The organism is Salipiger abyssi, assembly GCF_017311415.1.
GTDB classification, from domain to species: domain Bacteria; phylum Pseudomonadota; class Alphaproteobacteria; order Rhodobacterales; family Rhodobacteraceae; genus Salipiger; species Salipiger abyssi_A.
The window spans coordinates 619,538-673,434 of record NZ_JAEKIS010000001.1; the positions used below are offsets into that span (position 1 = coordinate 619,538).

A 53,897-nucleotide genomic window follows, 5' to 3' on the forward strand; every position below is an offset into this window, starting at 1 on the left:
GCTCGAACTGGGCCTTCTTGGTGGGGTCGATATGGTAGCGGATCACGCAGGTCAGCATGGCTGTCTCCTTGAGGTTTCTGTCCCCGGACTAGCAGATTGTCAGAGGTCTATGCTTCGATTAGGATCGAACTATGAAAGAAGGTCCCGATATCGCCCGTATCGCCGCGCTGATTGGAGATCCCGCCCGCGCCAATATGCTGACCGCGCTGATGAGCGGCAAGGCGCTGACCGTCAGCGAGCTGGCGGAGGAGGCGGGAATCACCATCCAGACGGCCAGCTCGCACCTGTCGAAACTCGACGAGGGCGGGTTGCTGCGCCCGCGCAAGCAGGGGCGGCACAAGTATTTCTCGCTGGCCAGCGACCAGGTGGCGCATGTGCTCGAGGGGTTGATGGGGCTGGCCGCCGGGGCGGGGCATCTGCGCCGGCGCACCGGCCCGAAAGACGCCGAGCTGCGGCAGGCGCGGGTCTGCTACAACCATCTGGCGGGCGATATGGGAACGCAGATGTTCGACAGTCTGATTGCGGGTGGCCATCTGCGGCTCGACGGCGAGGATCTCAGCCTGACGGAGACGGGGGCCGGGCTGGTCACGGGTCTCGGCATCGACCTCGGCGCGCTGCAAAAGGGGCAGGCTGCGCTCTGCCGGGAATGCCTCGACTGGAGCGAACGCCGCTCGCATCTGGCGGGAAGTCTGGGCCGCGCGCTGCTGAGCCGGTTCGAAGAGCTGTCCTGGGCGAGGCGCGACCAGAAGACCCGCGTCGTCAGCTTTTCGCCCAATGGTGTCACGGAGTTCGAGCGGCTCTTCGGTTCCGGCTGAGCGCCGCTCACTCCAGGCGCAATCGGTCGAAATAGGCCTGGTCGTACTCTTCTACGATGGGCAGGGCGCGGGCCAGCAGGGCTTCACCCTCCGCTGTCAGCGCCACCGGCTTGGCGCGCTGATCTGACTGCGCCGGCAGCCGCCGGATCAGCCCGTCCGCCTCCAGCCGCTTCGAGATCTGCGAGACATGCATCCTGTCGAGCCCGACAAGATCGACCACCGCCTGCTGCGTCACCTCGCGACCGTCCTGCGCCAGCCAGCCGAACACCGCGAGAATAGCGAATTGCGGCTGCGTCAGTCCGAGCGGCCGCAGCGCGGCGTTGAGCCCGCGCTGCCACGCCATGAAATCGCGCCACAGGGTGAAACCGGGGCTGTCATGCGGCCCGGCATAGCGCGACGGCCAGTCAGCCGGCATTGACCGCGCCGCCCTCTTCGCTGACGCGCTTCAGCCCTGCGAGCGTGTTCGGCAGAGTCCGGTCGATCCCGGCGCCGATCAGTCGCCGGAACAGAAAGGCCAGAGGGCCGGAGAATGCGACCCAGTGGGTGGCGCTTGTGCGCTGGCCGTTGCCGGTCAGCTCGTGGCCAAAGGTCATGCGGCAGAGCGGCAGCTGCCCTTCGATGGTGAACGAGCGGTTCGGCAGCACCTCGGTGACCCGGATCTTCGCTCTGGGCCCCTCGCGCGGTTCCAGCCAGCCCGCTGCGCCGCGCCGCAGCTCCGGCAGGCCGACCGCCTTGGTCTCGCTGTCCCAGATCGGCCAAAGCTCGGGATTTGCGTAGAGCGCAAAGACGTTCGTCGCAGGGGCGTCGATCTCGATTGTGTGTGCGATGGTCATGCGAGTCGTCCCATAATAATAAATACATTTACTAAATGGCAGATCCTTGGCACCCCTGCAACCGACAAGCGAAGTGCTTGTAGAGCGGTCGTATCTGCGATGGCAGGCTAGGCTGTTTGGGTCGAGGCGAAAGGCATGCAAGCCCGCATCGCGAAATGGCGTTGCATAGAGCAGCGCAAAACCGCGCCGGAAATACTGTGTCTGTAAGGGGGATAGTGGTGCCCAGGAGAGGACTCGAACCTCCACGGCCGTTAAGCCACTGGTACCTGAAACCAGCGCGTCTACCAATTCCGCCACCTGGGCACAGGTGGTGTGAGGCAGGCGTTTACGCGGCCCGCAATCCGGTGTCAACGCCGTTTTTTCGCTTTGTTTTCCATCTCGCGCCACGGCACCTTGCCGCGCTTGCCCGTGATCGGTATTCAGGGGCGGCAAACCGCGCATCACGGAGCTAGGTCAATGAGCAAACTCGTCACCATCTACGGGGGATCCGGTTTTGTGGGGCGCTATATCGCGCGCCGCATGGCCAAGCTGGGCTGGCGTGTCCGTGTCGCGGTACGGCGCCCGAACGAGGCGCTTTTCGTCAAGCCCTACGGCGTTGTCGGCCAGGTGGAGCCGGTGCTCTGCAATATCCGCAACGACGAGTCGGTGCGCGCCGTGATGCATGGCGCGGATGCGGTGGTGAACTGCGTCGGCACCTTCGATGCCAAGGGCAAGAACAATTTCGACGCGGTACAGTCTGAGGGCGCCGAGCGCATCGCGCGAATCGCCGCCGAGATGGGTGTCGCGCGGATGGTGCAGATCTCGGCCATCGGCGCCGATGCCGAGAGCGCCAGCGACTACGCCCGCACCAAGGCTCTGGGCGAGGCGGCAGTGCTGTCGCACATGCCCGACGCGGTGATCCTGCGGCCTTCGGTGATCTTCGGGCCGGAGGACGGCTTCTTCAACCGCTTTGCCTCGATGTCGCGCATGGGGCCGGTGCTGCCGCTGGTGGGTGCCGAGACGAAATTCCAGCCGGTTTATGTGGACGATGTGGCCCATGCTGCCGTCATGGGTGTGACCGGAGACGCGGCGCCGGGCGTCTACGAGCTGGGCGGACCCGATGTGGACAGCTTCCGCGAGCTGATGACGCAGATGCTGGGCGTGATCCGCCGTCGCAAGCTTCTGGTCAATATCCCCTTCGGCATCGCCTCGGTGATGGGCTGGGGATTCGAGCTGCTTCAGACGCTGACCGGCGGCCTGTTCCCGGCACAGGTTACCCGCGATCAGGTGAAGTCTTTGCGCCATGACAATGTGGTGGCCGAAGACGCGAAAGGGTTTGCCGATCTCGGCATCACCCCGACCTCGCTGGAGGCGGTGCTGCCGGATTATCTCTGGCGCTTCCGCCCCTCGGGTCAGTACGACGCGATCAAGGAATCGGCGCAGCACCTGCGGACCGAATAAAGCGGCGCGCCAGCCGGCGCGCGCATTCGGGCTCCGGCCACCAGCAGCAGGCGATTTCCCAGGCCAGCGCCGCGCGGCGCTCCGCCCGCGTGGCTGGCAGGCCAAGCGTCACCCGGTCGAGACAGAGCGCGTCGTGGCGCGACTCGTCCCAGTCGATCAGTGCCGGACCCTGTGCTGTCACGATGATATTGCCGGGGTTCAGATCGCCATGCACCACGCCTTGCGGCGTATCGGCGACATCCGCAAACGCGGTACGGATCGCCTTGGCGAGCTTTTGGGGCATGGCAGGAAGCACAACATCTCCGCCCCGACCGAGGCGCAGCAGCGCCGCCGTGCCAGGAACGCCGGGGCGCGGCGGTAGTCGCCGGGCTGCACGGTGAAACGCGGCGATGCGGGGGGCGAGCGCGGAGAGATCTCGGGGGTCGGCGATGCGTCCCGGCAGGAAGCGCTCTGCGGTCCAGCCTCCGACGATCAGGCGCCCGTTGCGCGCCGGCACCGGATCGGCAGTGACAAAGCCCACCTGACGTGCCGCCGCCTGCACGGGCACCAGCCAGCGTAGAGCCGCCTCGCTTCGCCCGGTGGACTTCAGCACGATATCACCACAGCGGAAGACGACGTTGCGGGCGCCGGCGCCGATCGGCTCCAGCGGGGCCGACAGCCCCCAGGCCGTCGGATCGGGGCGGGCGGTCAGTGCAGTTTCCGCAGCCGCGACAGCAGGGCCGCGTTGCAGCAGCCCGGCGGTGGCGTGGTGGTCACGCCGGTTTGCGCGCCGAGCCAGCTTTCACAGGCCTCGACCAGTGCGCAGCCGCGACAGCAGGTCACCATATGGGCGTATTCGTCGGGGCCCAGATGCCCCGACAGCATTTCCTCGGACAGGTTCAGGCCCATCACACGGGCCACGCTTCGGGTCATCCAGAAATGTCGGGCGGGATCTCCTAGCGTCTCTCGCATCTTTTTTACTCTTGCAGTCTCGCCTGTAGCGCCGCGAAATGGGCGCGGTTCACGCAGGTTTCGGGCGTGTCGCGCAGCGCGGTTTCGGGCTGGTCAAGCCAGCGCTGGCAGCCGTCGGCCCATTGGCATCCACGGCAGCGCTGCACCATCCCGGCCCAGTCGTGCTGGGTCAGGAGGCCGGCATCGGCGGCGGCCACCAGATCGGTGCCGTTGGCCTGCGCCATGCGCTGGACAAGCCAGTAATGATCGGTCTCGTCTCCGAGCGGCTGATTGGGCCGTGCGTCGAACATCGGTTTCTCCTCCGCCATCGGGTGTCAGGTCTTGCGCAGTTCGTCGAAGAGCTGCGTGTTGCGGCAATAGACCGGCGGCGCCTCCGCGGTCTCCGCGCGTGTCGCCAGCCATGCCTCGCAGGCGCAGGGCTGGGTGCAGCCGGTGCAGCTGAGAACCGCGTCGTCGAGCTGCGAGAAGGTCAGCTTGCCGCGCAGCATCTGCTCTTCGAGGTCGAGCCCCAGCGTGTTGGCCATATGGTCGACCAGCGTGGCGTGTCTCTTGAAATCGGTACGTCCTGGCATCTTCATCCCTCCGCCGGTTTCCTTGTCAGACTGACGGAAGCCTAGCAGGGGCGGGCAAATCTGCCCTTGATGCAAGTCAACGCAGCGTCAAGCGCCGCCGGCGGCGCGATAGGCGTCAGCCGTGCGCCGGACGATGGCGATTCGCGCCGCGTTGGGTGGGTGGGTGCCGAGGAAGCGGTCGCCCGGATCGGGGATCCGCATGAAATAGGCGGCGCCTTTCACCGGGTCGTAGCCGGCCTGAATCGTGATGATCGTGCCCAGCTCGTCGGCTTCGAGTTCGTATTCCTTGGAGAAGGTGCGCGCGCCGATGCTGGCGCCATATTCCTCCGCCGAGCGGACCTCGTCGGCATTGGCGCCCGACATCGCGGCGATGCCGGAAAAGATCAGCGCGCCCATCGCCGCATCCTCCTCGACCCGGGCGAGATGGCCGAGAATGTGATGGGCGGATTCGTGGCCCATGACAAAGGCCAGCTCGTCGGCATTCTCCACTGAGGCGATCAGCGCGAGGTTGAAGGCGACGATGGGCCGGCCATGACGGTCGAGCGTCTGGAAGGCGTTTGGCTCCTGGTCGAGCCGGTCGTCGATGACGATCAGGTAATCGCAGTTAAGACCGCGCGTCAGGCGCCGGCATTCGGCCTCGGCCACCGGCTCGATGGTGCTGGCGACCTCGACGAACTGCCGCGTGACGCGCGCGGCCTCCTGCCGGGCGGGGCTGTCCGGCGGAACGGAACTCACCGGTGCCACCTCGCAGGCGGCGAGCAGGAAGAGAAGGCAGGGCAGAAGGCGGCGCATCACTGGGTCTGGCATCCGGTCGGGAGGAAAATCGCTTTCACCATATGCGCCTCGCAGGCGCGGCGCCAGAGCCGGACTGTCACAGGGCGGGGGCTGTGCGTTTTCGGGATAGGCAGCGCCCGGGCGCTGGGCTAGGCTGGTCCCATGTTCAGCATCGAGCACGAATTCGACGCCACGGTCGTCACGCTTGTCGACGAGGGAAGCACGCATCTTCAGGAGGATGTGATCGTCTCCACCTTCGAGGATTGCGTCACCGTCGAGCAATACGATCCGCGCACCGACCGGGTGAACAAGATCACCCTGTCCATGACCCAGATGCGCGATCTCGCCGCCGCGATCTCCTTGCCCGAGGGCGTCTATATCCGCGACGAGTAGGGCTCAGGGTTCGACGCGAAAGACCTTGTCGCGCGCGGTGGCGCCGCGGATCAGGGTCAGTCGCGATTTCGGCACCCCCAGCGCCTTGGCCAGCAGCTTCTGCACGGCGGCGTTCGCCTTGCCGTCCTCGGGCGCCGTGGTGACATAGACCCGCAGCGTACCGGCCTCCTCGCGGATCTCGTTGCGCGAGGCCTTGGGGGTGACGCGCAGCTCCAGCGTGGCACCGGGCGCGGCGAGATGGGCGAGTTCGGCCTTGGCCATGGGGATCTTTCCTGCGATGGGGGCGGCGGTATCGGACACGGCGGGGGCGGGGAGCTCAAGCATCGGGGCCCGGCGATCCTCGTGGGCCTGCTGCCGGGGCAGCCGCGATAGCTCGGTTTGCTCCGGCGCTTAAGAGTCTAATAGCTCCCTTCCTCCAGGAGCCTCTGGCGCGGTTTGTGGCGCGCGCCGTAGAGATATTTCGCCCAGAGCGCGAAGGCCGGGGTCAGCAGGCCGGCGTCGATCTCGATGGTATCGCACAGGCGGCTTCCACCGGGCGCAGGGGTCACCATCATCGTATGCCTCCAGCTTTTCACACCGGCGCCCTGCTCGCTCGAGCGCAGGATCATGCGGCTGTCGTCGCATTCCAAAACGTCCATATCGTATGGCTGTTTCGGCAGTTTTCCGAAGAGCGAAATCTCCACATGGATCTTCTGGCCGGTGCGGGTCCGGCCCTCGGGGAGCCCGTCGAATTCGACCAGCCCGGCCATGACGCGGCTCAACGCGTCATAGCTTGTCGCCAGAGTCCAAAGACGTTCCGGCGATGCCGCATAGAAAAACTCTGTATGGACGGTGCGCATAAAGAATTCCGAAATGGATGCAGGATGCGTAATCCGGTGAACCGCGTCTGACAAGGCTCCCCCGCCGGCGAAACCCTGCGTCTCGCGGCCTGTGAAACCTTCCTGACGCCGACGATCGCACCAGCCGGTTGAAACCCGTGGCACAAAGTCTGACATAGGGGCAGACGATCCAAGGAGACGCCCATGCCCACCCCAAACCCAGACGCGATGGCGTTTCTGCTGTCCCGGCGTTCGCGCCCGTCCAAGACGCTGACCGGCCCGGCGCCGGGTCGCGCGGCGCTCATCCCGCTGCTGACCGCAGCCGCCCGCAGCCCCGATCACGGCAAGCTCGAGCCCTGGCGCTTCATCGTGCTGGAACGTGCGGCGCTGGACAGGCTGGCCAATGCCGCCGTTGCCCGCGCAGAGGTGCTGGGCTCGGCGCCCGAGGTGGCCGAAAAGGGTCGCCGGCAGTTCGCCGAGAGCCCGCTCTGCGTGGTGGTGGTGGAATCGCCCAAGGAGAGCCCCAAGGTGCCCGCCATCGAACAGACCTATTCCGCCGGCGCTGTCTGCCTGGCGCTGCTCAACGCCGCGCTGGCCAGCGGCTGGGGCGCGAACTGGCTGACCGGCTGGGTGGCCGAAGACCGTGCGCTGGTCGAGGGCGAGCTGGGGCTGGCGCCGCATGAGCGCATCGCAGGCTTTATGCATATCGGCACTGAAACCCTCACCCCGCCCGACCGGCCGCGCCCGGATATCGAGGCGATCACCGAATGGGTGTCGGAATGATCCCGGCCTCCTTCCTCGCGGCGATCGGCCAGCTCGGCGACCGCCGTTTTCAGGCGGTGCTGCTGAAGGGGCTGGGCATCACCGTGGCGATCTTTGTCGCTTTCTATTTCGTCTTCGTCACTGTCGTCGGCTGGTTTCTCGGCGACAGCGTATCGCTGCCCTGGATCGGCTCGGTCACCTGGGTCGACGATGCGATCAGCTGGGGGGCGATCCCGCTGATGCTGCTGTTGTCGGTGTTCCTGATGGTGCCGGTGGCTTCGGCGATCACCGGCATCTTTCTCGACGATGTGGCGCAGGCGGTGGAAGACCGGCACTATCCCGGGCTCGGCGCGGCCTCGGAGCCGTCGCTTGCCGACAACTTCCGGGATTCGCTGAGCTTTCTCGGGGTGCTGATCCTCGCCAACATCCTGGCGCTGATCCTCTATGTTTTCCTGGCGCCCTTCGCACCGTTCATCTTCTGGGGGCTGAACGGTTTCCTGCTCGGGCGGGAATATTTCACCCTTGCGGCGATGCGCCGGGTCGGGCGCGAAGGCGCCGCGCAGCTGCGCAAGCGCCATTTCGTGACGATCTGGGCGGCGGGGGTGCTGATGGCGGTGCCGCTCACCGTACCGCTGGTGAACCTGCTGGTGCCGATCCTGGGGGCGGCGACCTTCACCCATCTCTTCCACAGGCTCGAAGCGCGGCGCGTTCCGGCCTGAGACGGATTATGGATGTGGAGCGGTGGGCATATTGCCCACCCTACAGGTGATCCCGCGACCTATCGTAGGGTGGGCAATCTGCCCACCGTCACCCAAACCGCGCCTCACTGCCCCGAAGGCGGCCCCATCCGATTGAACATCCAGCCGTCGATGTCGCGCACCGAGATCACGCCGGAAAGGATGATACCGGCGATGATCGCCCAGAGCAGCAGAGAAATCCCTGTGGTGATCCAGGCCTTGCGCTTGAGGTTATGCACCTCCGGGCTGCTGGCATGCGTGCCCTCGACAACATCGCCCCGGTCGCCCTGGGTTTCCAGCCGGAACGGGATCACGACCAGAAAGGTCATGAACCAGATCACGGCAAAGAGCACGAGTGCGGATGTGATCCCCATGGTTTACCTCCCTTGCGGCCCGAGACCGGCTCAGACCTGTTCCAGTTCCACCAGCGTGCCCTGGAAATCCTTCGGATGCAGGAACAGCACCGGCTTGCCATGGGCGCCGATCTTGGGCTCGCCATTGCCCAGCACCCGGGCGCCGGATTCCTTCAGATGGTCGCGCGCGGCGAGGATGTCGTCGACCTCGTAGCACACATGGTGGATGCCGCCCGAGGGGTTCTTGTCGAGAAAGCCCTGAATCGGAGAGTTTTCGTCCAGCGGATAGAGCAGCTCGATCTTGGTGTTGGGCAGCTCGATGAAGATCACGGTCACGCCGTGATCGGGCTCGTCCTGCGGCGCGCCGACCTTGGCGCCCAGCGTGTTGCGGTACTGGGCGGCGGCGGCGTCGAGGTCGGGCACGGCGATGGCGACATGGTTCAGGCGGCCGATCATTACTCTCTCCCTTGCATAGGTTCCCCCGCTTATCGCCCGCGGGGGCGGCGCTTCGCAAGATGCTGCGAGCGTTAACCGCTCGTTAGGGACAACGGGCAAGGATGCGGGGACAGCCCTAAGGAGGACAAGATGACCGACTCGGATGGACTTTCCCCGCTGCCGCGCCCGACCGCCACACGCCCCTTGCTGGGCATGACCGTGCTGGTGGTCGAGGACAGCCGCTTTGCCTGCGATGCCATGCGCCTCCTGTGTCTGCGCAGCGGTGCGCGGATCCGCCGGGCGGATTGCCTGCAATCGGCGCGCCGGCACCTGATGGTCTATCGCCCGACGGTGGCCATCGTCGATCTCGGCCTGCCCGACGGCTCGGGGGCCGAGCTGATTTCCGAACTGGTCAAGGCGCTGCCGCGGGTCTCGGTGGTGCTCGGCACCAGCGGCGACAGTTTCGCCGAGGATGTGGCCTTTGCCGCCGGGGCGGACGGGTTCCTCGCCAAGCCGGTCGAGAGCGTGGCGCTGTTCCAGAACGAGATCATCGCGCATCTTCCGGAGGAGCGGCAGCCCAAGGGACTGCGCATGGTCTCCGACGATCCGATCCGCCCCGACCCGCTGGCCTATCGCGACGACATGGCGCATGCGGCGGATGTGCTGAGCGACGATGGCGACGGGCGGATGCTCGACTACGTGACCCGCTTTCTGAGCGGCGTGGCTCACAGCGCCGGCGATCACCTGTTGCAGGCCGCCGCCGAAGATCTCGCAGAGGCGCGCGCCGGTGGCCGTCCGGTCAAGGCCGATATCGCCCGGCTGGCGGGGCTGGTGCAGGACAGGCTGGCCGACCGCGTGGCGATCTGAGCCGGGCTCAGAGCACGGCGAGCGCCAGCAGCAGCGCGGCGCAGAGCGCCATGGTCCGCCGGTAGAGCCGCAGCCCGCGCGCCAGCGCCGCGGCATCTGCATCGGGCGCGGGCTCATTGACCCAGGGCTCATCGGCGATGGTCTCGCCATAGACGCGCGGGCCGGAAAGCCGCACGCGCAGCGCCCCGGCCAGCGCCGCCTCGGGCCAGCCGGCATTGGGTGAGCGGTGATGGCGTGCGTCCCGCGCCATCACCCGCAGCGCCGGGCGCGGTCGTCCGGAGGCCAGCGCAAACAGCAGCCCGGTCAGCCGGGCCGGGATCAGGTTGACCAGATCGTCGAGCCGCGCCGCCACCTTGCCGAAGTCTTCGTAGCGCGCGTTGCGGTGGCCGATCATCGAATCCATCGTGTTGATCGCCTTGTAGGCCGCGATCCCCGGCAGGCCGAGCAGCACCCCCCAGAACACCGGCGCGACGATCCCGTCGGAACTGTTCTCGGCAAGGCTCTCCAGCGCCGCGCGGGCGACGCCGCCGGTGTCGAGCCGCTGCGGATCGCGCCCCACGATCATCGAGACCGCCTGCCGCGCGCCCGCCAGATCGCCCGCCGCCAGCGGCTTTGCGACCGCCGCCACATGATCGTGCATCGAGCGCACGGCGATCAGCGGCCAGGCGAGCACCGCGCCCAGCAACAGCCCCGGCCAGCCGTCCGGAAGCAGGAGGTGCAGCGCCAGCGCCGGCAGCACCGCCGCAGCGAGCACGATCAGCACCGTCAGCGCCCCCAGCGCCCGGCGGCGCAGCGTTGCGCCGCCGTTGAGCCGCGTCTCAAGCGCCGAGATCAGCCGCCCGAGCCAGACCACGGGATGGCCGATCCGGGCAAAGAGCCAGGCGGGCCAGCCCAGCAGGCCGTCGATGAGGAAGGCAAGCGCCATCATGCCGGCAAAGCTCATGCGCCCGGCCCCACCCAGTTGGTCGCCACGACCGAAACGCCGCCCTCGAAACAGCGCAGCCGCGTCACAGAGAGCGGCGCCACTTCGAAGCCGAGCCCCACCGGCAGCTCTCCCAGCACCAGCCCCAGCGCCGCGCGCACGGTGCCGGCATGGGCGACCACCGCCAGCGGGCCGCCTTGCCGCGCCCGCTCGGAGAGCATCGCAAAGGCCGGGCGCAGCCGCGCGGCCATATCGGCAAAGCTCTCGCCGCCGGGCGGGCGGTGATCGGCCAGATCGGTGCGGGAAAGTCTCCCGAGATCGGGAATTTCGTCAAAGCGCAGCCCGTCATGCGCGCCGAAATCCTGCTCCCAGAGCGCCGGATCCTCGGGCAGATCGCGGCCCGGAAACAGCGCCCCGGCGGTCTGCCGGCAGCGCAGGGCGGGGCTGGTGACCACCTCAGGGCACTCCGCCAGCCAGTCGCGCAGCGGCGCCAGCGCCTCCGCTTCGGGCAAAATCCCGGGCACATCGCGGCGCCCGCAAAGCCGTCCGCCATGATCGGCGGGAGCGTGGCGGATCAGCAGCAGCTCATTGCGGTCGGGAGGTGTCATCCGGTCTTTCCAAATCGCGCGGAACCTGCTTTGTCACGGCGCCATGGGAAAGTCGATCCTCATCACCGGCGGCGTGCGCTCGGGCAAGAGTCGTCTGGCCGAGCGGATGACGCTGGGCCTCGGGCAACCGGCGGTCTATATCGCGACCGCCGAGGCGCATGACGACGAGATGGCCGAACGTATCGCGCAGCATCAGGCGCGGCGCGGGCCGGAATGGCACACGCTGGCCGAGCCGCTCGACCTTGTCGGCGCGCTGCGCAACAGCGACAGCGGCGCGCCGCGTCTGGTGGATTGCCTGACGCTCTGGCTCAGCAACCTGATGCTCGGCGATCACGACTGGCAGACGGCGAGCGACGCGGTGGCGGCGGCGATCCCCGAGTTGAGCGCGCCGGTGGTGTTCGTGACCAATGAGGTTGGTGCCGGGATCGTGCCCGAAAACGCGCTGGCCCGCGCCTATCGCGACGCGGCGGGGCTGGTGAATCAAAAGATCGCCGCGGCCTGCGACGAGCTCTGGCTCTGCGTCGCGGGCCATCCGATAAAGGTGAAATGACATGACCGACAGGCTCCCTCTCGACCGGCTCGACGCGGTGGCGGATCTGGTGCTCCCGGAGTTCGACGAGACCAGCGCCGAGGCGGCGCGGGCACGTCAGCTGCAACTGACCAAACCGCCGGGCTCGCTCGGGCGGCTGGAGGATCTGGCGGTCTTTCTCGCGGGCTGGCAGCAGCGCGAACGGCCGGTGATCGCCAATGCTCAGGCGCTGGTCTTTGCCGGCAATCACGGGGTCTGTGCGCAGGGGGTGAACCCGTTCCCGCAGGAAGTCACCGCGCAGATGGTGGCGAATTTCCAGGCCGGCGGCGCGGCGATCAACCAGCTTTGCGCGCTGGCGGGTGCGGCGCTTTCGGTGGTGCCGCTGGAGCTGGAGCGCCCGACGCGCGATTTCACCGAAGGCCCCGCGATGGACGAGGCAGAGACGCTGGCCGCGATGCAGGAGGGCGCCGCCTCGGTCGACCCGGAGGCGGATGTGCTGATCCTCGGCGAAATGGGCATCGGCAATTCCACCGTGGCCGCGGCGCTGGCGCATGCGGTGTTCGGTGGTGCTGCGGCGGATTGGGTCGGGCGTGGCACCGGATCGGATACGCCGGCCATTGCGCACAAGGCCGAGGTGGTGGCGCGCGGCGTGGCGCGGCATGGCAGCCTCAGCCCGATGATGCAGCTTGCGGCACTGGGCGGGCGCGAACAGGCGGCGATCTGCGGCGCGGTGCTTGCGGCGCGGCTGGCGCGTATCCCGGTGCTGCTCGACGGGTTCATCTGCACCGCCTCTGTGGCGCCGCTGCACGGCGCGCGCCCGGCGCTGCTCGATCACTGCCTGATCGGCCATGCCAGCGCCGAGCCCGGCCATCAGGGCATGACCGAGGCGATGGGCAAGCGCCCGCTGCTCTATCTCGGCATGGCGCTGGGCGAAGGCTCGGGCGCGGCGCTGGCGCTGGGCGTGCTGCGCGGCGCGCTGGCCTGTCATAACGGCATGGCGACCTTTGCCGAGGCCGGGGTGTCGGACGGGTGAGCGTTGCGCGGCGATGCGCCGAGGCGCGGCTGGCGCTGATGTTGCTGACACGCCTGCCGGCGGGCCGGTTCGAGGGCGCGGCACCGGAGATGAGCGCCGCGCGCTGGGCCTATCCGCTGGCCGGGCTGCCGGTGGCGGTAATCGGGTGGGTCGTGCTGGCGGGCGCCGGAGTGCTGGGCGCCGCGCCTCTGGTGGCGGCGTTCGCGGAGCTGGGCGCCATGGTGCTGGCGACCGGCGGGCTGCACCATGACGGGCTGGCGGATTTCGCCGACGGCATGGGCGGGCGCGACCGGGCGCGGCGGCTGGAGATCATGCGCGACAGCCGCATCGGTAGCTACGGTGTGCTGGCGCTGATCCTCGCGGTCGGGCTGGGTGCCGCCTCGCTGGCGGAGCTGCCGGAGGGCTCGAAAGCCGGCGCCGCGCTGATGCTGGTGGCGGTGGCGAGCCGGCTGGCGATGCTGGTGGTGCTCGACACGCTGCGGCCTGCCCGCGCCGACGGGCTCGGCCACGGCGCCGCCGGGGCGAGGGGCCGCAGCGCCTGGCTGCCCGGTGTCGCGCTGGTGATACTGCTCTGCGCGGTGCTGGGTCTCGCGGGGGTCATGGCGCTGCTCGCCATGGCGCTTGTCGCGGCGCTGGTGGCGCGGCAGGCCAGGCGGATGCTCGGCGGGCAGACCGGCGACGTGCTGGGCGCCGTGCAGCTCTGTGCCGAGACGGTCGGCTGGGTCGTTCTCGCCGCAGTGCTCTGAGTACGGGCATTTTTCTGGCGGCGCGGCGGGCTTTCCCCTAGGCTCGGGCCAACCGAGTGAGCCAGTGTCTTGATGCCCTATTCCGATTTACCCCCCTCCGCTTTCTGGAAACTCTGCCGGCAGACGGACGATTTCCGCCTTTCCGATCTCTACCAACCGAAATTCGCCCTCACCCCCGGCATGCGCATCGCCACCGCCGGGAGCTGTTTCGCGCAGAATATCGGGCGCTATGTGCGCGCCTCCGAGCTGGAGCTTGTCGATACCGAACCCGCCCCCGCGCGCATGCCCGCCGAGACCGTTCAGCGCTTTGGCTACGGGCTGTTCTCGGCGCGCTACGGCAATGTCTACACCGCCCGGCAACTGCGCCAGCTTCTCGAGGACGCGGTGGCCGACCGGCTGCACGATTGCGCGCTCTGGCAGCGCGACGGGCGCTTTTATGACGGGCTGCGGCCCAATACCGAACCGGAGGGGCTTGGCTCGGAGGCCGAGCTGCGCGCGCATCGCCGCGACCATTTGCGCCGGGTGCGGGCGATTTTTGACGAAGCGGATGTCTTCGTCTTCACCCTCGGACTGACCGAGACCTGGCAGGACATTAAGACCGGCGTGGTGTTTCCCACCGCGCCAGGGGTGATCGCGGGCGCGTTCGACTCGGCGCGCCACGCCTTTCTGAATCTCGGCATGGCGGAGACCTTCGAGGATCTCTCGACGGCGGTCACGCTGATGCGTGAGCTTTCGCCGGGGCTGAAGATCCTGCTCACCGTGTCGCCGGTGCCGCTTACGGCCACGGCGAGCGGCGCGCATGTGCTGAGCGCGACCACCTATTCGAAATCGGTGCTGCGCGCGGTGGCGGGCGAGATGGCGGCGCTCGACGACGACATCGACTATTTCCCCTCCTACGAGATCATCACCGGGGCGCCCTATGCCGGCGCCTTCTATCAGGACAATCTGCGCAACGTCACGACAGCCGGCGTGCAGGTCGTCATGTCGACCTTTTTCGGCGCGCATCCGGCACTGGCGCCTGTCGAACGCCCGGCAATGGCCACGGCGCGCGGCGGTGCCGACCCGGACGAGGCGGATGCGCTGATCTGCGAAGAGGCGATGCTGGAGGCGCTGGCCCCGAAATGAAGCTGTGCGTCGTGGGAGATTCGCATGTGGCGATGCTGATGGCCGCGCTGCGCGACGCCGGCCCCGGCGCGCCGGAGGTCATCTGGTTCGCTAAGCCCGGTCTGGCGGAGGGAGAGGCGGCGCTGGAGGGCAGCCGGCTTTGCGCGCGCGACCCGGATCTGGTGACACGGCTCGAGTCGCTGGGCACGCCTACCGAGGTCGATCTCGACGGGGTCGACGCGGTGGTGTTTGTCGGCGGTACGGTCTCGGCCTTCGGCGCGGTGCGGCTGCTTCAGGGGCACCGCGTGTCGGGTTGGGCCTCGGCGCAGGCGCTGATCGCCGCCGCCGACACACCCTTTGCCGCGCCACTCAAACAGCCGCTGATCTCGGAACCGGCCTATTTGGCAGCGCTGGAGGGCGTGATCCGTGAGAGCGTGACCCATCGGCTGGTGACCGGGCTGCGCGAGGCGAGTGCGGTGCCGGTCTGCGTCGTGCCGCAGCCGCTGCCGTCCGAGGCGATCCTGGAGACCGAAAATAAATACCCTGTTTTCAAGCGCGTGGCCCGGCATGGCGACGGCCCCGCCGTGGCTTCCAGCCTGATCGCGGCGCATGAGCGCGCCTTTGCCGGCCTGTCAGGCGTCACAGTGTTCCGCCAGCCGGAGGAGTCGATCGGGCAGGGCTTTCTGACCGCGCTGGCCTATACACGCGATGCGGTGCGGCTGACCGACAGCGCCCTGCCACAGGACGACGTTTTGCATGCTGGGCCGGCGCTGGGTGCGCTCTATCTCGCGCAGATGCGCGAGGTGGTTCAGGCATTAAAAATTTAGATAACTATTTGCAAAATATGAGAAAATACGATTTTCGCGCCTAAGGTTTTCTTAGGCTCCGCGCGGCATCACTCGGGCCATCGCAACCCGGTGGTCCGTTATGCCGATCCCTATCATTGTTCTCGCGGGGCAAAGCAATGCCTCGCGCCTCTCCGACGAAATCGTCGCGGCGCTGGATGAAAGCTATGGTGCCGGAAATTATCGCCTGGTCGAGGTTTATGCGGGCGGCGCGCCGCTGACGCGCGACCGGTCCGGCAATGCCGACTGGGCGACACCAGGCGAACTGCCCGACACGCTTTTGCAGCGCACCAGTGCGGCGCTTCGCAATGCTCCGGGCGGGTGGCTCGACGGTGTGATCTGGGTTCAGGGCGAGGGCGACAGCGTCGGTTCGGCCCAGCCGGGGCGTTATGGCGCGGCCTTCAACGCGTTGTTCGACGGGTTCCGGCAGGGTCTTGCGGCGGAGTTTGGGGCTGGGGTCACCGGCGCGGAAACCGCACCTATCGCGATCTCGGAATTGTCGGTTCTGGCACCGTCGGCGAGCGGGCGTGAGTACTGGGACGAGATCACCGCCGCGCAACAGCGCCTCGCCGCCAGCGATCCGCTGATTTTCAGCGTCGATCCTGACGATGTGGCCCGGCGGGTCGGCTTTACTCAGGCGAGCATGTTCAGCGATGGGCTGCATTACTCGGATGCGTTCAGCCGGCATCTGGCCGGTGCGTTGAGCGATGTCATCGCCGAAACGCGCCCGCAGGGCACCGCGCGCGACGATCATTTTCAGCGCGACGGGATCGCGACGCAGATGGCGGGCCATGCCGGCAATGATCGCTACGATGTCGATCACGGCAATGACCGGATCGCCGAAGATCCTGGCGAGGGGTATGATCAGGTCTCCTCCTGGGTCAGCTTTGCGCTGCGCGAGTCCAGCCAGCATCTTGAGACGCTGTCGCTCCGGGGGGATGGCGATATCAACGGCACCGGCAACGGTCAGGACAACCGGATCTCCGGCAATGCCGGCAGCAACCGGCTGAACGGTGCCTGGGGCGACGACACGCTGATCGGCGGTGCGGGCGATGACAGTTTTCGCGACAATGCCGGGGCCGATCTGATGCTTGGCGGTCCGGGCGACGATACCTATTTCATCGACGATCCGGGCGACAGCGTGACCGAGGCGCGGGGTGAGGGCCAAGACCGGGTGGTGTCTTGGGTCAGCTTTTCGCTGCGCGATCACAGCCAGCATCTGGAAGAACTTACGCTTCAGGGAAGCGCCCATGTCAATGGCACCGGCAACGGTCGGGACAACAGGATTACCGGCAATTCCGGCAATAACATCCTCAATGGGGCCTGGGGCGACGACACGCTGATCGGTGGCGCGGGGCATGACAGCTTTCGCGACAATGCCGGGGCCGATCTGATGCTTGGCGGCCGGGGCAACGACACATATTTCGTCGACAATTCCGGCGATCGCGTGACCGAGGCGCAGGACGAGGGCCATGACCGTGTCTTCTCGCAGATCACCTTCGAGCTGCGCCAGCACAGCCAGCACCTGGAGGAGCTGGCGCTGCGGGGCAAGGCCGATATCAACGGTGTCGGCAACGGCCAAGCCAACAGGATCACCGGCAATGCCGGAAACAATATCCTTAACGGTGCCTGGGGCGACGATACGCTGCTGGGCGGGGCCGGCGATGACACGCTGCGCGATAGCAATGGTGCCGATCTGCTGGTCGGGGGCGTCGGAAACGATGTCTATTTCCTCGACGATCGCGGCGACCGCATTGTCGAGCGTGCCGGCGAGGGGCGCGACCGTGTGATTTCGGCTGTCGATGTCGATCTGCGCCAGCACAGTCAGTATCTGGAGGAGCTTCGGCTGATCGGGGGAGCGGATCTGTTCGGCATGGGAAATGGGCTCGACAATGTGATCCGGGGCAATGACGGCCACAACAGGCTGCACGGTGCCTGGGGCGACGATACCATTGCCGGAGGCGCCGGCAACGATACGCTGAGCGACAGCCGTGGCGACGACCTTTTCAGAGGCGGTGCCGGACGCGATGTCTTTGTGTTCTCGGGTGAGTTCGGGCGCGACCGCATCGCCGATTTCGAGCTCGACAGATGGGGAGAGGTCATCGACCTGAGCGATGTGTCTGCCATCGCGGATTTCGACGATCTGGTCGCCAATCACCTCCGGAATGCCGGAGGCGATGCGGTGATCGATGATGGTGCGGGCAACTGGGTCGTGTTGCAGGATGTCGACGCTGACGCGCTTCGCGCCAGCGATTTCCTGTTCTGACCACGCACCGCTCTTTCCCGCTAGCTGCTCTCGTCCAGCGGATCGGGCGCGATATTGCCGCCGCAGAGCAGCACCGCGACGCGCTCGCCGGGCGCGGGCACATAGACGCCGGAGCGCAGTGCCGCCAGTGCGCAGGCGCCCGAGGGCTCCACCAGAAGCCGGTGCGCCCGCCAGAGCGCGTGTTGCGCCTCGGTGATCGCATCGTCGCTGACCAGAACGGAGCCGCCGAGATGATGCTGTGCGAGATCGAAGCAGATCGAACCGATCCGCCGGGCCCCCAGCGCATTGGCCGCCACTCCGGCGACCTCCACATCCACCGGGGCGCCGGCCTCCAGCGCGGCGTTCAGCGCCCGCGAGCGTTCCGGCTCAACGCCCACCACCTTGCGTGCGCCCTGTAGCCAGGCCAGCGCACCGGCGATCAGCCCGCCGCCACCGACAGCGATCAGCACCGTATCCGCGTCGAGCGCCTGCGCCTCCCATTCGCGCATCAGGGTGCCTTGCCCGGCCACTGTCGCGGGCCGGTCGTAGGGATGGATCTGCATGGCGCCGGTCTCGGCCTCATAAGCCTCGGCGGCCTCGGCTGCATTGGCATATTCGCCCGACACCACGGTCAGCGCGGCGCCGGTCTGCTCGATCAGCGCAATCTTTGCCGGGCCTGCGATCTCCGGCACGAAGATTTGCGCCTTGTGGCCCAGCCGCGTCGCCGCATAGGCCACCGCTGCGCCGTGATTGCCGCCGGAGGCCGCGACCACACCCGCCTCGGGCACCTTTGAAGAGAGCAGCGTGTTAAAGGCTCCGCGCGCCTTGAAACTGCCGGTATGTTGTAGTTGCTCCAGCTTCAGCGCGACGGGTTCGGTCCAGAGCGTCGCGCTTGTCATCACCGGGGTGACCTGCGCATGGCCGTCGATCCGGGCGGCGGCGGTCTCGATCTCGGGTTTCCAGTCCATTCGCATACTCCCCTGCTGGCGCGACGAAGGCGGACGCTATAGTCAGGGGGAGCGCAGCACAAGGATCACCGCCGCCATGAACGACGACCGCCATTCTATCTTTCGCGATGCCGGGCGCGACCGCGAAACCGCCGAACAGATTCCCGATACGCCGCAGACGCGCGCGCCCTCTTACCGGCTTGCCTTTGCCGACGAGTCGTTCATGTGCCGTGACGAGCTGCGCCCGGTGCGGTTGCAGCTGGAGCTCCTCAAGCCGCAGATGATCCTGGACGAGCGGCAGATCGATTCCACCGTCGTGCTGTTCGGCGGCGCGCGCATCCCGTCGCCGGCGGAAAAGCACAAGGCGCGCACGCAGACTCTGGCCGACCTGTCGCATTTCTACGAAGAGGCGCGGCTCTTCGCCCGTAGGATGACCGAGAAATCCGTCGCCTCAGGGAATCGCGAATTCGTCGTTGCCACCGGTGGCGGCCCCGGCGTGATGGAGGCGGGGAATCTCGGTGCGGAAGAGGCGGGTGGCGTGTCCATCGGGCTCAATATCGTGCTGCCGCACGAGCAGGCGCCCAACACCTACGTGACACCGGACCTGTGCTTCAACTTCCACTATTTCGCGATCCGCAAGATGCATTTCCTGATGCGGGCCCGTGCGATCTGCGTTTTCCCGGGCGGGTTCGGCACGCTGGACGAGCTGTTCGAGGCGCTGACGCTGATCCAGACCGGGCGCATGAACCGCGTGCCCTTCCTGCTCTTCGGCCGTGCCTTCTGGGAAAAAATCATCGATTGGGCGGCGTTGGAAGATGCGGGCACGATCAGCCCGGAGGATCTCGACCTCTTCCGCTTTGTCGAAAGCGCCGAGGACGCGGCGGCGATCATCGAGGAATGGGGACCGGCCCCGGCGCGCGACGACATTCCCGGGCGCTGAAAGGCAGGCATGAAAAAGGAGGCCGTCTGGCCTCCTGACATACCCGGCAGCGCGGCATGCGTTTCTTAGACGCTTTGCATCTCTTCGCTTTGGGGCAGTTTTTCGCCGCGCTCGACCCAACGTGCGATGATCGCGCGCGCCAGATCTTCGTCGAGATGGGAAATCGCGTTGCGCAGATCCTTGAGCGCCGTGGCAATCTCGAACTCCGACAAATAGCTTTCTTGCGCGCGCAGGATTTTGTGATGCGGCGTGGTCAGCATGTCGGAGGAGATCAGCAGCTCTTCGTGCAGCTTTTCGCCCTTGCGCAAGCCGGTGATCTGGATCTCGATATCGCCCTCGGGATTGGCCGGGCTCTTTACGCTGTAGCCGGCGCCTTCGATCATCTGGCGGGCAAGCTTCTCGATCGGGACAGGATCGCCCATGTCGAGCACGAAGACATCGCCGCCGCGTGCGAAGGAGCCTGCCAGAAGCACGAGCCGCGCAGCTTCGGAAATAGTCATGAAATAGCGCGTGACCTTCTTGTCGGTCAGGGTGACCGGCCCGCCGCGGGCGATCTGTTCTTCGAAAAGCGGTATCACCGAACCCGACGACCCGAGCACATTGCCGAAGCGGACCATGGTGAACCGCGTGCCGGTGCTGCGCGTCGCCAGATCCTGGATGACCAGTTCGGCGAGGCGTTTGGAGGCGCCCATGACATTGGTCGGCCGCACCGCCTTGTCCGAGGAGACGAGGATAAAGCGTTCAACGCCCGCCTCGCGCGCCGCTTCTGCCAGAACTTTCGTGCCGATGACGTTGTTGTTGAGGCCGGACAGTACATTACATTCCACCAGCGGCAGGTGCTTGTAGGCCGCCGCGTGCAGCACCACCTCGATGTGATGCTCCGCCATGAGTTCCGACATCAGCTTTTCGTCGAGAACCGAGCCGAGGATCGGCACGATTGTGAGGCCTTTGGAGAGGTCGCGCAGCTCTTTGTCGATATTGTAGAGTCCGAGCTCGGAATGATCGACCAGCACCACGCAATCGGGTTTGCAGGCAATCAGCTGACGGCACAGCTCCGACCCGATCGAGCCGCCGGCGCCGGTGATCAGGATGCGGCGCCCGGAATAGGCGTGGCTGACCCCGGGCAGTTCCGATTCCAGCCGGTTGCGGCCCAGAAGATCGTCGAGGGAGACCGGCGAGACGCGTTTGCGCAGCTCGCCCTCTCCGACCAGCTCGGCAAAGGAGGGCAGCGCGTGCACCTCGCATCCGATCACCCGTAGCCGGTGCGCGATGCGGGCGAGATGCGGCTGGCTGATCGACGGCATGGCCAGAACCACCCGGTCGATTCCCTTGCGTGCAATGAGGTCCTTGATCGCGGAGGGGGCATGGACCCGAAGCCCTGACACCATCTGACTTTGCAGGGTCGGGTTGTCATCGATAAAGGCCACCGGCTCGATTGCGTTGTCCTGGCGCAGCGCGGCGGCAAGCTGCTGACCCGTTTGCCCGGCACCGTAGATCAGGACGCGCATGCGAGTTTGGCCGCGCCGATAGATCTCCAGCGTGACGTATCGCAGAAGGATGCGCCAGCTTGCGCAGAGCACCAGCAGCAGCAGCGTGAAATTGAAATAGACCGCCGTCGAAAGCGACGGCGCCAGCAGCCCGTCCAGCGTCAGGGCGACGAGGCCGCAGACCGCGGCAAAGGCTGCGGTGCGGGTGATTCCCCGCGTTTCATAGGCGTTGAGCTTGATTTGCGGCAGGCCGAGCTTCCAGGACGCATAGCCGCCGGCGGCAACCAGAACGGCCATCAGCGGCAAAAGCGGCATGACCTGCGGAAGATCGGTATTCACGGCGGCGTGCAGCAGCAGCGCGGACATCATCGCGATGCCGATCATGCTGGCATCCATGAACATGAAAAGAAGCTGCTTCTGCGTTCGGGTCAAAGACCTGACGAACCTGTAGAACATGATATTCCGTCCTCCACGAACGCAGTTCGCTTAACGAGATTTCCAAAAACGTCACGCAGCTCTCGAACATCGAACCAGAACTAAAACGGAACGCGAGTCATCTGCCTAACCAGTGATCAAATTCAGGTGTTTTCTACGCGATTGCACAAACGTTGGACAAGTAAGGAATTTCTGCACCTGCGAAAATTGGCGGGTTTTCACCGATAGCCAGTTTGAATTGCCGGGATTTTTGGCATCGCCGCCCGCCTGCCGCGAATTAGGACGGTTTCGCTGCTGCGGGGGGCCTGCCGGCGGTGCAAGGTTCGATTCGAGAATGCCTTGCGCCAGGTGAAAAATAAACCCCCCTTTTACTGTGCGGGGGCATGCGATATGACGCGCGCCAGTCCGACGCGGCGCAAACCGGCGCCCGCGGGGACAGCAAACCGAAGGAGACCCAGATGGGCTATAAGGTCGTTGTCGCCGGTGCCACGGGAAACGTGGGCCGAGAAATGCTGAACATCCTCGCCGAGCGCGAGTTTCCGGTGGATGAGATCGCGGTGCTGGCATCGCGCAAATCGCTTGGCACCGAGGTGAGCTTTGGCGACAAGACACTCAAGACCCAGGATCTCGACACGTTCGATTTCACCGGCTGGGACATGGCACTGTTCGCGGTGGGCTCCGAGCCGACGAAGAAATACGCGCCCAAGGCGGCGGCGGCCGGCTGCGTGGTCATCGACAACTCGTCGCTCTACCGCTACGACCCCGATGTGCCGCTGGTCGTGCCCGAGGTGAATGCCGACGCGGTTCTGGGCTATTCGAAAAAGAACATCATCGCCAACCCCAACTGCTCGACCGCGCAGATGGTGGTGGCGCTGAAGCCGCTGCACGACCGGGCCAAGATCAAGCGCGTTGTCGTCTCGACCTATCAATCGGTGTCGGGCGCCGGCAAGGAGGGCATGGACGAGCTCTGGGATCAGACCAAGGCCGTCTATAACCCTGTCGCCGAGGTGCCGCCGAAGAAATTCCAGAAGCAGATCGCCTTCAACGTCATTCCGCATATCGACGTTTTCTTGGACGACGGCTCGACCAAGGAAGAATGGAAGATGGTCGCCGAGACCAAGAAGATCGTCGATCCCTCGATCAAGGTCACCGCGACCTGCGTGCGGGTGCCGGTCTTTGTCGGCCATGCCGAGTCGATCAATATCGAGACCGAGGATTTCCTCGACGAGGACGAGGCCCGCGACATCCTGCGCGAGGCGCCGGGCATCATGGTGATCGACAAGCGCGAGCCCGGCGGCTACGCGACCCCGGTCGAATGCGTCGGCGATTACGCCACTTTCGTCAGCCGGATTCGCCAGGATTCGACCATCGAGAACGGTCTGAACCTGTGGTGTGTCTCCGACAACCTGCGCAAGGGCGCGGCGCTGAACGCGGTGCAGATCGCCGAGGTTCTCGGGCAGAAAGTGCTGAAAAAGGGCTGAGCCCGGTTTTTCGCCAGTGAAACGGAATGGAACGGCGTCCTTCGGGGCGCCGTTTTTCGTTTTGTTTCAAATACGACCTATTCCGAGGGATAGGGGAGCTGCGCCTTTGTCGCCGGCGAACTACCCCTCGGACGACTGGCTGCCGAGCGCGGGCTGGGGTATTTCGTTTGCATGGGCCGCAGGATGGCGCGCCCCGAGAGGTCCAGAAGGGCGCAGCGAGATATTTTCCAGGAGCCCAGACATGACCGCCGATCTGATCGAAATCGCCCGCGGCCGCCGCAGCGCCGCCCTCACCGCCCGCAGCCTGATGCTCTGCGAACGCCATGAACGCCCGGTTGTGGGCACGGTGGACCGCGTCCTGCGCTATCTGGGGCTCTGATCCCAATCAGGCGGCTGCGGTTGGAGGCGAGCAGCCGCCACCCTGTGCCGGTCCTTGCGTCCCGCCTCACTGGCCTCTCTCTCCCTCTCTCACTGGGCCGTGGGGCGCGCAAGACCGGCTGACTTTCGGGTGAACCGAGTTCCGGGCGTCAGCCTTTGCGAAACGGCGCTCGCTCTTGCCGGCCCGCGCCCTGCGGGTCACCCGCCTCAGCTTTTCGTCTCTCTGGCGCGCAAGTCGCAGCGACGCATCGTAAAGCTGTCCTGGCAGCCGCGTCGCGCCAGTCTGTTCCAAAATGCCACACAGACTGGCGGAGCAGGGCTAACATCGACTACCGCGGCTCTGCCCAATTTTCGTCAAATTTGAGGCGCAGGCTGCCTCTGTATCCAGTCAAGGAGGTGAGATATGCAACTCCAGTTACGTCCTGCCGCGCTTCCCGACCCGCTCGATTGCGAAACAGCCGCGTTGCTGCGTCAGGTTTTGCTGCCGATTCTCGAAACCGCCTCCAGCTGGGCCAGCCTATCCGCCGCGCTGGCGCGGCGTGGCTATGCGCTCACCTTCCGCATGGGCCACATGGTCATCTTGAACGCCGAAACCGGCACCGCGCTCTGCACCGGCGGGGCCATGGGAACGCCGCTGGGTACGCTCAGCGCCCGGCTCGGACGGCCTGCGCTGAGACTTAATTCCGACGGTTGCACCGCCGAGCTCGATTGCTGAACGCGCGCGCTCAGACCGCGACGAAGCCGCCGGCCTTGGGGTCGTAGACCTCCAGTTCGCCCTTGCCGATCTCGTGCCAGACGCCGTGCAGGCTCATCTCTTCGGCCTCGACGGCATCGCGCACGAAAGGGAAGCTCATCAGATTGCCCAGCGAGGTCAGCACCGCCTGGTGTTCGAGCGCCTTCGAGACCTTGTCCTCCGGCAGATCCTTGACCTTCTCATAGCCCGGCCGAAGGATATCCATCCAGCGCCCGACAAAGCTCGATTTCTCCTCCAGCGCCGGCGCCTTGCCGGAGCACATGTCGAGGCAGCCCTGCACCCCGCCGCAGCTGGAATGACCCATCACGATGATATGCGCGACCTTCAGCGCGGTGACCGCGTATTCCACCGCCGCCGAGGTGCCGTGGTGATCGCCATCGGGCTCGTAGGGCGGCACCAGGTTGGCGATATTGCGGTGAATGAAGAACTCGCCGGTATCCGCGCCGAAGATCGAGGTCACATGCACCCGGCTGTCGCAGCAGGAAATCACCATGGCACGGGGATGCTGCCCTTCCGACGCCAGCCGCCTGAACCAGGCATGGTTTTCGCTGTAGCTCGTGGCCTTCCAGCCCTGAAAACGCTGTACCAGATAGTGCGGAAGCGGTCTTGCGGCCTGCATCACGGTCTCCTGTTCGCATCACGATCCGGCAAGGAAATACGCTGTATTCAAGTGGAATTCGAGAGAAGAAATGCGGCAGGTCTAACCTTTTGGGAACTTCGGAGCGTTACTCAACAAGGTTGTGGGGACGTGATCGAGGATGGACGAGGTGGTGGAACAGGTCGCAATACTGTCCCCGAGCGAGACGCCGGGGCTCGATCCGGAACGACTCGCTGCGCTCTACGCCCGGTTCGGCGCCCGTGACGGCGAGAATATGGTGTGCCGCGCCATGGAAGAGCTGGCCTGCCGGCTGGGGCAGGCGGATCGCTTCTACGACGAGGGCGATCTGGCGCAGATGCGCAAATGCACGCGTGCGCTCGGCGCCATTGCCGGGGAAATCGGCATGACCGGGCTCAGCCGGATCGCCATCGACGTGGTGCAATGCATCGACGATGGCGATGCGGTGGCGCTGGCCGCGACTCTGGCGCGCCTGGCCCGCATCGGCGAGGGCTCGCTCTACGCGGTCTGGGATCTTCAGGATCTCTCTGTCTAGCGCGCCCGGCTGCCCCTTGCAGGCGCCGCCCGCATCGCTAGGCTCCCGGCACGATCATTTGCCAGAAGGGGCCCGCCTATGTCTTTCCGTTTCGCCGAACCCGACGCGCAGGCGCTGCCGCTGCATCTCGTCGAAACGGACGGGCTGGAGGGCTGGCTTGCCGGCCAGCCGGACTCCGTCCGCGGCTGGGTCGAGGCCAGCGGCTTTGCCGGCGCCATAGGCGAGGCGCTGCTGCTGCCGGGCGAAGCCGGGCAGCCGGTCGCGGCGCTCGCCGGCTATGGCAGCGCCGCTGCCCGCCGTCGCACCCGCTTCGCGCTTGCCGCCGCCGTGGCAAAGCTGGGCGGCGGCACCTTCCGCATCGCCTCGGGTCTGCCCGCAGGCAAGGCCGAAGAGGAGGCGCTGGGCTGGTTGCTCGCGGGCTACCGCTTCACCCGCTACGCCGGCAGCGAAGGGAAGACCGCTCGTTTTGTTGCGCCCGACGGCATTGATGCGGAAAAGGTCGAGATCCTCGCCGCCGCCGAGGCGTTGACCCGCGATCTGGTCAACACCCCCGCCTCCGACATGGGTCCGCAGGAGCTGGAGGATGCGGCGCGGGCGCTGGCCGAAGAGTTCTCCGCAGGGATCGAGGTGGTGTCCGGCGCGGCGCTGGAGGAGGGCTTTCCGATGATCCATGCGGTGGGTCGCGCCAGCCCGCGCGCGCCGCGTCTGATCGACCTGCGCTGGGGCAGCGAGGGGCCGAGCCTCACGCTGGTCGGCAAGGGGGTCTGTTTCGACACCGGCGGGCTCAACCTCAAGCCGGGCAGCTCCATGGGGCTGATGAAGAAGGATATGGGCGGCGCGGCCAATGTGCTGGGCCTTGCCCGCGCCATCATGGCGCTGGGGCTGAAGCTGCGGCTGCGCGTGCTGATCCCGGCGGTGGAGAACAGCGTGTCCGGCAATGCCTTCCGCCCGCAGGATATTCTCACCTCGCGCAAGGGGCTGACGGTGGAGATCAACAACACCGATGCCGAGGGCCGGCTGGTGCTGGCCGACGCGCTGGCGCTGGCCGATGAGGAAACGCCCGACCTGATCGTCTCCATGGCGACGCTCACCGGCGCGGCGCGGGTGGCCGTGGGCCCGGATCTGGCGCCGTTCTACACCGATGACGAGCCGCTCGCGGCGGCGCTTTCGACAGCGGGCACCGCCGCGGCGGATCCGCTCTGGCGGATGCCGTTCTGGGAGCCTTACGAGGCCCGGATCGAGCCGGGGATCGCCGATCTCGACAATGCGCCGGCGGGGGGCATGGCGGGTTCGATCACCGCCGCGCTCTTCCTGCGCCGCTTCGTGACGGAGACGCCGCGCTACGCCCATTTCGACATTTACGCCTGGCAGCCGAACCCGGCGCCCGCGCGGCCCAAGGGCGGGCTGGGGCAGGGCCCGCGTGCCATTCTCGGCGCGCTGCCGCAGGCGCTGGGGCTGTGACCGACCGGCGCCGCAGGCCGGCCAATGACCGGGTCGTGGCGCGCGCGTATGCCGCGGCCTTCCCGGCGCTGACATCGGTCGAGCCCGAGCCCTGTTACATCGCTCAGCCGGTGGTCGATCTCAGCCTGTCGCCCGGCGGACGTCGCGACCGGCAGTTGCGCTATGGCGATGCGTTCGATCTTCTGGAGCGCCGCGAGCGCCATGCCTTCGGTCATGCGCCGGGGGCGGATTATGCGGGCTGGGTGCCGGCGGAGGCGCTGGCGCCCGCCGCCGCGCGAGGTGCGCCGAGCCACCAGGTCTGTGTGCGCCAGACCCATGTCTACAGCGCGCCGGATTTCAAATCCCCGGAGCGGCGGGCGCTCAGCCATCTTTCTGCCCTTGCCACCGGGCGCTGCGAGGGCCGGTTCACCGAGACCGAACTGGGCTGGGTGCCGACGGTGCATCTCTCGGCGCAGACCGAGAGCGACCCGGTTGCGGTGGCGGCGCGCTATATCGGCACGCCCTATCTCTGGGGCGGGAATTCCGGCTTCGGCATCGACTGCTCGGGGCTGGTGCAGGCCGGGCTTGCGGCCTGTGGCCTCGCCTGTCCCGGTGACAGCGATCTTCAGGAGAAGGAGCTGGGAGAAACGCTGCCTGTCGGAACCGAGCCCCGGCGCGGCGATCTGATGTTCTGGAAGGGCCATGTCGCCCTTGTCTCGGATCCGCAGACGCTGTTGCACGCCAATGTGTTTCATATGGCGGTGGCTTATGAGCCGCTCGGGGCGGCGATTGCACGGATCGCCGAGCAGGGCGATGGGCCGGTCACACGGCACGCGCGGCTGAGCTAGGACAAGTTTCTTCGAAGAAACTTGCAAATCTCTTCGAAGAGATTTGACCTGTCGTGCTGTTCGGGTCTGGCAGCGACCGGGCGCAGATAACGCCGCACGACCTCACTGAGTCGTGCCAGGGCGTCGCCGCTCTACACCATCTGGGATCGGCAGGCCTTCCGCGGCGTCGCCTTCAAGGCGCAGGCGCGCGTTCCGCCAGATGGGGAGCAGCCACAACGCCCAAAGCCCCTCAGCTCCCTCCGCCTCGACACTGAGATGGTGCCGGGCGGCGAGATCTGTCAGTTGTGCGGCGATCGGCGCCGGCGGGACAGGCCATTGCCCGCCTGCCGCAGGCACAGCCGGAAAGGCGATATGTTTGCCGCAGCCCGGTCTGTCAGCCTTGCCCAGACATAGGCGCAGCTCGGTCTTTTGAAGGGGGGTGGCGCGTTGTCTCTTGCGTCGCTCGGCAACGCTGCGGGCGAGATTCCGCATCAGCGTGGGGCGTCGTAGCAGCGCGCCTGCAGCGGCGATCATTTGCCGGGACTTCAATGCTTCGACCAGATTTTCAAAGGCGAGCTGGTGTTTCAGTGCCGCGGAGCGCCGCGTCAAAACCGGAATGAGAGTCCTGTCTGCATCGGCCGCGATGCGCTCGTGCGCGGCGATCATCCGTGCCACCGCGTCGGCGCTCAGCCGATACGACAGGGATTGCGCGTGCCGGCGGTAGAGATACATGGGATCGGGCAACGCAATTGCCCTGTGCCCGGCACGGAGCAGGCGGAGGTAGAAGTCGAAATCTTCCGATATCTGAAGGCTTTCATCATAGCGCAGATCGCTGATGGCGTGGCGCGCGATCAGCGGTTTGAGATAACCCAGCGGCGGCTGCGCGCTATCCGGCAGATCGGATGCGATCAGCGCCTCGGCGGTGATTTCGTAAGGCTCGCAAAGCGCCAGCGTTTCAAGCAGCGTGCGCCCCGCGGCGAGCGGCGAGTCCGACACGAACACCATGTCGTCGCAAACGATGGGCGCGCCGCTGTCCTCTGCCGCAGCCAGCAGGCGGCGCAGGCGGTCGGGATGCATTATGTCGTCGCTGTCGGCGATCGCGATCCATTCGCCGCGGGCGGCGTCGATGCAGCGGTTGCGGGCTGCCGCCGCGCCGCCATTGCGCTGCGCCTCGAGCAGTCGGACCCGCGGGTCGCGTGCGGCCCAATCACGAACGATGGCAACCGAATCGTCGGTCGAGGCGTCGTCGGCGACGATCAGTTCGAGATCGGCATGCGTCTGGCGTAAAACCGACGCAATCGCGGCGCCTAGGAATTCGGCGCCGCAGTAATTCGCCATGATGACGGAAATCGTCACTGAGACCACCTTTCGGAAATGGCGTTGAGCTGCCTTAGGTTTGTCTTGATTTGGATTTTAGGCCCCGTGGACATGCCAGCACAAACAGGTAAAGGACCGCTTTTTGGCGATTTGCGCGCATTTTTTGAGCATTTTTCTGAAACGTGCGGTTTTGATAGCGGCGCATCTTCTCTGCGTTGCGGCAATGACACGTCACGGCTGTAGTTTGGCAGGAATACTAAGCGCGAGAATCGCTATGTTGTGTGACATGCACAGATTTTTTACCTCCGTGATCGCAGCGCTGATTGTTTCGATTGGCGGCGGTGTGGGGTGTGCGGCGGAAACCATCACGCCGATGACCGAGGCCTATCAGACCGACTTTCGCCGTCTCGAAAGCGGGCGCTGGTATATCTCGAACGGCTGGAGCAACGGCGATCACCAGAACTGCACCTGGTCGCGGCGGGCCATCGCGCTCGAGCAGGGCGGCGGTTTGCGTGTGCGCTACATGCCGGCCTCCGAAGCGCTGCCCGAGGCGCTCTGCGGCGAGCTCCAGACCCGTATGTGGTTTCTATACGGTACGTTCGAGGCCCGTCTGCGCGGGGATCTCGGATCCGGGCGCAACGCTGCGTTTTTTGCCTATACCGGGCCGGTGCACGGTCAGCCTCATGATGAGATCGACTTCGAGATGCTGACGCGCGAGAGCGGGCTCATGTGGCTGAACCGCTATGTCGCGGGCAACGATTTCGGGGAAGGGAAAGAGAGTGATTTCGAACCGGGCGCCGAGGAGGGTTATGTCGACCTCGCCTTTGTCTGGGAGCCGGATCGCTTGCGCTGGTATATCAATGGCGAGCTGCGGCGCGAGGAGACCCGAGGAATCCCGTCGCATCCGATGAAAATCTACTTCAGCCATTGGGGCAGCGATATTCTGACCTCATGGATGGGCCCGTTCGACCCGCCGGACGGCCCGGTGGAGATGAAGGTTTCCAGCTTTTCCTATACCCCGATGGGGCAGCGCTGTGTTTTCCCGGATTCGATCACATGCGAGCTGCCATGAGCGGACGGGCGCAGGCGATCACGATCAGCCCCACCGCGCTGCTTCTGGGCATCGCGATTATGGGGCTTCATATGACCGCGATGCTTGGAACGAAGGCTGCCCTTCTCTTTCTGACTGCCGGGCTTTGCCTGATCCTGTACCGGCCCGGGGCGCTGCTGCGCGAAACCCGGGATTCCTGGCTGGTATGGGCGCTGGTGGGCTGGTGCCTTTTTTCCACGCTTTGGTCCGCGGCGCCCGGCCTGACGCTTCGCTATGCGATACAGCTCGGCCTGACCTTTGCCATTGCGATCGCCGCCGCGTGGCGGATCTCGGTCACGAGCCTCTTGCGCGTGCTGCTCGTGACGTGCGCGATCACGGCGTTGATCTCTATCGCGCTGAACCGCACGCATTCGCATGGCTACTGGATCGGAATCTTCGGATCGAAGAACGCATTCGCACAGTTTTGTACGCTCTGCGTGATTTCCGGGTCTGCCGTTCTGATAGATCCGAAAGGGCGTGGGCTCTGGGTTGTGCTGGGGGCTTTCGTGGCCTTGCTCGGATTCCTGCTTCTCCTCAAGGCCGGTTCGGCAGGCGCAACGATTGCCGCGCTGCTGTCGGTTATGACAATGGCGGGGCTCTGGGCGATGGGGCGGCTTACCGGCTGGCAGCGGACATTCCTGATCTTGCTCATGGCGTTGACGACCCTGCTGACTATCCTTCTCGTGGTCGGGTATTTCGACGCGTTCTCACGGCATTTTCTCGAACTGACCGGCAAGGACGTCACGCTCACGGGCCGCACGCAACTTTGGGGCGTCGCCTTTGGAGAAATCGGCCAGCACCCCCTTCTAGGGCAGGGCTACAAGGGCTTTTGGGTGGTCGGCAACCCTGTCGCCGAGGCGCTGTGGGAGGAATTCGGAATCGCATCGAAGAGCGGCTTCCATTTTCACAACACGCTGATTTCGAACGCGGTCGAGATCGGGCTGGTCGGCATTGGATTGCAGGTGGCGATTTTCGCACCGGCGCTTTTCGTCATCCTGCGCTGGAGCGCCAGTAGCCCCAGCGCCGAAACGCTCTTGCTGGCCGGGCTTCTGATCCGACAATTCGCGCTGATGCACAGCGAAGTGGTGTTCTTCTCGCATTTCCACGTCTTTTCGATCCTGACGGTGATGGCGTCCATTTATGCCGCCCGCGCGGTGGCGGAGGCGCGGCGTCGTCAGGCAGCGCCGGTTTTTGCGTCACGCTGGCAGCCGCGCCGGGTGCCGCAGCCGAGCCTCGTCGGAGAACATCTGCGATGAATGTGCTCTATCTCGCCCACGATCTCGACGACACCGCGATCTGGCGCCGCGTTGCCATGTTGCGCGCCGGCGGGGCGCGGCTGCGCGTGGCTGGGTTTCGCCGCGGCGATGCGCCGCTCACCGAGGAGGCGGAGCTGCTCGGTCAGACGGAGAACGGGCGCCTTGTGGCGCGCGCGGCGAGCGTCGCGCGGCTGTTGCCGTCGATCGGGCGGCGTGTGGCGCGGATGACCGCAGGGGATGCGCCCGACGTGATCCTGGCCCGCAATCTCGAAATGCTGATGCTGGCCCGTGTGGCGATGCTCTCGCTGCGCAAGCGGCCCAAGCTCGTCTACGAGATGCTCGACATTCATCGCGCGATGCTGGGGCAGGGGGCTGCGTCGCGGATGATGCGCCGGATCGAGGCGCGGCTGATGCGCGACGTGGCGCAGCTGTGGATTTCCTCTGACGGATTCCGCGCGCCCTATCTCGACGCCTATGACCGCCCGGTGCGCAAGCTGGTTCTGGTCGAGAACAAGATGCTGCGGCTCGAGTCCGAGGTGTCGGCGCCCGGCCCTGCCACGCGCAGCGCGCCGGCCGAGCCCGGGCGGATCACGATAGGCTGGTTCGGGATCCTGCGCTGCGCCTGGTCGCTGGAAACACTCGATGCGCTGACGCGTGCCGATCCCGGCCGATATCGGGTGATCCTGCGGGGCAAGCCCGCGCGCGATGCCATGCCCGATTTCGACAGGATCGTCGCGGCCAATCCCGATCTCAACTTCGAAGGCGCCTATCGCTGGCCGGATGATCTTGCCGCGATCTATGGCGAATGCGATTTCGCCTGGCTCATCGACCGCTTCGATGCCGGGGCCAATTCGGACTGGCTCGTGCCGAACCGTCTTTACGAAGGCTGCCTGCACGGCGCCGTGCCGATTGCCCTCGCCGGAACGCAGGTGGGAAAATATCTCGATGCGCTGGGCTGCGGTGTGCTGGTGCCCGAGGCGCATGGGGATGCGGTGCGCGCGCGACTCGCCGTGATCGGCGCTCCGGAGGTGGCTGAGGCGCGGGCTGCGGTGGCGGCCCTGCCGCGCGAGCTCTGGGAAGCCGATACCGACGCTTGCCGGCGGCTGGTCGACGTGTTGCGCGAGCCCTCCGACACCGAGGCGCAGCCTGCCGCGTTCCGGGAGCGGCGCAGCGCGATGCCCGGCGAAAGGAGCGGCACATGAGCGCCCTGATCGCGATCCCCACCCTGAACGAAGAGCGCCATATCGACGCCGTTCTGGACAGCGTGGCCGCCTTCGCATCCGCGCGGGAGGCGCTGGTCGTCGTTGTCGATGGCGGGTCCGGCGACCGGACGACTGAGATTGTGCGCGACCGGATGCAGGCCGCGCCCTGGCTGCGGCTGCTCGACAACCCCGCGCGGCTTCAGAGCGCGGCGGTCAACCTTGCCGTGGCGGAATATGGCGATCTCTATGACTGGCTGATCCGTCTCGACGCACATTCCGCCTATCCCGAGGGCTATCTCGAGACGCTGCTGGGTGAGGCGGCGGCAACCGGCGCGGATTCGGTGGTCGTGTCGATGCATGCGGTCGGCCAGAGCCCGCTTCAGAAAGTTGTTGCGGCCGCGCAGAATTCGCGGTTCGGCAATGGCGCGTCGGCCCATCGCAACGCCACGGAGGGCGCCTGGGTCGATCATGGGCATCACGCGCTGATGCGGATCGCGGCCTTCCGCGCCGTCGGCGGCTACGATCCCGAGTTCTCGCACAACGAAGACGCCGAGCTCGATTATCGCCTTGGCCTTGCCGGCTACCGGATCTGGCTGACCGGCCGGACGCAGCTCGACTATTTTCCGCGCAGTACGCTGCGGGCGCTGTTCCGGCAGTATTTCAATTTCGGTCGGGGCCGGTCGCGCAACCTTGCAAAGCACCGCGCCGTCCCGGCCAAGCGGCAGCTGATCGTTGCGGCGCTCGCTCCGGTTCTGCTCCTGTCGCTGCTTGCGCCGCTGCACCCGCTTTTCGCGTTGCCCGTCGCCGGCTGGCTGCTGGCCTGCATGGCGGCAGGTCTGCTGATCTTGCGTGAATGCCGCGCGCCCGAGGGGCTGTTGGCCGGTTGGGTGGCCGGGCTGATGCATCTGGCCTGGTCGGCGGGCTACTGGAGCCATGCCCTGACCCTGCCGCGGATTCACGCCGCCCGGAGACGTTCATGAGCGAGACGGAAACGATCCTGATCGGCGTCTGTACCTTTCGCCGCAGCTCGTTGGAAGCGACCCTGCGGTCGCTGGCCGAAATGGCGGTGCCCGAGGGAACGGGGGTCCGGATCGTCGTGGCGGACAATGACGAGACCCCCAGCGCCCGCGCGCGGACGGAGGCGGCGGCAAATGTGCTGCCGGTGACCATCGACTATGTGCACGCGCCCGCCCGCAATATCTCGATCGCGCGCAACGCCATTCTCGATCACGCGGCGAAGCTGGGATGTACAAAGCTGGCCTTTATCGACGACGACGAAACCGTCGATGCGGGTTGGCTTTCCGCGCTTGTCGCGCGGCAGCGGGCGAGCGGACACTCTGCTGTCGTCGGTCCCGTGCGCGCCGCCTATCTGCCTGGCGCGCCGGATTGGATGCGGCGCGGCGCGGTGCATGACACCGAACCCGATGTGAATGACGAGGGCGTCGCCCATACCGGCTATACCTGCAATCTGCTTCTCGATCTCGCCGACCCGCGACTGGCTGGACTGCGCTTCGAACTGGCGCGGGGCCGCAGCGGAGGCGAGGATACGGCCTATTTCGCGCGGTATCAGGCCGGGGGCGGGCGCATTGCCTATGCGCCGGACGCGGTGGTGCGCGAGATGGTGCCCGAGGCGCGCGCCAGCAGGGGCTGGCTGCTGCAACGACGGTTCCGAATGGGCCAGACCCATGGCGGGCTGATCCGCGAGACGGCCGGACCGGCGGCACGGATCCGTGCCGCCGCGCTGGCGGCGCTCAAATTCGGCTATTGTCTGGTTGCGGCTGCGGCGGCACCCTTCGACACTTTGCGCAGAAACCGGGCATTGATACGCGGCGCGCTGCACGCGGGTGCTGTTTCGGGCTGTCTGGGAGGAGCAGCTCTGCAACTATACGGAGCCGGCGATGGCGTCGTCGAAGAAACCATGGGGACACGGTGATACACGCATGCTGAGATTCGACGATGGAGCCGGAACCCTGCGAGAAGAACGAAACGAGTCGACCCTGCCCCATGTCGATCTGTCGCGTCTTCTGGCCGCGCTGAAACGGCGAAAGAAGGCGATCATTTTTTCCGTGATCTTCTGGGCGATTCTCGGTGTTGGCGTCGCGATGACATCGCCACGGTATTACGTCGCCACCGCGCAGGTGCTCCTGGACAGCAATATCAGCCGGACTCTGCAACAGGTTTCCACCGTAGGCGATCTCCCGACCTCCAACGCCGCCATGGAGAGCGCGCGGCTGGTGCTGTCTTCGGATCCCGTCGCCACAGCGGTCGCCGACCGTTTGGAGCTCGACCAAAACCCTGCTTTCATGAATCCGCCGGTGGCGCTGTCCAGCAAGATCATCGGGCAGGTGATGGCCTGGGTCCGCTGGCCGATCAGTTATTTGCGCAATATGATCGCGCCGGAACCAGAGGTCCCTGACGCCGAGGTCGTGCAGCCGACGCCGGAGCAGATCGCTGAGATGCAACGCTCTGCCATCGTGCAGGCCTTGCAGCGGCAGGTGCGGGTTTCCCGCGTCGGCAACAGCGCGGTTCTGGGGATCAGCTATACTGCCTACGATCCCAATCTTGCCGCCGATGTCGTGAACAGCTTTGCCAATGTTTATGTCTCTGACGTTCTGAACGCCAATTACGAAGCGACGGAGCGCATGACCTCATGGATGCTCGACCGTCTGACCACGCTGGAGCAGGACGCCAGGGAGGCGGCGCAGGCGGCAGAGGCCTATCGGGCCGAGAACGGTCTCGTGGCGACAAACAACGTCACCATGTCTCAAAACGCGGTGACCGCGCTGAACTCGGACCTGTCCCAGGCGATCGCAGCGGCGGCGCGGGCCCGCGCCCAGGTCACCGCGCTCGAGGCGGTGGTCGGCCGTGGCGCCGGAGCACTGATCGCCAATGGTGTGCCCTCCGGCCTGCCTCCGATTGATGATCCGGAGTTCCAGCGGATTCAGCGGCAGCTCGCCGCGCTGGCTGACGACCTGCGCGAGGCGGAGCGGATTGCCGGCGTCGACTCGGCGCTTTACCGGACCAACCAGTTGCGCGCCCACAACGCGGCGCGACAGCTGTTCAACACGATCCAGGTCCGGCTGGAGCAGGCAAGGGGAGAGGAAGCGCTCGCCGAAGCACGGGTGAGTGCGCTGCGCGAGAGCCTGAACGCCGCGATGAGCAACGACGCACGCAGCGGCAGCGCACATGTCGAGCTGCGCGCGCTTGAGGATCGCGCCACCACCCTTGCGGCGCTCCATCAGAGTTTTCTGGCGAAATTTCAAGAGCTTGATCAGCAGAAGAGCTTTCCAATCTCGAATGTGCGCGTTCTGAATCTTGCGCAGGTGCCGCGCTTTGCCGCCGGTCCGAGCGTGAAGATGGCGCTGCTGGTCTGCATCGTTCTGGGGTTGATGACCGGTCTTGTGATCGCTGCGATCCGCGAGTGGCGCGACCGCTTCCTCTATACCGCCGAGCAGGTCGGCGACGAGGTCGGCTCGCAGTTCCTCGGGTATCTGCCGATCGTCACCCGAAAGCCGGATATCCTGACCAAGAACGACTCGAAGAAACCCGCCGCCGCGAATCCTGAAACCGGCGCCGTGCCGCTCGATGTCACGCCTCCCTGCTACGCGCTTGAAAAACCAAGATCGCAATTCGCCGAAACGCTGCGCAGCATCCGACTGACCATCAGCCTTGCCTGGCGCCGCGAGCGCTTGCAGGTGATCGCGCTGAGTTCGGCACGGCCGCATGAGGGCAAGACCTTTATCGCCTATAATCTTGCCGCGACCATCGCCGCCGGCGGGTCGTCGGTGGTTTTGCTCGATGCCGACCCGCATCGCAGCGGCCTGTCGCGATATTTCGGGCTGCGGCGCGGTGCCGGGCTTCTGGAGGTTCTGGAGGGCTCGCGGCACTGGCGCTCGGTTCTGCGTTCGGTGCCGGGCACCGGCGTCGACATGCTGCCGGTGCCCGCTGTGCGTGAGCGGCCTCAGGTGCAGGAGATGCTTGCGAGTCAGCGTTTCAGCGAACTTCTGGCCGAGCTGCGCGGCAGCTACGATTACATCGTTCTCGATCTCGCGCCGATGGGGCCTGTCTCGGATGTCCGGGCCGTGATCGACGAGATCGACGGGCTGGTGATGCTCGCCGAATGGGGCAAGACCAGCAAGCTTTTGCTGCGGCGCCTTCTGCATTCCGATCCCCGTATCACGCAGAAAACGCTGGGTGTCGCACTCAACAAGGTCAACCTGAAGCGCCTGCGCAACTACGCGTCCGAAGGCGATAGCGTCAGCTATCTCGGGGATTACGGAGGCTATTACGTCGAGTGATCGCTAACGCGACCGTGTTCCTCCTGCGCCGGCTCTGCCCTCGGTTGAAATTTTCTTAGCTGCGTGCTATCCGGACTTAGGGAGAGGAGAACCAAAGTGACGTTTTCCGCATTTTTGGCCGGACTGGCGATCTATCTGACACTTCAGACCGTTGCGGCGTCCATGCTCGGACTCGGGCTGTGGACCATTGTTGTGCTTGATGTGGCAGCGCTTTTTCTCGCGCAGCTCATCTATCTCGTGGTGATCTTCGCGATGGTCCGGCGTCAGGACGCCAATCGTGAAGACGCGACTCACGAGGCGCGCCGTCGCACCGGCGAAGATGCCTTTCCCACCTGACACAAAGCCCTAGCTCTGTGACGCTGCCCGCCTGCGTTTGAACTTCGGGCGAACCGGTGTGTGGGTCGATTCCTTGCTCAGCATCTTGGCAAAATCGCCGTCGGGTTTTGCCATAAGCTCACTTGGCGACCCGGACTCGATGAGCTGACCGTCTCCGATGGCGTGGATCGTATCGGCAAAGGCCACCATGGAGGGCCGGTGCGCGATGGTCAGTACCGTCAGGCCCTGACGCGCCATGCGGCGCACGGAATTGGCCACATGTTCCTGGGTCTTCCAGTCGAGCGCGCTGGTGGCCTCGTCGAGAACCAGGAAGCGCGCATTGCGCAGAAAGGCCAGCGCCAGCGCCAGCCGTTGACGTTCGCCGCCGGACAGCTGAACGCCGCGATTGCCGATCACCGTGTCGATGCCGTTGGGAAGGGCGCGGACGAAATCCGCCGCCGCCGCCAGTTCCAGCGCCTGCCAAAGCTCGTCTTCGTCGTGCTGGCGCGCGGAGATCATCGTGAGGTTCTCGCGCACCGAAAGATTGAGCAGAAAATTCTCCTGCGCTACATAAGCGATCTGTTCGCGCCAGCCGCGCAATTCCGGGGGGCTCAGAGGCCGTCCGTCGAAGGTGATGCGACCGGCGGTCGGCTGGATCAATCCGGTCACCAGATCGGCGATGGTGCTTTTCCCCGAGCCGGACATGCCGATCAGGGCGGTGACCCGGCCCGCCGGCATTTCGAGGGTGAGGTCGCGGACGGCGGGGCGTTCGGCACCTTCGTGACGATAGGAAACCCCTTCGAACACAATGCCGTCTTTCAGCGGCGGGATCGGCATGCTGGTATGTGCCGAGGTATCCTCGGCAAGGCGCAGATCGGTTTCGAGCCGACGCAGATGCCGCCAGGCGGCGAGGTTGGGCAGAAGCTGCTGCATCTGCATCTGCAAAGACATGAACCGCGGCGCGATCCGCATGGCGATCAGCAGGAGCACAACGAGGCTGGCAAAATCCATCGCAAGCACACGCACGGCGATATAGATGAAGATCGCCGCGCCGAGCGTGATCATGATATGAAACAGGCCGGAGCCGGTGGCGCTGTGATGCACATAGGCGCGGGTGTCGCGCTTGTTCTCGTTCAGGAGCTGCTGGAACTGGCCGAAGAAGACACGCTCACCATTGGTTGCGCGGGCGATCTTGAGACCGTTGAGGAAATCCGAGACCGTGGCGAACTGGCGCCGGCGCGATTCCTGCAACAGTTCGCCGAACTGGGTGGCACGGCGGCGGAACGGCCGCATCAGAACCAGCGCCACCACGCCGAAGCCAAGCATAAGCAGGGTCATCGGCGGCGAGATCAGCAGGCTCATGCCGGCGTAGATCGCCAGCATCACGAGGCCTTGCAGCCCGGCCAGCAGGAACATGCCGCAGGTCGAGATGCGCTCGACCTCGCTGGTTAGTGCGTGTTCGAGATCGCTGATCGCCAGCCGCGTGATCCGGTCCCAGCGCGCCCGCGACAATGCCGAGAACAGCGACAGCCGGACACCGTTGGTGAAATCGAACATCGTATCGTTGAGATAGGTCGTCTTCATCCGGTTAAAGGCGACCTGCGCCACTACCACCAGCACAAAGAGGCTCAGAAGCATCTCGAGGCTGATGGAGATGTCGGGCAGGGAAACCCCACCGATCTCGTATTGTCCAAGGTCGAGCGTCTGCGTTGCATCCTCGCTTTTCAGGATCACCTGAAGCACGGGAAGCAGCAGCAGGATCGACATGCCCTCGGTAAGCCCGCCGAGGATCAGCATCACCAGCGCCACCCAGAACCGCCGGCGCCCGACTCCGCGCAGCGCTGCCAGGATCTCGCGGATTTCCCGCGTGGTGCGCTGTCCTGGACGCTCCTTCTGTGCGGGTGTCGCTTTGGCGCGTCTGCCGGTGTCCTGCATGGCCATGGTCATCGGAGGTCACCTTCGTCTGTGGCGAGATCCGCGCGTATCGCGTCGATCAGCCCGGGCAGCCGGTCGTGACCGCAGGGCGTGCGCAGCCGCCGCACCGGAATGTTCCCGGCGATTCGCACGGCAGCGCTGAAATGCGCCGCCGCATCGGCCCCGCGCAGCGCCTCCGTGCCGAAGCGCGGTGCGAAGGCAAAGCGTAGCAGCGCGGGTAGCCTGGCCTCCGCCGGAATGTCGAGAAATTCCGCCTCGGGGCCGTCGCCGCGTTCGAGCACATAGATGCGCCGCGCCGGCACCTCGGTCTGTGCGAGGCCGCCCGGCAGCAGAACCCGGCGCTTGTCGATCTTGTCGTGCACGAAGGGGCGCACAACCCAGGACGGGCAGAGGGTCTGATGCGCGAGATCGGCCTCGGCCAGCTTGATCTGGGCGAACCCCGGCCGGATCACGCCCGAGATCGGGTCGATTGCCACCAGATCGTCGGCAAGCAGCGGCGCACCGCTGCGCAACAGCGCGCCGGCCGTGGTGGATTTGCCGGTGCCCTTGTCCGCGAGCAGCGCGATGCCCGCCCCGTCGATTGCCGCGGCGCTGGCATGCAGCACAAACAGCCCGTTGCGCCGCAGCACCTCTGACAGGATCGGGCCCAGAATCGGGAAGGCGAGCAGATCGTCGGGAACGCCGTCTTCCCGGTCGACGCTGACGCGGTCGCCCTGCGGCGAGACGTGAAACGCGCCGACATCCTGCCACCAGAAGGTCGAGCCGGTCTCGTCGAAGACATAGCCGTTACCCGAATGTCCGTTCCGCCGGGGGACACGCGCATTGGCGATGCGCAGCTTACGCATGCCAATCCGCGCCGGGCCGCCATGTGAGAGTTCCGGCAGGCTGAGTTCGGAGCAGATGTCGAACCCGTAGGCGCAGTAGGAATGGGCGATCTGGGTCTCTGTCGGTACGATAACGTTCATGACAGGGCCTTTCTCGGGGCAGGCATTTCGGCGCCGGTACGGCTGTGCAACCAGGTGTCCAGCCACAGCAGGCGCATCAGCGGGGCAACGGCGCGGGGCCGGGTGTCCTCTTTGTCGAAGGCGTCGATGACGCCGCGCAGCGACCCTGGGTCGAGATAGGGGGCGAGCAGCTCGGGTACCGCGTGGGCGAGGCTGTCGAGCCGTGCGCGCTGCGCGGCGGTGAAGCCCGTGACGATTCCGGGCGTGAAATCGGTCTTGCCCTCGCGCCGGCGCACGATCTCGGGGAGCACGCCGGCCATCGCCTTGCGCAACAGGTCGCGCGGTTGCCCCGGCGCGATTTTCGCCCGGGTCGGCTGGCCCAGCGTGATCGCGATCACATGCCGGTCGTAGAACGGAAAGCGCAGGTCGAGCCCGGCATGGGTGGCGGCACGGTCGAGGAACTCGAAGGCCAGCGCCGTGCTTGGGTTCTGCACGATACGGGCGTGGTAGCGGGTGAACGGATCGAGATGATCGTGGCGCAGCGCGACGGGCCCGAACGGCGCGGTGTCGGTATAGCCGGGTGCGAGCGGCTGCGGCGGCATCAACTGCATTGGGGTCTGCCCCGCCGCGCTTTGGCCCAGCATGCGGCGCATCAGCGGGCGCACCGGGCGGGGGCCGTGATGCGCGAGCGCGGCGATCATCTGGCTACGGGGAGAGGAGGGCGTTTCGCTGACAGCCGCATTGGCCCGCAATGCGCGCCAGAGTGTGCGCCAGCGTCTTTCATGCGCCAGCTCGCCGAAATACCAGGTGCCGTTGCCGATGACCTCGTCGCCGCCATGCCCGTCGAGTACGACACCGGCGCCAATGCCGACGGCGGCGCGATGTGTCTGCGCCAGCATCGTCTGGTTCGGGGCGAAGACCGGAAAACCCTGCTCCGCGAGCACCCGGTCCATGCCCTCGAAGGCGGTTCCGATGCGCGTCTGCGCGTCGACGCCCAGGATATTGCCGCAGTTTCGGACCGCATCGATATAGCGGCCCTCGTCAAGCTCCGGCATCTCGGCATAGCGCATGGAAAGCGCCCGCACCGGCCTGTCCGAGGCGCGTGCGGCCAGACAGGTGATTGTGCTGGAATCAAGCCCGCCGCTCAGCAGGGTGGTGGAATCGCGCGTCATGCGCGCGCGGACGGCACGGTCGAGCGCTTCGGCAAGCGCCTCGGGGGCCTCGGCCTCGGGAAGCGTTGCGGTCTCGATCTGCCACCATGCGTCTTCCCACACGGAGGTACCGTCGCACGCAAGCCGATGCCCCGGAGCAAGGCGGCGGACGCCGGGAAAGGGAGACAACGCCGCGTCATGCTCTTCACCGGAGAGAAACCCGGCGATCCATCGCGGATCCGGTGCGGCGACGCCATCGTCCAGCGCAGCCGGTTCACTGGCGATCAGCAAGAGGTCCGCTGTGGCGCGGTAGGCGAGCGGCTTGATGCCGAACCGGTCGCGCAGGGCGAGCAGGCGGCGCGCGGCGGGATCCCAGATGACGAAGGCGAACTCGCCCTCGAGATGATCGCCGAGCGCGACGCCCCAGCGATCATAAGCCGCCAGAACCGCGAGCGCGTCGCTGCGATAGCGGCTCCCTGCCGCCTGCGCCAGCTGCGGGCCGTCGAGAATTGCGAGGTCTCCCACCAGCAGCGGGCCGTCCGGGCGCAATTGCCAGGCACCGCCGGTCGGCGCGAGAATGTCGGAGGTCCCGTTCGCGCCGGGCCGGAACATCAGCTGCGCAAGGGCGGCGGGTCCGCTTTCGGTTCGGTAGATGCCCTGTGGCCCACGATGGCGCAGCCGCGCGAGCGGTGCATCGAGCAGCGGACCCGGTGCCGGACCGGCCCCGTTCAGCCGCAACGCTGCCACAAAGCCGCTCATTCCCGCGCACTCTGCAAGCGGGATGGTGTGTTTGCGGCCGGTTCAAAGGCGCGGTGTCGCGCATAGTCCTCGCTGCTGCCGCCAAGCACGATCACTCCGTCGCTGAGCAGCCAGGCATGGGGACGGAACCCCTCGCCGGTATCCACCGGCAGGCTCAGGCGGATCTCGCCGCCGCGGCCACGTTTCGCCAACAGCCAGTCGCCTGCAAGCGCCTGGGTCAGACAGGTGGCGCCCGGCACCAGACGGGCGGCAGCGGTGACCGACCAAGCGATTTCGCGCAGGTCGTGTAGTGGCGAAAGGGTGCCCGTCGCAGTCGCCGCCTGCGCGCGCTCGGCATCAATTCCGGCTCGTAGGCGCGGCATCTGCCTCAGGATGAGCGCGAGCCGTGCGCGCGCCACCGCCACCAGCGCCGTGACTAGCAGGTGCAGACGATGGGGGGACCGCAGGACTCTGCCCAGCCGGTCCATCAGGCCGCTCCTTGAAGCAGGCTTTCATCCATCAAAGTCGATACGAAGGTCTCGACATCCGCCGTGCAGATCTCGGGCGAGACATCGAATTCCGTCACCACGGCGGCGACGAGCGTGTCGATATCGGCACCGTTCGAGAGGGCATTCCAGATCGTGGCCCCGACCGGGTCGAGGCTGAAATAGGTGTTGGTTTTCATGTCGAGGATCGCGAGCCCGTCGCCATACGCGCAGGCCATGCAATCGGGTTTGGGGCGATAAATCATCACGTTGAAAACTCAAAGGAAAGATCTGGCCGGGATCGGCAGCTGACCCCGGCCAGAATGTTTTAGACCGAACCTTCGGAACCCGAAAACCTCAGGTGAAGGTGAAGGTCGGAAGCGGATCGCCGGGGTTGATAACGAAAACGGCGTCGGCTTTGGTGCCCGAGGATGCCCCGTGGGTCAGGTCCTCAAGCTTGCCGTGCGCGCGGATCTGGGGCGCGCTGTAAGGCAGTTTTTTCATGAAAAGTCTCCTACTCAGAATAAGGCTTAAATTGGCCGTTATTCCAGCATGACGGGTCGAGTAGGGGAGTCAATGTTTCGCTGCGGCTGCAAAATTTGGAAACAACCTGAGATTGCTTCATACAACTAGAGGTTAATATAAGGTTAACTTTTGAGCGCCGTGCCGCCGCGCTATGCCGCATTTTCCGACATAGTAAAAACAACCGAATTTCTTTCAGTGCAAAAGAAACAGATTCGGGGAATCATGACATGAAAATCGAACCGCTCGTTGATTTTGGTTTTGATTGCTTTCACTCTATTCAACAGTAGGGGCAAATGCCAAATGGTTTTATCGCTATCCCGTTACAATCGCCACAAAATCGTTACGAAGCGACGTGAAGGAGCATCATCTGCCATTCGCACCTGAACAGTTTAAGAAGGTATTTGGGCACCATTGCGTGTCCGAAACGGCGTTTTTGCTGGGCGCCGCCGAAAATGCCTTTTCCGAGGTCGATTCGCACGCCCATGCCGCGGCATTTCCGGATCTCGACCCGCTGCACCTTTTCGAGCTCGCGCGCCTCAACAAGATGATCGGGTTTCTGCCCCAGGAGGCGGCGGCTCTGCCGCGTGGCTGCGAGGTGTTGGCCCCGCGCTTGTCCCAGCTTCGTCTACAGATGCTTCTTCTCAACAGGCGTGGACTCGCCATCGGCGCACGGATCTCGGATCGTCTCAATGCGGCCGGAATTGGGCATGTGCATCTCAAGGGGCCGTTGCAGCAGGCCGCGCTTTACGGCGATATCGCCCGCAAGCCGAGCGCCGATATCGACATTCTCGTACATCCGCGACAGCGCCGTGCCGCCACCGCCCTCGTCCGAGATGCGGGGTTCGAACAGGTCGACCGCCGCAAAGCCATCTGGTGGCAGATGTTTCTGGGCGAGATCCACCTGCGCGACCCGGAGAATGGGGTGATGATCGACCTGCATCACGCGATTCAGCAGGCCGGCCTGCCAAGCCCGCGCAACCTTTCGGCCTTTCTCGATGAGAGCCGCGAAATGCGCTTCGAAGAGCTGCGCTTTCGCGTGCCGGGACCGGTCTATCGGGTGCTGCTTGCGTCGATCTCTCTGGGAAAGGCGTTTCTCTCTCGCGAGCCCTGCCTCAGCGGGGTGCTTGATCTGCGAGCCGCGATTGCGTGTTTGACCCCCGAAGAGCGCAAGTGCCTGGCGCCGACCGCGCGGGCGGTGCGTCTTGAGTATACACTGGGGCTGGCGCTGCGCATGCTTGAGGCCGTGTATCCCGCGGCGGCAATGCCGGGGCTGCCACGTCCACTTGCCGGCCTGTCATCCGAGATGCTGCGCCAGATGATCGCGACCCCCTGGATCGACGGGCTGCCCTGGCCCCGACGTCGCGTCATCATGTCGGAACTTTGCGGCCGTGACAGCTTGCTGTTCCTGCGCGAAAATCTGCGGTCGCTCCTGTCCGAGCTGCTCCGTAAAACGCTTGAATCCCGTCCGTCCCGTAAAGGAGTTGCGCGATGACCGATCCTCAGCGCTCTGTCTGTGTCATCATTCCGGCGCATAACGCATCGGCGACCATCGCCGGTGCGGTCCGTTCTGCGCTCGATCAGCCCGAGGTTGCCGAGGTGATTGTCGTGGACGACGCATCGCAGGACGACACGGCGGCGGCGGCAGAGGCGGTGTCGCCGGGGGATCCGCGCCTCAAGGTGCTGCGGCAAAAGAAAAATGTCGGCCCTGCACTGGCGCGCAATCTCGCCATTGACCAGGCAACCGCGCCGTTGATCGCGATCCTAGATGCGGACGACTATTTCCTGCCCGGGCGGTTCGCGCCGCTGCTGGAGCAGTCCGGCTGCGACATCATCGCGGACAATATCGTCTTTGTTCCGGAATCGCGACCGGACTTCGTCACGCGTGAAGAGCTCGACGCGCCACGCTCTCCCAAAGCCACGGTGATCGGGCTGGCTGCCTTTCTGCACGGCAATATCCCGGATGCCGCCGTGCGGCGGGGCGAACTGGGCTTTCTCAAGCCGGTCTTGTCCCGCGCGTTTCTGGACAAACACGGTCTGCGTTACGACCCGTCGCTGCGCCTGGGGGAGGATTTCGTGCTGTATCTCGAAATGCTGGTCCGGGGCGCGCGGTTCAGCGTGCTGCCGAATGTCGGCTATGTCGCGCGGGTGCGCCCAGACAGCCTGTCCGGACGGCACGGCGCCGACGATCTGCGCCATCTCTTTCAGGCGTCGTTGCAGCTGCAAAAGAAGATTGGCGCCAAAAAGGAAGACCGCCGCGCGATGCAGGCTTATCTGCGGGCCTTGCGCGCGCGCTATCTGTTGCACGCTTTCCTTGAAATCAAACGCGAATCCGGTCTCGCAAGTGCCGCCCGCCATGCGCTGGTGCCGCCGTACAATGCATGGCCGATCGCTCGGGGGGTGCTGCGCGACAAGCTGGCTGCTGCATTCGGCGCGCGCGGCGCGCAGCCGGTTCTGCCCTCACGCTATCTTCTACCGCTCGAATGAGAAGGGAACAGACCCGGATAAGCGGGTCGCCGTCAGATACCCGAGACGTCGGCGGCCAGCGAGAATTGCAGGATGTCGCCAGGCATGACCCGCCGGTCAAAGCCGGCTTCGACCGCTGTGTCGGCGCCGCGGTCGAACAGCGCGACATCGAGCGCGACCTCCGGTCGTTCGGCAGCATTCAGGAGGGTCACAATCTGTTCCTGGGTGCGGCGCTGGGACCGGGTCTGCTCCAGCTGAGCCTGCGTATCCTGAAGCTGGCGCAGCGCGTTGGCCGTCTGGCCCTGTACGATTTCCAGACGGTCGGCTTCGGCACGCGCGATATCCTGACGCGCCGCGAGGATTGCGCCGCGCACGTCGAGGCTCTGGGCTTCGATAGTGGAATAGGTCCGTTGCGCTTCGAGCATCCGTGACGCGACTGTCAGGCCGCGTTCGGACAGGCTGCCGATGGATTCCAGACGGCTGCCGGCCAGTTCCAGCTGCTTTTGCAGAGAAACGGCATTTTGCTGCAATGAGTCGATTTCCGTCGTCAGCAGGTTGATACGCCCCTTGATCAGGTCGAGCGACCGCTGTCGCCTATCGGCATCGAGCCTGAAAAGTTCGAGTTCACGGGCCTTGATCGCCTCCCCGCGCGTGCTGTCGAGCATCGGCGGGAAATCGATCGAAGGCGCCTCGGTGCTTACGGCCCGAAGACGCGCCGCGCGTGCGGTAAGATCGTCCTCGCGCATGCGATGCTGTTCGAGAAGCGCGGTTGCATTCAACCGAGCGCGCGCAGGGTCGTTCAGAACATCGGATGACAGCGGTACGCCACCGGCCATTGCCAGCGCTTCGCGTACGGTCATGCCTTCACGAAATTCTATGGGACCGGATTGGCGCACCAAGCCGAGCACCATGATCGGCGGCCGCTCGGAGATGCTGACGGTGACTGCGGGCAGATCGGACAGCGCAAGCTGTTCGATCAGACCATCCGCAATCCGGCTCGCCACCGCGCCGGGCGTTTTGTCGATGACCTCGGTCCGCCCGAGGATCGGGAGCAGAATTGCGCCCTCTTCATCGACTGTGTAGGCGCTGTTCCAGCCGGCCCAACTGCGCATTTCGCCGCTGATCGTATCCCAGCGAGCGACATGAATCGTCAGCTCATAGCCCGTTCGGATCTCCTCGGCAGCGGCGGAAGCGGCCGCGCTCAGGCTGAGGAGGAGCGCCGCACAGGCTGCGCGCAGGGCGCGCAGCCGTTCACCGTGCACCGCGTGCCATGACGACAGCGGGAACCGTGCGAAGCATGACCCAGAGATCCAGGAACGGATGCCAGTTCGAGACATAGTAGCGGTCAAGTTTGATTCTCTCGCGATAGCTCGTGTCGGACCGGCCGCTGACCTGCCAGAGGCCGGTCACACCCGGACGCGCACGCAGATAGTGCTCGGCGGAGCGGGAGTAGATCTCGAGCTCGTCGGCCACCACCGGTCGCGGGCCGACGACACTCATTTCGCCGGTCAGCACATTGATCACCTGAGGCAGCTCGTCGAGGCTGAGTTTGCGCAGCACGGCCCCGATGGGGGTTACCCGGGGGTCGTTGTCGAGCTTACGCTCGCGCAGCCAGATTTCGCGATCCTGCGGGCGCGACAGGAAATGCCGCTCCAGAATTTCGTCGCCATCGGTGGCCATCGTCCGGAATTTCCAGCAGCGGAATGTCCGTCCGCTGAAGCCGATGCGCTTGTGACCATAAAAGATCGGACCGGGATCCGTCAGTTTGATCATCAGCACCAGGCCAATAAACAGCGGCAGGAATGCGGGCACGGCAATCAGAACGATAAAAATGTCGATTGCACGCTTTACGAACCCGCCGGTCGGCGAGAGAGATGCGAACGATACTCGCGCTGTTTCGAAGGCGTTTCCGCCTAGCATAGTGCGCCCTCTCGTGAATGTATCATGTATGGTGTAGGACATCGAATATCCCTTTAAAAACATTAATTACATTCTGCTCGGTCGATGTTTGTATTCTTTTCGTTACTGTCGTTATCTTCGGAGTCGAAGGAAGTCTTATCAGCCTTAAAAAACGTAAGCGTGACAGCTAAGAAATGACAGAAAGGTTTCCCTGTATGGTCGGAAAATCTTTCCGGCTACCAGTGCGAAGATCATTTTGCGTTCAGATCTTACGGTTTCGCCGGCTGATGCCCATGATATTTGCACAAATTGAACGGCACCCGACGTTCAGCCGTCCAGAATTTACACGCATAGGGAGAATCACTTGATTCGAAATATCTGAAATCGGGAATTTTTAAGGCAGCTTTGGATAGAATCAGCGTCCCGGCGAGGGTGGCCATCTGTCTTCCGAGGTCTGAACAACGCGGATTTCTCTATAATTTATAGTAGCTTCGTAGGAAGGGATCACCCGGAGAGGGCTTTGGCGACGTCCTGGAAATAGTCTGTCTCCCGCGCTTTCCAGGGCGCGCGCCGCCTCTCGGTCCCCAGGGGCCTTCTATCGCCGTCCTTCGCGCAGCCAAGCACCGATGATGAATCCGGAGGCGAGCAGCAGGGTCAGCCAGGCCGGAAGCAGTGGGATCTGCCGGACATCCATGGTCTCATAGGCTTCGCGTGGGGTGATCCCGATCCAGCCGCGTCCGGCGGCGGGCCGGCCCGCACCGACCGAGCGGATGCTGGGCAGCCCCTCTTCCAGCCGCATCACGCCGCCGCGCATCGTGTCGATCACCGGCTCCAGCGCTTCGCCGCTGGCGATGGTCTGCTCGAATTCGCGCGGAGCGGCGGGGCCGAGGCCGATCACCGCCTCTTCCTCACCGTTTTGCAGCCGGTAAAGCCCGATCTCGGGGCCGTCATAGAGCGCTTCGTAACGGCCCGGCGACACCTCTTCCAGCGTCACCTCCTCGGTCTCGCCATCGGGCCGCGTCACCGTCACGCTGCCGACGCTTTCGCCCAGGGTACGGCGGATGATGCGCATGCTTTGGCCGGTGGCCTCGGCCCAGAGCGCCTCTTCCTCGAGCTCCGGCTCCTTCATCATCCAATGCGCCAGCCGCCGCAGCAGGTCGAGCTGCGGCCCGCCGCCCTCGTAGCCGCGCGACCAGAGCCAGGCCTGATCCGAGGCGAGCAGCGCCACGCGACCCTCGCCGACCCGGTCGAGGATCAAGAGCGGCCTGTCGTCGGCGCCGGACATGACCACATCGCCCTCCAGCGGTTCCAGCTCGATCTGGCGCAGCCAGCGGCCCCAGGTCTCGGCGCCGGTCAGCCCGGCGGTGACCGGGTGGCGCTGGCCCAGATCGGTGACCTTGGGCCGATAGCCCTGGTCGATCACCCGGGCGGTGGGTTCGGCGGGCAGGATCTCTGACAGGGGCGAGCGATAGATGGAATCGGCGCTGGCGAAATCCGGCCCGGCGGCCACCAGCACGGCACCGCCCTGCTCGACATAGTTGCGCACATTGTCGAGATAGATCGCCGGCAGGATGCCGCGCCGCTTGTAGCGGTCGAAGATGATCAGGTCGAAATCCTCGATCTTCTCCAGAAACAGCTCGCGCGTCGGGAAGGCGATGAGCGACAGTTCCGTCACCGGCACGCCGTCCTGTTTCTCGGGCGGGCGCAGGATGGTGAAATGCACCAGATCGACGGAACTGTCGGATTTCAGCAGGTTGCGCCAGGTGCGCCCGCCCGCATGCGGCTCGCCCGAGACCAGGAGCACGCGCAGCCGGTCGCGCACGCCGTTGATCTGCACCAGCGCCGCATTGTTGCGGTCGGTCAGCTCGCCCTCGCCCTCGGGGGTGGAAAAGCGGATCACGTTCAGGCCGCCATGCGGCAGCTCGATCGGCAGATCCACATCCTCGCCGATGGGCACGGTAAAGCTCTGCGGCTCGCCGCCATCGACCGAGATGTCGAGCGCGGTGTTCGCGGCCCCGGGCGCGGCGCCATCGTCCTCGATCCGCAGGGTCAGGGTGACCGGCTCGCCGAGAATGGCAAAGGCGGGCGCGTTTTTCACAATCAGCCGACGGTCCCAGTCCTCGTCCCGTCCGGTCATCAGCAGATGCATCGGCGCGGGCGGGTTCGGCGCGCGGTCGAGATCGTGCAGCCGCCCGTCCGAGAGCAGGAACACCCCGGCGATGCGCCCGCGCGGTTCCTCGGCCATGGCCGAGGACAGCGCCGTCATCAGCTGCGTGCCGGTGTCGCCCTCGCCGTCGCCGACCTCGATCCGGCGCAGCTCGGTATTGGGGCGGGCGGCGATGCGCGCTTCGAGCGTCGCCGCCGCGTCCTCGGTCACCTCCAGCCGGTCGGCGAGGCGCTGCGAGGCGCTCTTGTCCACCACCATCAGCACGATATCCGAGAGCGGCGCGCGATCCTCTTCCTGAAAGCTGGGCTGGGCCAGCGCCGCGACCAGCACGAAGCCGGCAAAGAAGCGCAGGGGCCAGCCGGTCAGCCCGCGCCACAGTGCCAGCACGACCCCGGCCAGCGCCACGGCGGCGAGTGCCCCGATCAGCGGCCAGGGCAGCAGCGGGTCGAAAACGATCTGTCCGGTCATTGGCCCAGCCTGTCGAGCAGCGCCGGCACATGGACCTGGTCGGATTTGTAATTGCCTGTCAGCACATGCATCACCAGATTGACCCCGAAGCGATAGGCGATCTCGCGCTGGCGTTCGCCGGCAAAGCCCGAGCCCATGCGCACCAGCGGATTGCCGCGCTCGTCGGTGGCCCAGGCGGCGGCCCAGTCATTGCCGCCGATCACCACGGGGGTCACGTTGTCGTTGAGATTGCGGAAGGGCATGCCCTCGATCAGCTCCGCATCGGGGGGCGCCGCCTCGACCCAGACATCGCGGCTGGCATAGCGTCCGGGGAAATCCTGAAGCAGGTAGAAGGTGCGCGTCAGGACGTGATCCTGCGGCACCGGTTCCAGCGGCGGGATGTCGAGCGGCGCGGCGAGCTGTTGCAGCTTGCGCCCCTCCGGGCTGGCGGCGCCAAAGCTCGCCACATCCGCATCGCGGGTGTCAAAGAGGATCATGCCGCCCGAGCGGAGATATTCGTTGAGCTTGGCATAGGCCTCGGCGGATGGTGTCGGCTGGCCGGCGGTGGCCGGCCAGTAGAGCATCGGGAAAAACGCCAGCTCGTCGGTTTCGAGATCGACGCCCACCGGCTCGGCAGGCTCGACGGAGGTGCGGAAGAACAGCGTGTCCGACAACCCGCGCAGCCCGGCCTGCGCCAGATCGTCGAGCTGCCGGTCGCCGGTCAGTACATGCGCCAGCGTCACCTCCGAGGCGGCGAGAATGGCGGCGGCGTCGCTATCTTCCTCCTGCGCGCGGCCCTGTGCCGGAAGGATCAGCAGCGCCGCGAGGAGCGCCGCCGCCGCGCCGCGCGCCCGGGGCCCGCCGAGGCGGCCCGACAGGGCCAAGGAGGCGATCACGTCGGCCAGCAGCAGTGCGATGGCGCCGGCCAGCAGCCAGCCCGCCAGCGGGGTTTCCTGCGGCCGTGACAGCCCCTCGACAGAAATCCGCTCCGGCCAGAGTGCCGGTTCCAGCACCGTCTCCGCCGTCACCGTGTTGCGCGCCAGGCTGCGTTCCTCGCCCTGATAAAGCCCGGGCATCAGCTCCGGTCCCAGAGGCGTGCTCAGCAGATCCTCGCCCGCAACGCCGGGCAGGGTGCCGGCATCGCCGACCCGTCCAAAGGCGTCGAGCACCCGGATCGGCTGCCAGATCGTGCCTTCGAGATCCTCCGCCTCGGGCGCGGCGGGCATGGCCGAGACCGCCAGCCGTTCCAGCATCTGCACAAAGAGCCCCGAGAGCGGCAAGGAGGACCATTCCGCATTGGCGGTGACGTGGAACAGCACCACCTGCCCCTGGCCCACGCGCTTGCGCGTCACCAGCGGCGTGCCGTCGGTGAGCTGCGCGATCACCCGCGACGCCAGCGTCGGGTCAGGTTGCGCCATGACCTGAGAGCTGACCGTCACGTCCTCGGGGATATCGAGCCCATGGAACGGGCTGTCCTCGGGGAAGGGCGCCAGCGATTTCGGCTCGCCCCAGCTCATCGCGCCGCCGACCGAGCGCCCGCCGGCGCGCAGCCGCACCGGCATCAGCGCATCCTCTTCGCTGCGGCTGACATCGCTCGCCGCCAGACGCGGCCCGGCAAAGCGTAAGAGCGTGCCGCCGGCCTCCAGCCACTCCAGGATACCCGCCTCTTCGCCCGGCGCCAGCGTCGCCACATCGGCCAGCACGATCACATCGGGGTTGGCAGGCAGCACCGCCTCCAGCGTGCCGTCGAGCAGCTCGGCGGTGGGCACCAGCGCCTTGTGCAGGAAATGCAGCGGCGAGAGCAGTTCCAGCCCCTCGCGGTTTTCGTTGCCGGCGATCAGCGCGACCTCGCGGCGGCGCAGGCTGTCATCGGGCAGCGCCACGGCGCCGGCGCTGCGGGCGCCCTCGATCTCGAAGCGGGTGATGCGCGCGCGCAGTTCGGCGGGCAGGTTCAGCACTAGCTCGGCCTCGGTGGCCGATTGCTCAAAGATCACCGGATTGCGCGCCAGCACCGCCGGGTTGCCCGCCGGATCCAGCCCATGCGCCGCAACCGACAGCTCGGTCTCCGGCCCCGGGCGCAGCCGCCGCAGGGTCAGCGCCACATGGCCGTCCTCGAACCGCGGCGGGGTCAGGGCGTAATGCGCACGCGGGCTCTCGAACACGGTAACGGTGCCGCGCGATTCCAGCGCCGAGAGCAGCGCCGCGCGGCTGTCGCGGGCGAGCCCGTCGGACATCCAGTAGCTGTCGAAATCCTCCTCGGGCAGCAGCGACAGGGCGCGCGCCATACGCTCCTCATCGGGCTGCCAGGGCTCGGGCAGGATGCCGGTGAGCCGGCTTTTCAGCACGCCCGCCGCCTGGAATTGCGGTTCCTGCGGATCAGTGAGCCGCATCAGCGCCACGGGGCGGCCGTCGCGCTCGGCCCGGGTCAGCAGCGTGTCGAGCGCTTCGAGCCGGGCGCGCCAGTCGGACGCGCTCGACCAGCTGGCATCCATCACGACCAGCAGCGGGCCGGAGCCGGCGCTATCGCCGGCCTCGTCCTGCGGGTTCAACACCGGGCCGGCGAGGCCGACGATCACCGCCGCCACCGCCAGCATGCGCATCAGCAGCAGCCACCAGGGCGTGCGGTCGGTGACCTGTTCCTCGTCCTTGAGGCCGAGCAGAAGCACCACGCCGGGAAACATCCGCCGGATGGGCGCCGGCGGCACCGCGCGCAGGATCACCCAGAGCACCGGCAGCGCGATCAGCCCCAGCAACAGCCAGGGCGCGGTAAAGCCGAGAGGGCCGAGCACGGTCATCCGTGGCCTCCATCCATCGCACGATAGACCCAGAGCAGCGCCGATTGCGCGCTGTCTGAGGTATGGTGACACAGGTATTGCCAGCCGGTTAACCGCGACAATTGGGCGAGGCGATCCTTGCGCGCGTGCAACCGGTCGAGATAGCGGTCGCGCAGGTCGCTGGCCTTGAGCGTTTCATGCGCCAGCGTGCCGCCGACGCTTTCGAACACCGTGCGGCCCTTGAAGGGAAAGCTCTCCTCGCTCGGGTCGAGCACCTGGCAGAGCACGCCACGCACGCCCCGGTCGGCGGCCTTGGTCAGCGCGGCCTCGACCGGATCGAGATCGCCGAGGAAATCCGACACGAAGAGCGCCCGCGCATGCGGAATCATGCCGCGCGCCTCGGGTTCGGAATACTCCTCGCCGCCGTCCTCCGACAGCGCCTCGGCCAGCCGCAGGATCTGCACATCGCCGTTGCGCGGCGGCAGCGACCAGCCGGTAAAGCCCACGCGTTCGCCGCCCCGGATCAGCAGGATCGCCGTGGCCAGCGCCACCAGCCGGGCGCGCTCGGCCTTGCTGGGCAGATCCTTGTCCGAGGCAAAGCGCATCGAGGCGCCGCCATCGACCCAGAGCTGCACGCTCTGCGCGATCTGCCATTCGCGTTCGCGTACGAATTGCTCGTCGCCCCGGCCCGAGCGGCGCCAGTCGATGCTGCGATAGGTGTCGCCGGGGCGCAGCGGGCGGTATTGCCAGAAATCGTCGCCCATGCCGGCACGCCGTCGGCCGTGCTCGCCCAGAAGCACGGTGCCGGCGAGATGCTCGGCGCGGGCGAGCAGCGCGGGGAAACGGCTGGCTTCCTCCTGCGCGTCGCGGCGAAGAAGGGCGATGCGCTCGCTCAAGCGGCGGCCTCGCTGGGCACCAGCCCGCCGGCCACATCGTCGATGATCGCGCCCAGATCCTCGCCGCGCGCGCGGGCCGAGAAGGTCAGCGCCATGCGGTGAACGAGCACGGGGCGCGCCATATTGATCACATCCGCCGGCGAGGGTGCCAGACGTCCCTCAAGCAGCGCGCGGGCGCGCACGGTCATCATCAGCGCCTGCGCGGCACGCGGGCCGGGGCCCCAGGCGACGGTGTCGCGCACCCGCTCGGAGGCGGAGGGATCGTCGGGGCGGAAGGCGCGCACGAGATCGAGAATCATCTCCACCACCGCGTCGCCCACCGGCATCCGCCGCAACAGGTGCTGCGCCGCGATCAGCGAGGCGGGATCGAAAA

General features: G+C 66.0%; 58 protein-coding genes and 1 tRNA gene (2 of these 59 running past the window's edge). 28 read left to right on the plus strand and 31 right to left on the minus strand.

The window, feature by feature from the left end:
• Positions 1-58, minus strand: partial view of an NIPSNAP family protein gene (locus I6N89_RS02925; protein ID WP_207016709.1) — the 5' portion only. 272 nt of this gene lie to the left of the window's left edge; the window shows 58 of its 330 coding nt (coding positions 1-58); it begins with the start codon at positions 56-58; its stop codon lies off the left edge, out of view.
• A gap of 73 nt (positions 59-131) precedes the next feature.
• On the opposite strand from I6N89_RS02925, the gene I6N89_RS02930 reads away from it, so the two are divergent.
• Positions 132-815 (plus strand): ArsR/SmtB family transcription factor, encoded by a 684-nt coding sequence (locus tag I6N89_RS02930; RefSeq protein WP_207016710.1) that lies wholly within the window; start codon positions 132-134, stop codon positions 813-815.
• A gap of 7 nt (positions 816-822) precedes the next feature.
• Here I6N89_RS02930 and I6N89_RS02935 read toward each other — a convergent pair whose 3' ends face one another.
• The 3 genes from I6N89_RS02935 to I6N89_RS02945 all read right to left on the minus strand — a co-directional run bounded on the left by I6N89_RS02935 (position 823) and on the right by I6N89_RS02945 (position 1,951).
• On the minus strand, positions 823-1,230 hold the full coding sequence (locus tag I6N89_RS02935; protein ID WP_207016711.1) for a MarR family winged helix-turn-helix transcriptional regulator: 408 nt from the start codon (positions 1,228-1,230) through the stop codon (positions 823-825).
• Positions 1,220-1,648: an SRPBCC family protein gene (locus I6N89_RS02940; protein ID WP_207016712.1), complete on the minus strand. Its 429-nt coding sequence runs from the start codon at positions 1,646-1,648 to the stop codon at positions 1,220-1,222. The genes I6N89_RS02935 and I6N89_RS02940 overlap by 11 nt, the downstream gene beginning before the upstream one ends.
• Positions 1,649-1,864: 216 nt before the next feature.
• Positions 1,865-1,951 (minus strand) — tRNA-Leu (locus tag I6N89_RS02945).
• A 153-nt stretch (positions 1,952-2,104) separates the two neighbouring features.
• On the opposite strand from I6N89_RS02945, the gene I6N89_RS02950 reads away from it, so the two are divergent.
• Positions 2,105-3,088: a complex I NDUFA9 subunit family protein gene (locus I6N89_RS02950; protein ID WP_207016713.1), complete on the plus strand. Its 984-nt coding sequence runs from the start codon at positions 2,105-2,107 to the stop codon at positions 3,086-3,088.
• On the opposite strand, the gene I6N89_RS02955 is transcribed toward I6N89_RS02950, so the two are convergent.
• From I6N89_RS02955 to I6N89_RS02975, 5 genes are all read right to left on the minus strand, one after another.
• Entirely contained in the window at positions 3,054-3,866 is an 813-nt protein-coding gene (locus I6N89_RS02955; protein ID WP_207016807.1) for a phosphotransferase, read from the minus strand. The two genes, I6N89_RS02950 and I6N89_RS02955, sit on opposite strands and share 35 nt — an antisense overlap.
• Positions 3,776-4,039, minus strand: a complete 264-nt coding sequence (locus I6N89_RS02960; RefSeq protein ID WP_207016714.1) for a DUF6455 family protein — start codon at positions 4,037-4,039, stop codon at positions 3,776-3,778. The genes I6N89_RS02955 and I6N89_RS02960 overlap by 91 nt, the downstream gene beginning before the upstream one ends.
• A gap of 5 nt (positions 4,040-4,044) precedes the next feature.
• Entirely contained in the window at positions 4,045-4,329 is a 285-nt protein-coding gene (locus I6N89_RS02965) for a DUF6455 family protein (protein ID WP_236016381.1), read from the minus strand.
• Positions 4,330-4,353: 24 nt separating this feature from the next.
• Positions 4,354-4,611: a DUF6455 family protein gene (locus tag I6N89_RS02970; protein ID WP_207016716.1), complete on the minus strand. Its 258-nt coding sequence runs from the start codon at positions 4,609-4,611 to the stop codon at positions 4,354-4,356.
• Between the two features lie 87 nt (positions 4,612-4,698).
• Positions 4,699-5,403, minus strand: a complete 705-nt coding sequence (locus I6N89_RS02975; RefSeq protein WP_207016717.1) for a M48 family metallopeptidase — start codon at positions 5,401-5,403, stop codon at positions 4,699-4,701.
• A 144-nt stretch (positions 5,404-5,547) separates the two neighbouring features.
• Between I6N89_RS02975 and I6N89_RS02980 the strand changes: the two genes are divergently transcribed.
• Positions 5,548-5,778, plus strand: coding sequence for a hypothetical protein (locus I6N89_RS02980; protein WP_076698527.1), 231 nt, complete (start codon positions 5,548-5,550; stop codon positions 5,776-5,778).
• Between the two features lie 3 nt (positions 5,779-5,781).
• On the opposite strand, the gene I6N89_RS02985 is transcribed toward I6N89_RS02980, so the two are convergent.
• Together I6N89_RS02985 and I6N89_RS02990 are read right to left on the minus strand one after the other, a co-directional pair.
• Positions 5,782-6,039, minus strand: a complete 258-nt coding sequence (locus I6N89_RS02985; protein ID WP_207016808.1) for a DUF167 domain-containing protein — start codon at positions 6,037-6,039, stop codon at positions 5,782-5,784.
• A gap of 137 nt (positions 6,040-6,176) precedes the next feature.
• Positions 6,177-6,617 carry an SRPBCC family protein gene (locus tag I6N89_RS02990; RefSeq protein WP_207016718.1) on the minus strand — a complete coding sequence of 147 codons (441 nt, stop codon included), beginning with the start codon at positions 6,615-6,617 and terminating at the stop codon, positions 6,177-6,179.
• A gap of 183 nt (positions 6,618-6,800) precedes the next feature.
• Here I6N89_RS02990 and I6N89_RS02995 point away from each other — a divergent pair, with 183 nt between their 5' ends.
• Both I6N89_RS02995 and I6N89_RS03000 read left to right on the plus strand, forming a co-directional pair.
• The gene (locus I6N89_RS02995; protein WP_207016719.1) at positions 6,801-7,379 is read left to right on the plus strand and encodes a nitroreductase family protein; all 579 of its coding nucleotides are present in this window, start codon (positions 6,801-6,803) and stop codon (positions 7,377-7,379) included.
• A complete protein-coding gene (locus I6N89_RS03000; protein ID WP_207016809.1) occupies positions 7,376-8,077 on the plus strand; it encodes an EI24 domain-containing protein in 702 nt (233 codons plus the stop codon). Before I6N89_RS02995 ends, I6N89_RS03000 begins: the two co-directional genes overlap by 4 nt.
• Positions 8,078-8,181: 104 nt before the next feature.
• Here the strand turns inward: I6N89_RS03000 and I6N89_RS03005 are convergent, their stop codons facing one another.
• Positions 8,182-8,469: a DUF1467 family protein gene (locus tag I6N89_RS03005; protein WP_207016720.1), complete on the minus strand. Its 288-nt coding sequence runs from the start codon at positions 8,467-8,469 to the stop codon at positions 8,182-8,184.
• Between the two features lie 30 nt (positions 8,470-8,499).
• Positions 8,500-8,904: a methylmalonyl-CoA epimerase gene (mce, locus tag I6N89_RS03010; RefSeq protein ID WP_207016721.1), complete on the minus strand. Its 405-nt coding sequence runs from the start codon at positions 8,902-8,904 to the stop codon at positions 8,500-8,502.
• Positions 8,905-9,033: 129 nt separating this feature from the next.
• Here mce and I6N89_RS03015 point away from each other — a divergent pair, with 129 nt between their 5' ends.
• Positions 9,034-9,750, plus strand: a complete 717-nt coding sequence (locus I6N89_RS03015; protein WP_207016722.1) for a response regulator — start codon at positions 9,034-9,036, stop codon at positions 9,748-9,750.
• 7 nt (positions 9,751-9,757) lie between these two features.
• On the opposite strand, the gene cbiB is transcribed toward I6N89_RS03015, so the two are convergent.
• The gene (gene cbiB / locus I6N89_RS03020; protein WP_207016723.1) at positions 9,758-10,693 is read right to left on the minus strand and encodes an adenosylcobinamide-phosphate synthase CbiB; all 936 of its coding nucleotides are present in this window, start codon (positions 10,691-10,693) and stop codon (positions 9,758-9,760) included.
• Complete coding sequence (locus I6N89_RS03025) at positions 10,690-11,280, minus strand: histidine phosphatase family protein (RefSeq protein WP_207016724.1); 591 nt, start codon at positions 11,278-11,280, stop codon at positions 10,690-10,692. The genes cbiB and I6N89_RS03025 overlap by 4 nt, the downstream gene beginning before the upstream one ends.
• A 43-nt stretch (positions 11,281-11,323) precedes the next feature.
• Here I6N89_RS03025 and cobU point away from each other — a divergent pair, with 43 nt between their 5' ends.
• The 6 genes from cobU to I6N89_RS03055 all read left to right on the plus strand — a co-directional run bounded on the left by cobU (position 11,324) and on the right by I6N89_RS03055 (position 17,803).
• Positions 11,324-11,830: a bifunctional adenosylcobinamide kinase/adenosylcobinamide-phosphate guanylyltransferase gene (gene cobU / locus I6N89_RS03030; RefSeq protein WP_207016725.1), complete on the plus strand. Its 507-nt coding sequence runs from the start codon at positions 11,324-11,326 to the stop codon at positions 11,828-11,830.
• 1 nt (position 11,831) lies between these two features.
• Entirely contained in the window at positions 11,832-12,842 is a 1,011-nt protein-coding gene (cobT, locus tag I6N89_RS03035) for a nicotinate-nucleotide--dimethylbenzimidazole phosphoribosyltransferase (RefSeq protein WP_207016726.1), read from the plus strand.
• On the plus strand, positions 12,839-13,588 hold the full coding sequence (gene cobS / locus I6N89_RS03040; protein WP_328805834.1) for an adenosylcobinamide-GDP ribazoletransferase: 750 nt from the start codon (positions 12,839-12,841) through the stop codon (positions 13,586-13,588). The genes cobT and cobS overlap by 4 nt, the downstream gene beginning before the upstream one ends.
• Before the next feature lie 72 nt (positions 13,589-13,660).
• Positions 13,661-14,713 carry a GSCFA domain-containing protein gene (locus I6N89_RS03045; RefSeq protein WP_207016727.1) on the plus strand — a complete coding sequence of 351 codons (1,053 nt, stop codon included), beginning with the start codon at positions 13,661-13,663 and terminating at the stop codon, positions 14,711-14,713.
• 26 nt (positions 14,714-14,739) lie between these two features.
• Positions 14,740-15,519 (plus strand): hypothetical protein, encoded by a 780-nt coding sequence (locus I6N89_RS03050; RefSeq protein WP_207016728.1) that lies wholly within the window; start codon positions 14,740-14,742, stop codon positions 15,517-15,519.
• A 100-nt stretch (positions 15,520-15,619) separates the two neighbouring features.
• Positions 15,620-17,803, plus strand: coding sequence for a sialate O-acetylesterase (locus I6N89_RS03055; protein ID WP_207016729.1), 2,184 nt, complete (start codon positions 15,620-15,622; stop codon positions 17,801-17,803).
• A gap of 20 nt (positions 17,804-17,823) precedes the next feature.
• Here I6N89_RS03055 and I6N89_RS03060 read toward each other — a convergent pair whose 3' ends face one another.
• Positions 17,824-18,750 carry a threonine/serine dehydratase gene (locus I6N89_RS03060; RefSeq protein ID WP_207016730.1) on the minus strand — a complete coding sequence of 309 codons (927 nt, stop codon included), beginning with the start codon at positions 18,748-18,750 and terminating at the stop codon, positions 17,824-17,826.
• A gap of 76 nt (positions 18,751-18,826) precedes the next feature.
• On the opposite strand from I6N89_RS03060, the gene I6N89_RS03065 reads away from it, so the two are divergent.
• Positions 18,827-19,669, plus strand: a complete 843-nt coding sequence (locus tag I6N89_RS03065) for an LOG family protein (RefSeq protein WP_207016731.1) — start codon at positions 18,827-18,829, stop codon at positions 19,667-19,669.
• A 65-nt stretch (positions 19,670-19,734) separates the two neighbouring features.
• On the opposite strand, the gene I6N89_RS03070 is transcribed toward I6N89_RS03065, so the two are convergent.
• Entirely contained in the window at positions 19,735-21,612 is a 1,878-nt protein-coding gene (locus I6N89_RS03070; RefSeq protein WP_207016732.1) for a nucleoside-diphosphate sugar epimerase/dehydratase, read from the minus strand.
• 437 nt (positions 21,613-22,049) lie between these two features.
• Between I6N89_RS03070 and I6N89_RS03075 the strand changes: the two genes are divergently transcribed.
• From I6N89_RS03075 to I6N89_RS03085, 3 genes are all read left to right on the plus strand, one after another.
• Positions 22,050-23,072, plus strand: a complete 1,023-nt coding sequence (locus tag I6N89_RS03075) for an aspartate-semialdehyde dehydrogenase (protein ID WP_207016733.1) — start codon at positions 22,050-22,052, stop codon at positions 23,070-23,072.
• A 241-nt stretch (positions 23,073-23,313) separates the two neighbouring features.
• Positions 23,314-23,451, plus strand: a complete 138-nt coding sequence (locus I6N89_RS03080) for a hypothetical protein (RefSeq protein ID WP_207016734.1) — start codon at positions 23,314-23,316, stop codon at positions 23,449-23,451.
• Between the two features lie 402 nt (positions 23,452-23,853).
• A complete protein-coding gene (locus I6N89_RS03085) occupies positions 23,854-24,165 on the plus strand; it encodes a hypothetical protein (RefSeq protein WP_207016735.1) in 312 nt (103 codons plus the stop codon).
• A 10-nt stretch (positions 24,166-24,175) separates the two neighbouring features.
• Here I6N89_RS03085 and I6N89_RS03090 read toward each other — a convergent pair whose 3' ends face one another.
• Positions 24,176-24,823, minus strand: coding sequence for a carbonic anhydrase (locus I6N89_RS03090; protein WP_207016736.1), 648 nt, complete (start codon positions 24,821-24,823; stop codon positions 24,176-24,178).
• Positions 24,824-24,962: 139 nt separating this feature from the next.
• On the opposite strand from I6N89_RS03090, the gene I6N89_RS03095 reads away from it, so the two are divergent.
• The 3 genes from I6N89_RS03095 (at position 24,963) to I6N89_RS03105 (ending at position 27,643) form a co-directional block, all read left to right on the plus strand.
• Positions 24,963-25,355 carry a hypothetical protein gene (locus I6N89_RS03095; protein WP_207016737.1) on the plus strand — a complete coding sequence of 131 codons (393 nt, stop codon included), beginning with the start codon at positions 24,963-24,965 and terminating at the stop codon, positions 25,353-25,355.
• A 78-nt stretch (positions 25,356-25,433) separates the two neighbouring features.
• Complete coding sequence (locus I6N89_RS03100; RefSeq protein ID WP_207016738.1) at positions 25,434-26,816, plus strand: leucyl aminopeptidase family protein; 1,383 nt, start codon at positions 25,434-25,436, stop codon at positions 26,814-26,816.
• On the plus strand, positions 26,813-27,643 hold the full coding sequence (locus I6N89_RS03105) for an NlpC/P60 family protein (RefSeq protein ID WP_207016739.1): 831 nt from the start codon (positions 26,813-26,815) through the stop codon (positions 27,641-27,643). Before I6N89_RS03100 ends, I6N89_RS03105 begins: the two co-directional genes overlap by 4 nt.
• Positions 27,644-27,745: 102 nt before the next feature.
• Here I6N89_RS03105 and I6N89_RS03110 read toward each other — a convergent pair whose 3' ends face one another.
• On the minus strand, positions 27,746-28,978 hold the full coding sequence (locus I6N89_RS03110) for a glycosyltransferase family 2 protein (RefSeq protein ID WP_207016740.1): 1,233 nt from the start codon (positions 28,976-28,978) through the stop codon (positions 27,746-27,748).
• 103 nt (positions 28,979-29,081) lie between these two features.
• Between I6N89_RS03110 and I6N89_RS03115 the strand changes: the two genes are divergently transcribed.
• The 7 genes from I6N89_RS03115 to I6N89_RS03145 all read left to right on the plus strand — a co-directional run bounded on the left by I6N89_RS03115 (position 29,082) and on the right by I6N89_RS03145 (position 37,121).
• Complete coding sequence (locus I6N89_RS03115; RefSeq protein WP_207016741.1) at positions 29,082-30,011, plus strand: family 16 glycosylhydrolase; 930 nt, start codon at positions 29,082-29,084, stop codon at positions 30,009-30,011.
• Positions 30,008-31,285, plus strand: coding sequence for an O-antigen ligase family protein (locus I6N89_RS03120; protein ID WP_207016742.1), 1,278 nt, complete (start codon positions 30,008-30,010; stop codon positions 31,283-31,285). Before I6N89_RS03115 ends, I6N89_RS03120 begins: the two co-directional genes overlap by 4 nt.
• Entirely contained in the window at positions 31,282-32,487 is a 1,206-nt protein-coding gene (locus I6N89_RS03125; RefSeq protein WP_207016743.1) for a glycosyltransferase, read from the plus strand. Before I6N89_RS03120 ends, I6N89_RS03125 begins: the two co-directional genes overlap by 4 nt.
• A complete protein-coding gene (locus I6N89_RS03130; RefSeq protein ID WP_207016744.1) occupies positions 32,484-33,467 on the plus strand; it encodes a glycosyltransferase family 2 protein in 984 nt (327 codons plus the stop codon). Before I6N89_RS03125 ends, I6N89_RS03130 begins: the two co-directional genes overlap by 4 nt.
• Positions 33,464-34,420, plus strand: a complete 957-nt coding sequence (locus I6N89_RS03135) for a glycosyltransferase family 2 protein (protein ID WP_207016745.1) — start codon at positions 33,464-33,466, stop codon at positions 34,418-34,420. The genes I6N89_RS03130 and I6N89_RS03135 overlap by 4 nt, the downstream gene beginning before the upstream one ends.
• A gap of 7 nt (positions 34,421-34,427) precedes the next feature.
• Positions 34,428-36,785, plus strand: a complete 2,358-nt coding sequence (locus I6N89_RS03140; protein ID WP_207016746.1) for a Wzz/FepE/Etk N-terminal domain-containing protein — start codon at positions 34,428-34,430, stop codon at positions 36,783-36,785.
• A gap of 96 nt (positions 36,786-36,881) precedes the next feature.
• Positions 36,882-37,121 carry a hypothetical protein gene (locus tag I6N89_RS03145; protein ID WP_207016747.1) on the plus strand — a complete coding sequence of 80 codons (240 nt, stop codon included), beginning with the start codon at positions 36,882-36,884 and terminating at the stop codon, positions 37,119-37,121.
• 9 nt (positions 37,122-37,130) lie between these two features.
• Here I6N89_RS03145 and I6N89_RS03150 read toward each other — a convergent pair whose 3' ends face one another.
• The 6 genes from I6N89_RS03150 to I6N89_RS03175 form a co-directional block, all read right to left on the minus strand.
• Positions 37,131-39,047: an ABC transporter ATP-binding protein gene (locus tag I6N89_RS03150; protein ID WP_207016748.1), complete on the minus strand. Its 1,917-nt coding sequence runs from the start codon at positions 39,045-39,047 to the stop codon at positions 37,131-37,133.
• Complete coding sequence (locus I6N89_RS03155) at positions 39,044-40,000, minus strand: serine kinase (protein ID WP_207016749.1); 957 nt, start codon at positions 39,998-40,000, stop codon at positions 39,044-39,046. The genes I6N89_RS03150 and I6N89_RS03155 overlap by 4 nt, the downstream gene beginning before the upstream one ends.
• Positions 39,997-41,889 (minus strand): asparagine synthase-related protein, encoded by a 1,893-nt coding sequence (locus I6N89_RS03160; protein ID WP_207016750.1) that lies wholly within the window; start codon positions 41,887-41,889, stop codon positions 39,997-39,999. The genes I6N89_RS03155 and I6N89_RS03160 overlap by 4 nt, the downstream gene beginning before the upstream one ends.
• Positions 41,886-42,356 (minus strand): lasso peptide biosynthesis B2 protein, encoded by a 471-nt coding sequence (locus I6N89_RS03165; RefSeq protein ID WP_207016751.1) that lies wholly within the window; start codon positions 42,354-42,356, stop codon positions 41,886-41,888. The genes I6N89_RS03160 and I6N89_RS03165 overlap by 4 nt, the downstream gene beginning before the upstream one ends.
• Complete coding sequence (locus I6N89_RS03170) at positions 42,356-42,619, minus strand: PqqD family protein (protein ID WP_236016417.1); 264 nt, start codon at positions 42,617-42,619, stop codon at positions 42,356-42,358. The genes I6N89_RS03165 and I6N89_RS03170 overlap by 1 nt, the downstream gene beginning before the upstream one ends.
• A 91-nt stretch (positions 42,620-42,710) precedes the next feature.
• Entirely contained in the window at positions 42,711-42,857 is a 147-nt protein-coding gene (locus I6N89_RS03175; RefSeq protein ID WP_207016753.1) for a hypothetical protein, read from the minus strand.
• Between the two features lie 283 nt (positions 42,858-43,140).
• Here I6N89_RS03175 and I6N89_RS03180 point away from each other — a divergent pair, with 283 nt between their 5' ends.
• Positions 43,141-44,370 (plus strand): nucleotidyltransferase family protein, encoded by a 1,230-nt coding sequence (locus tag I6N89_RS03180; protein WP_207016754.1) that lies wholly within the window; start codon positions 43,141-43,143, stop codon positions 44,368-44,370.
• On the plus strand, positions 44,367-45,362 hold the full coding sequence (locus tag I6N89_RS03185) for a glycosyltransferase family 2 protein (RefSeq protein ID WP_207016755.1): 996 nt from the start codon (positions 44,367-44,369) through the stop codon (positions 45,360-45,362). The genes I6N89_RS03180 and I6N89_RS03185 overlap by 4 nt, the downstream gene beginning before the upstream one ends.
• 32 nt (positions 45,363-45,394) lie before the next feature.
• On the opposite strand, the gene I6N89_RS03190 is transcribed toward I6N89_RS03185, so the two are convergent.
• The 6 genes from I6N89_RS03190 to I6N89_RS03215 form a co-directional block, all read right to left on the minus strand.
• Positions 45,395-46,603, minus strand: a complete 1,209-nt coding sequence (locus I6N89_RS03190) for a polysaccharide biosynthesis/export family protein (protein WP_207016756.1) — start codon at positions 46,601-46,603, stop codon at positions 45,395-45,397.
• The gene (locus I6N89_RS03195; protein ID WP_328805835.1) at positions 46,593-47,303 is read right to left on the minus strand and encodes a sugar transferase; all 711 of its coding nucleotides are present in this window, start codon (positions 47,301-47,303) and stop codon (positions 46,593-46,595) included. Before I6N89_RS03195 ends, I6N89_RS03190 begins: the two co-directional genes overlap by 11 nt.
• A 532-nt stretch (positions 47,304-47,835) precedes the next feature.
• Positions 47,836-49,875: a DUF7408 domain-containing protein gene (locus I6N89_RS03200; RefSeq protein ID WP_207016757.1), complete on the minus strand. Its 2,040-nt coding sequence runs from the start codon at positions 49,873-49,875 to the stop codon at positions 47,836-47,838.
• Positions 49,872-52,649 carry a DUF4159 domain-containing protein gene (locus tag I6N89_RS03205; RefSeq protein WP_207016758.1) on the minus strand — a complete coding sequence of 926 codons (2,778 nt, stop codon included), beginning with the start codon at positions 52,647-52,649 and terminating at the stop codon, positions 49,872-49,874. Before I6N89_RS03205 ends, I6N89_RS03200 begins: the two co-directional genes overlap by 4 nt.
• A complete protein-coding gene (locus I6N89_RS03210; RefSeq protein ID WP_207016759.1) occupies positions 52,646-53,524 on the minus strand; it encodes a DUF58 domain-containing protein in 879 nt (292 codons plus the stop codon). Before I6N89_RS03210 ends, I6N89_RS03205 begins: the two co-directional genes overlap by 4 nt.
• Positions 53,521-53,897, minus strand: partial view of an AAA family ATPase gene (locus I6N89_RS03215; protein WP_207016760.1) — the end only. 625 nt of this gene lie beyond the right edge of the window; the window shows 377 of its 1,002 coding nt (coding positions 626-1,002); its start codon lies beyond the right edge, outside the window; it ends in the stop codon at positions 53,521-53,523. The genes I6N89_RS03210 and I6N89_RS03215 overlap by 4 nt, the downstream gene beginning before the upstream one ends.

What these genes read in the sequence shown, in the direction of transcription:
- I6N89_RS02930 (WP_207016710.1), top strand. Translation starts at nt 132, where the DNA reads ATGAAAGAAGGTCCCGATATCGCCCGTATCGCCGCGCTGATTGGAGAT.
- I6N89_RS02935 (WP_207016711.1), bottom strand. Translation starts at nt 1,230, where the DNA reads ATGCCGGCTGACTGGCCGTCGCGCTATGCCGGGCCGCATGACAGCCCC.
- I6N89_RS02940 (WP_207016712.1), bottom strand. Translation starts at nt 1,648, where the DNA reads ATGACCATCGCACACACAATCGAGATCGACGCCCCTGCGACGAACGTC.
- I6N89_RS02950 (WP_207016713.1), top strand. Translation starts at nt 2,105, where the DNA reads ATGAGCAAACTCGTCACCATCTACGGGGGATCCGGTTTTGTGGGGCGC.
- I6N89_RS02960 (WP_207016714.1), bottom strand. Translation starts at nt 4,039, where the DNA reads ATGCGAGAGACGCTAGGAGATCCCGCCCGACATTTCTGGATGACCCGA.
- I6N89_RS02965 (WP_236016381.1), bottom strand. Translation starts at nt 4,329, where the DNA reads ATGTTCGACGCACGGCCCAATCAGCCGCTCGGAGACGAGACCGATCAT.
- I6N89_RS02970 (WP_207016716.1), bottom strand. Translation starts at nt 4,611, where the DNA reads ATGCCAGGACGTACCGATTTCAAGAGACACGCCACGCTGGTCGACCAT.
- I6N89_RS02975 (WP_207016717.1), bottom strand. Translation starts at nt 5,403, where the DNA reads ATGCGCCGCCTTCTGCCCTGCCTTCTCTTCCTGCTCGCCGCCTGCGAG.
- I6N89_RS02980 (WP_076698527.1), top strand. Translation starts at nt 5,548, where the DNA reads ATGTTCAGCATCGAGCACGAATTCGACGCCACGGTCGTCACGCTTGTC.
- I6N89_RS02985 (WP_207016808.1), bottom strand. Translation starts at nt 6,039, where the DNA reads ATGGCCAAGGCCGAACTCGCCCATCTCGCCGCGCCCGGTGCCACGCTG.
- I6N89_RS02990 (WP_207016718.1), bottom strand. Translation starts at nt 6,617, where the DNA reads ATGCGCACCGTCCATACAGAGTTTTTCTATGCGGCATCGCCGGAACGT.
- I6N89_RS02995 (WP_207016719.1), top strand. Translation starts at nt 6,801, where the DNA reads ATGCCCACCCCAAACCCAGACGCGATGGCGTTTCTGCTGTCCCGGCGT.
- I6N89_RS03000 (WP_207016809.1), top strand. Translation starts at nt 7,376, where the DNA reads ATGATCCCGGCCTCCTTCCTCGCGGCGATCGGCCAGCTCGGCGACCGC.
- I6N89_RS03005 (WP_207016720.1), bottom strand. Translation starts at nt 8,469, where the DNA reads ATGGGGATCACATCCGCACTCGTGCTCTTTGCCGTGATCTGGTTCATG.
- mce (WP_207016721.1), bottom strand. Translation starts at nt 8,904, where the DNA reads ATGATCGGCCGCCTGAACCATGTCGCCATCGCCGTGCCCGACCTCGAC.
- I6N89_RS03015 (WP_207016722.1), top strand. Translation starts at nt 9,034, where the DNA reads ATGACCGACTCGGATGGACTTTCCCCGCTGCCGCGCCCGACCGCCACA.
- cbiB (WP_207016723.1), bottom strand. Translation starts at nt 10,693, where the DNA reads ATGAGCTTTGCCGGCATGATGGCGCTTGCCTTCCTCATCGACGGCCTG.
- I6N89_RS03025 (WP_207016724.1), bottom strand. Translation starts at nt 11,280, where the DNA reads ATGACACCTCCCGACCGCAATGAGCTGCTGCTGATCCGCCACGCTCCC.
- cobU (WP_207016725.1), top strand. Translation starts at nt 11,324, where the DNA reads ATGGGAAAGTCGATCCTCATCACCGGCGGCGTGCGCTCGGGCAAGAGT.
- cobT (WP_207016726.1), top strand. Translation starts at nt 11,832, where the DNA reads ATGACCGACAGGCTCCCTCTCGACCGGCTCGACGCGGTGGCGGATCTG.
- I6N89_RS03045 (WP_207016727.1), top strand. Translation starts at nt 13,661, where the DNA reads ATGCCCTATTCCGATTTACCCCCCTCCGCTTTCTGGAAACTCTGCCGG.
- I6N89_RS03055 (WP_207016729.1), top strand. Translation starts at nt 15,620, where the DNA reads ATGCCGATCCCTATCATTGTTCTCGCGGGGCAAAGCAATGCCTCGCGC.
- I6N89_RS03060 (WP_207016730.1), bottom strand. Translation starts at nt 18,750, where the DNA reads ATGGACTGGAAACCCGAGATCGAGACCGCCGCCGCCCGGATCGACGGC.
- I6N89_RS03065 (WP_207016731.1), top strand. Translation starts at nt 18,827, where the DNA reads ATGAACGACGACCGCCATTCTATCTTTCGCGATGCCGGGCGCGACCGC.
- I6N89_RS03070 (WP_207016732.1), bottom strand. Translation starts at nt 21,612, where the DNA reads ATGTTCTACAGGTTCGTCAGGTCTTTGACCCGAACGCAGAAGCAGCTT.
- I6N89_RS03075 (WP_207016733.1), top strand. Translation starts at nt 22,050, where the DNA reads ATGGGCTATAAGGTCGTTGTCGCCGGTGCCACGGGAAACGTGGGCCGA.
- I6N89_RS03080 (WP_207016734.1), top strand. Translation starts at nt 23,314, where the DNA reads ATGACCGCCGATCTGATCGAAATCGCCCGCGGCCGCCGCAGCGCCGCC.
- I6N89_RS03085 (WP_207016735.1), top strand. Translation starts at nt 23,854, where the DNA reads ATGCAACTCCAGTTACGTCCTGCCGCGCTTCCCGACCCGCTCGATTGC.
- I6N89_RS03090 (WP_207016736.1), bottom strand. Translation starts at nt 24,823, where the DNA reads ATGCAGGCCGCAAGACCGCTTCCGCACTATCTGGTACAGCGTTTTCAG.
- I6N89_RS03095 (WP_207016737.1), top strand. Translation starts at nt 24,963, where the DNA reads ATGGACGAGGTGGTGGAACAGGTCGCAATACTGTCCCCGAGCGAGACG.
- I6N89_RS03100 (WP_207016738.1), top strand. Translation starts at nt 25,434, where the DNA reads ATGTCTTTCCGTTTCGCCGAACCCGACGCGCAGGCGCTGCCGCTGCAT.
- I6N89_RS03120 (WP_207016742.1), top strand. Translation starts at nt 30,008, where the DNA reads ATGAGCGGACGGGCGCAGGCGATCACGATCAGCCCCACCGCGCTGCTT.
- I6N89_RS03125 (WP_207016743.1), top strand. Translation starts at nt 31,282, where the DNA reads ATGAATGTGCTCTATCTCGCCCACGATCTCGACGACACCGCGATCTGG.
- I6N89_RS03130 (WP_207016744.1), top strand. Translation starts at nt 32,484, where the DNA reads ATGAGCGCCCTGATCGCGATCCCCACCCTGAACGAAGAGCGCCATATC.
- I6N89_RS03135 (WP_207016745.1), top strand. Translation starts at nt 33,464, where the DNA reads ATGAGCGAGACGGAAACGATCCTGATCGGCGTCTGTACCTTTCGCCGC.
- I6N89_RS03140 (WP_207016746.1), top strand. Translation starts at nt 34,428, where the DNA reads ATGCTGAGATTCGACGATGGAGCCGGAACCCTGCGAGAAGAACGAAAC.
- I6N89_RS03150 (WP_207016748.1), bottom strand. Translation starts at nt 39,047, where the DNA reads ATGACCATGGCCATGCAGGACACCGGCAGACGCGCCAAAGCGACACCC.
- I6N89_RS03155 (WP_207016749.1), bottom strand. Translation starts at nt 40,000, where the DNA reads ATGAACGTTATCGTACCGACAGAGACCCAGATCGCCCATTCCTACTGC.
- I6N89_RS03160 (WP_207016750.1), bottom strand. Translation starts at nt 41,889, where the DNA reads ATGAGCGGCTTTGTGGCAGCGTTGCGGCTGAACGGGGCCGGTCCGGCA.
- I6N89_RS03165 (WP_207016751.1), bottom strand. Translation starts at nt 42,356, where the DNA reads ATGGACCGGCTGGGCAGAGTCCTGCGGTCCCCCCATCGTCTGCACCTG.
- I6N89_RS03170 (WP_236016417.1), bottom strand. Translation starts at nt 42,619, where the DNA reads ATGATTTATCGCCCCAAACCCGATTGCATGGCCTGCGCGTATGGCGAC.
- I6N89_RS03175 (WP_207016753.1), bottom strand. Translation starts at nt 42,857, where the DNA reads ATGAAAAAACTGCCTTACAGCGCGCCCCAGATCCGCGCGCACGGCAAG.
- I6N89_RS03185 (WP_207016755.1), top strand. Translation starts at nt 44,367, where the DNA reads ATGACCGATCCTCAGCGCTCTGTCTGTGTCATCATTCCGGCGCATAAC.
- I6N89_RS03195 (WP_328805835.1), bottom strand. Translation starts at nt 47,303, where the DNA reads ATGTCCTACACCATACATGATACATTCACGAGAGGGCGCACTATGCTA.
- I6N89_RS03200 (WP_207016757.1), bottom strand. Translation starts at nt 49,875, where the DNA reads ATGACCGGACAGATCGTTTTCGACCCGCTGCTGCCCTGGCCGCTGATC.
- I6N89_RS03205 (WP_207016758.1), bottom strand. Translation starts at nt 52,649, where the DNA reads ATGACCGTGCTCGGCCCTCTCGGCTTTACCGCGCCCTGGCTGTTGCTG.